Annotated in this window: 47 protein-coding genes (1 of these 47 running past the window's edge); 26 read left to right on the top strand and 21 right to left on the bottom strand. The window is 66.6% G+C overall.

Features of this window, described 5'->3' with window-relative positions:
- The first annotated feature begins 26 nt into the window (after positions 1-26).
- The 4 genes from kynU (at position 27) to ACQR1L_RS01270 (ending at position 4627) form a co-directional block, all read left to right on the top strand.
- Positions 27-1220, top strand: coding sequence for a kynureninase (gene kynU / locus ACQR1L_RS01285; RefSeq protein ID WP_434856119.1), 1194 nt, complete (start codon positions 27-29; stop codon positions 1218-1220).
- Positions 1217-2056, top strand: a complete 840-nt coding sequence (kynA, locus tag ACQR1L_RS01280; RefSeq protein WP_434856118.1) for a tryptophan 2,3-dioxygenase — start codon at positions 1217-1219, stop codon at positions 2054-2056. The genes kynU and kynA overlap by 4 nt, the downstream gene beginning before the upstream one ends.
- Positions 2057-2087: 31 nt before the next feature.
- Positions 2088-2915, top strand: coding sequence for an alpha/beta hydrolase (locus ACQR1L_RS01275; protein WP_434856117.1), 828 nt, complete (start codon positions 2088-2090; stop codon positions 2913-2915).
- Positions 2916-3121: 206 nt separating this feature from the next.
- Positions 3122-4627 carry an amidase gene (locus ACQR1L_RS01270; RefSeq protein ID WP_434856116.1) on the top strand — a complete coding sequence of 502 codons (1506 nt, stop codon included), beginning with the start codon at positions 3122-3124 and terminating at the stop codon, positions 4625-4627.
- A gap of 17 nt (positions 4628-4644) precedes the next feature.
- Here the strand turns inward: ACQR1L_RS01270 and ACQR1L_RS01265 are convergent, their stop codons facing one another.
- The gene (locus ACQR1L_RS01265; RefSeq protein WP_434856115.1) at positions 4645-5388 is read right to left on the bottom strand and encodes a haloacid dehalogenase type II; all 744 of its coding nucleotides are present in this window, start codon (positions 5386-5388) and stop codon (positions 4645-4647) included.
- A gap of 151 nt (positions 5389-5539) precedes the next feature.
- Between ACQR1L_RS01265 and ACQR1L_RS01260 the strand changes: the two genes are divergently transcribed.
- Positions 5540-6400, top strand: coding sequence for a LysR substrate-binding domain-containing protein (locus tag ACQR1L_RS01260; RefSeq protein ID WP_434856114.1), 861 nt, complete (start codon positions 5540-5542; stop codon positions 6398-6400).
- A gap of 22 nt (positions 6401-6422) precedes the next feature.
- On the opposite strand, the gene ACQR1L_RS01255 is transcribed toward ACQR1L_RS01260, so the two are convergent.
- From ACQR1L_RS01255 to ACQR1L_RS01230, 6 genes are all read right to left on the bottom strand, one after another.
- On the bottom strand, positions 6423-8018 hold the full coding sequence (locus ACQR1L_RS01255; RefSeq protein ID WP_434856113.1) for a gamma-glutamyltransferase family protein: 1596 nt from the start codon (positions 8016-8018) through the stop codon (positions 6423-6425).
- Positions 8019-8159: 141 nt separating this feature from the next.
- Positions 8160-8543, bottom strand: a complete 384-nt coding sequence (locus ACQR1L_RS01250) for a RidA family protein (RefSeq protein ID WP_006612903.1) — start codon at positions 8541-8543, stop codon at positions 8160-8162.
- Positions 8544-8732: 189 nt separating this feature from the next.
- On the bottom strand, positions 8733-11066 hold the full coding sequence (locus ACQR1L_RS01245) for an acetamidase/formamidase family protein (RefSeq protein WP_434856112.1): 2334 nt from the start codon (positions 11064-11066) through the stop codon (positions 8733-8735).
- A 275-nt stretch (positions 11067-11341) separates the two neighbouring features.
- A complete protein-coding gene (locus tag ACQR1L_RS01240) occupies positions 11342-12583 on the bottom strand; it encodes an acetamidase/formamidase family protein (protein WP_434856111.1) in 1242 nt (413 codons plus the stop codon).
- A gap of 211 nt (positions 12584-12794) precedes the next feature.
- The gene (locus tag ACQR1L_RS01235) at positions 12795-14423 is read right to left on the bottom strand and encodes an amino acid ABC transporter permease/ATP-binding protein (RefSeq protein ID WP_434856110.1); all 1629 of its coding nucleotides are present in this window, start codon (positions 14421-14423) and stop codon (positions 12795-12797) included.
- A 333-nt stretch (positions 14424-14756) separates the two neighbouring features.
- Positions 14757-15647 carry an ABC transporter substrate-binding protein gene (locus ACQR1L_RS01230; protein ID WP_434856109.1) on the bottom strand — a complete coding sequence of 297 codons (891 nt, stop codon included), beginning with the start codon at positions 15645-15647 and terminating at the stop codon, positions 14757-14759.
- 434 nt (positions 15648-16081) lie between these two features.
- On the opposite strand from ACQR1L_RS01230, the gene ACQR1L_RS01225 reads away from it, so the two are divergent.
- The 6 genes from ACQR1L_RS01225 to ACQR1L_RS01200 all read left to right on the top strand — a co-directional run bounded on the left by ACQR1L_RS01225 (position 16082) and on the right by ACQR1L_RS01200 (position 22817).
- Complete coding sequence (locus ACQR1L_RS01225; protein ID WP_434856108.1) at positions 16082-16906, top strand: ABC transporter permease; 825 nt, start codon at positions 16082-16084, stop codon at positions 16904-16906.
- Positions 16906-17970, top strand: a complete 1065-nt coding sequence (locus ACQR1L_RS01220; protein WP_434856107.1) for an ABC transporter ATP-binding protein — start codon at positions 16906-16908, stop codon at positions 17968-17970. Before ACQR1L_RS01225 ends, ACQR1L_RS01220 begins: the two co-directional genes overlap by 1 nt.
- Before the next feature lie 30 nt (positions 17971-18000).
- A complete protein-coding gene (locus ACQR1L_RS01215; protein WP_434856106.1) occupies positions 18001-19032 on the top strand; it encodes an ABC transporter substrate-binding protein in 1032 nt (343 codons plus the stop codon).
- Between the two features lie 81 nt (positions 19033-19113).
- Positions 19114-19944 (top strand): ABC transporter permease, encoded by an 831-nt coding sequence (locus ACQR1L_RS01210; protein ID WP_434856105.1) that lies wholly within the window; start codon positions 19114-19116, stop codon positions 19942-19944.
- Between the two features lie 258 nt (positions 19945-20202).
- Positions 20203-21810 carry an amidohydrolase family protein gene (locus tag ACQR1L_RS01205; protein ID WP_434856104.1) on the top strand — a complete coding sequence of 536 codons (1608 nt, stop codon included), beginning with the start codon at positions 20203-20205 and terminating at the stop codon, positions 21808-21810.
- Entirely contained in the window at positions 21807-22817 is a 1011-nt protein-coding gene (locus tag ACQR1L_RS01200; RefSeq protein ID WP_434856103.1) for a CobW family GTP-binding protein, read from the top strand. The genes ACQR1L_RS01205 and ACQR1L_RS01200 overlap by 4 nt, the downstream gene beginning before the upstream one ends.
- 190 nt (positions 22818-23007) lie before the next feature.
- On the opposite strand, the gene ACQR1L_RS01195 is transcribed toward ACQR1L_RS01200, so the two are convergent.
- The gene (locus ACQR1L_RS01195; RefSeq protein WP_434856102.1) at positions 23008-23829 is read right to left on the bottom strand and encodes an IclR family transcriptional regulator; all 822 of its coding nucleotides are present in this window, start codon (positions 23827-23829) and stop codon (positions 23008-23010) included.
- Positions 23830-24008: 179 nt separating this feature from the next.
- Here ACQR1L_RS01195 and ACQR1L_RS01190 point away from each other — a divergent pair, with 179 nt between their 5' ends.
- Genes ACQR1L_RS01190 through ACQR1L_RS01160 form a run of 7 tightly spaced genes read left to right on the top strand, consistent with a single transcriptional unit; the run spans position 24009 to position 30597 of the window.
- On the top strand, positions 24009-25064 hold the full coding sequence (locus ACQR1L_RS01190) for an ABC transporter ATP-binding protein (RefSeq protein ID WP_434856101.1): 1056 nt from the start codon (positions 24009-24011) through the stop codon (positions 25062-25064).
- Positions 25061-25918, top strand: coding sequence for an ABC transporter permease (locus tag ACQR1L_RS01185; protein ID WP_434856100.1), 858 nt, complete (start codon positions 25061-25063; stop codon positions 25916-25918). The genes ACQR1L_RS01190 and ACQR1L_RS01185 overlap by 4 nt, the downstream gene beginning before the upstream one ends.
- Before the next feature lie 5 nt (positions 25919-25923).
- A complete protein-coding gene (locus ACQR1L_RS01180; protein ID WP_434856099.1) occupies positions 25924-26718 on the top strand; it encodes an ABC transporter permease in 795 nt (264 codons plus the stop codon).
- Between the two features lie 4 nt (positions 26719-26722).
- Entirely contained in the window at positions 26723-27016 is a 294-nt protein-coding gene (locus ACQR1L_RS01175) for a (2Fe-2S)-binding protein (RefSeq protein WP_434856098.1), read from the top strand.
- Positions 27009-28403: an FAD-dependent oxidoreductase gene (locus ACQR1L_RS01170; RefSeq protein ID WP_434856097.1), complete on the top strand. Its 1395-nt coding sequence runs from the start codon at positions 27009-27011 to the stop codon at positions 28401-28403. The genes ACQR1L_RS01175 and ACQR1L_RS01170 overlap by 8 nt, the downstream gene beginning before the upstream one ends.
- A complete protein-coding gene (locus tag ACQR1L_RS01165) occupies positions 28387-29538 on the top strand; it encodes an NAD(P)/FAD-dependent oxidoreductase (protein WP_434856096.1) in 1152 nt (383 codons plus the stop codon). The genes ACQR1L_RS01170 and ACQR1L_RS01165 overlap by 17 nt, the downstream gene beginning before the upstream one ends.
- Positions 29539-29550: 12 nt before the next feature.
- On the top strand, positions 29551-30597 hold the full coding sequence (locus tag ACQR1L_RS01160; RefSeq protein ID WP_434856095.1) for a polyamine ABC transporter substrate-binding protein: 1047 nt from the start codon (positions 29551-29553) through the stop codon (positions 30595-30597).
- Positions 30598-30957: 360 nt separating this feature from the next.
- Here the strand turns inward: ACQR1L_RS01160 and ACQR1L_RS01155 are convergent, their stop codons facing one another.
- On the bottom strand, positions 30958-31680 hold the full coding sequence (locus ACQR1L_RS01155; protein WP_434856094.1) for a pyridoxamine 5'-phosphate oxidase family protein: 723 nt from the start codon (positions 31678-31680) through the stop codon (positions 30958-30960).
- 65 nt (positions 31681-31745) lie between these two features.
- On the opposite strand from ACQR1L_RS01155, the gene ACQR1L_RS01150 reads away from it, so the two are divergent.
- A complete protein-coding gene (locus ACQR1L_RS01150) occupies positions 31746-33194 on the top strand; it encodes a PLP-dependent aminotransferase family protein (RefSeq protein WP_434856093.1) in 1449 nt (482 codons plus the stop codon).
- A gap of 705 nt (positions 33195-33899) precedes the next feature.
- On the opposite strand, the gene ACQR1L_RS01145 is transcribed toward ACQR1L_RS01150, so the two are convergent.
- Entirely contained in the window at positions 33900-34478 is a 579-nt protein-coding gene (locus tag ACQR1L_RS01145) for a hypothetical protein (protein WP_434856092.1), read from the bottom strand.
- 233 nt (positions 34479-34711) lie between these two features.
- On the opposite strand from ACQR1L_RS01145, the gene ACQR1L_RS01140 reads away from it, so the two are divergent.
- The gene (locus ACQR1L_RS01140; protein ID WP_434856091.1) at positions 34712-35800 is read left to right on the top strand and encodes an SMP-30/gluconolactonase/LRE family protein; all 1089 of its coding nucleotides are present in this window, start codon (positions 34712-34714) and stop codon (positions 35798-35800) included.
- A gap of 39 nt (positions 35801-35839) precedes the next feature.
- On the opposite strand, the gene ACQR1L_RS01135 is transcribed toward ACQR1L_RS01140, so the two are convergent.
- The 7 genes from ACQR1L_RS01135 to ACQR1L_RS01105 form a co-directional block, all read right to left on the bottom strand.
- Positions 35840-36634 carry a class II aldolase/adducin family protein gene (locus tag ACQR1L_RS01135; protein WP_434856090.1) on the bottom strand — a complete coding sequence of 265 codons (795 nt, stop codon included), beginning with the start codon at positions 36632-36634 and terminating at the stop codon, positions 35840-35842.
- Positions 36635-36811: 177 nt separating this feature from the next.
- Positions 36812-38350, bottom strand: a complete 1539-nt coding sequence (gene garD, locus ACQR1L_RS01130; protein ID WP_434856089.1) for a galactarate dehydratase — start codon at positions 38348-38350, stop codon at positions 36812-36814.
- Positions 38351-38611: 261 nt separating this feature from the next.
- The gene (locus ACQR1L_RS01125; protein ID WP_008966065.1) at positions 38612-40060 is read right to left on the bottom strand and encodes an aldehyde dehydrogenase family protein; all 1449 of its coding nucleotides are present in this window, start codon (positions 40058-40060) and stop codon (positions 38612-38614) included.
- Between the two features lie 57 nt (positions 40061-40117).
- Positions 40118-41473, bottom strand: a complete 1356-nt coding sequence (gudD, locus tag ACQR1L_RS01120; protein WP_434856088.1) for a glucarate dehydratase — start codon at positions 41471-41473, stop codon at positions 40118-40120.
- 177 nt (positions 41474-41650) lie between these two features.
- Positions 41651-42595, bottom strand: coding sequence for a 5-dehydro-4-deoxyglucarate dehydratase (gene kdgD, locus ACQR1L_RS01115; protein WP_434856087.1), 945 nt, complete (start codon positions 42593-42595; stop codon positions 41651-41653).
- A gap of 134 nt (positions 42596-42729) precedes the next feature.
- Entirely contained in the window at positions 42730-43632 is a 903-nt protein-coding gene (locus ACQR1L_RS01110; protein ID WP_434856086.1) for a LysR substrate-binding domain-containing protein, read from the bottom strand.
- Positions 43633-44769: 1137 nt separating this feature from the next.
- Positions 44770-46107 carry an MFS transporter gene (locus ACQR1L_RS01105; RefSeq protein WP_434856085.1) on the bottom strand — a complete coding sequence of 446 codons (1338 nt, stop codon included), beginning with the start codon at positions 46105-46107 and terminating at the stop codon, positions 44770-44772.
- A gap of 175 nt (positions 46108-46282) precedes the next feature.
- Here ACQR1L_RS01105 and ACQR1L_RS01100 point away from each other — a divergent pair, with 175 nt between their 5' ends.
- The 3 genes from ACQR1L_RS01100 to ACQR1L_RS01090 all read left to right on the top strand — a co-directional run bounded on the left by ACQR1L_RS01100 (position 46283) and on the right by ACQR1L_RS01090 (position 49210).
- Positions 46283-47401, top strand: a complete 1119-nt coding sequence (locus ACQR1L_RS01100; protein ID WP_434856084.1) for a hypothetical protein — start codon at positions 46283-46285, stop codon at positions 47399-47401.
- A 159-nt stretch (positions 47402-47560) separates the two neighbouring features.
- Positions 47561-48586: a histone deacetylase family protein gene (locus ACQR1L_RS01095; RefSeq protein ID WP_434856083.1), complete on the top strand. Its 1026-nt coding sequence runs from the start codon at positions 47561-47563 to the stop codon at positions 48584-48586.
- A 342-nt stretch (positions 48587-48928) separates the two neighbouring features.
- On the top strand, positions 48929-49210 hold the full coding sequence (locus tag ACQR1L_RS01090) for a hypothetical protein (protein ID WP_434856082.1): 282 nt from the start codon (positions 48929-48931) through the stop codon (positions 49208-49210).
- Here the strand turns inward: ACQR1L_RS01090 and ppsA are convergent.
- A complete protein-coding gene (ppsA, locus tag ACQR1L_RS01085) occupies positions 49207-51642 on the bottom strand; it encodes a phosphoenolpyruvate synthase (protein ID WP_434856081.1) in 2436 nt (811 codons plus the stop codon). The two genes, ACQR1L_RS01090 and ppsA, sit on opposite strands and share 4 nt — an antisense overlap.
- 151 nt (positions 51643-51793) lie before the next feature.
- Between ppsA and ACQR1L_RS01080 the strand changes: the two genes are divergently transcribed.
- Entirely contained in the window at positions 51794-52918 is a 1125-nt protein-coding gene (locus ACQR1L_RS01080) for an SbmA/BacA-like family transporter (protein ID WP_434856548.1), read from the top strand.
- Here the strand turns inward: ACQR1L_RS01080 and ACQR1L_RS01075 are convergent.
- From ACQR1L_RS01075 to ACQR1L_RS01065, 3 genes are read right to left on the bottom strand one after another with little or no spacing between them, the layout of a single operon-like run.
- The gene (locus ACQR1L_RS01075; protein WP_434856080.1) at positions 52878-53816 is read right to left on the bottom strand and encodes a 1-phosphofructokinase family hexose kinase; all 939 of its coding nucleotides are present in this window, start codon (positions 53814-53816) and stop codon (positions 52878-52880) included. The genes ACQR1L_RS01080 and ACQR1L_RS01075 overlap by 41 nt on opposite strands.
- Before the next feature lie 3 nt (positions 53817-53819).
- Positions 53820-54800 carry a glucokinase gene (glk, locus tag ACQR1L_RS01070; protein ID WP_434856079.1) on the bottom strand — a complete coding sequence of 327 codons (981 nt, stop codon included), beginning with the start codon at positions 54798-54800 and terminating at the stop codon, positions 53820-53822.
- A gap of 3 nt (positions 54801-54803) precedes the next feature.
- Entirely contained in the window at positions 54804-56156 is a 1353-nt protein-coding gene (locus ACQR1L_RS01065) for a GH1 family beta-glucosidase (protein ID WP_434856078.1), read from the bottom strand.
- Positions 56157-56357: 201 nt separating this feature from the next.
- Between ACQR1L_RS01065 and ACQR1L_RS01060 the strand changes: the two genes are divergently transcribed.
- Positions 56358-57308 carry an ABC transporter permease gene (locus ACQR1L_RS01060; RefSeq protein ID WP_434856077.1) on the top strand — a complete coding sequence of 317 codons (951 nt, stop codon included), beginning with the start codon at positions 56358-56360 and terminating at the stop codon, positions 57306-57308.
- Between the two features lie 8 nt (positions 57309-57316).
- Positions 57317-57351 carry the beginning of an ABC transporter permease gene (locus ACQR1L_RS01055; RefSeq protein ID WP_434856547.1) on the top strand. The gene runs 832 nt beyond the window's last position, so only the first 35 of its 867 coding nucleotides appear in the window; it begins with the start codon at positions 57317-57319; its stop codon lies off the right edge, out of view.

Raw genomic sequence — 57351 nt, 5'->3', positions numbered from 1 at the left:
ATGGCCGCGAACGAAACAGGGGCAGCATGACCGATTTTTCCAGGACCCGGGGGCTCTTCACGATCCCTGAGGGCGTCATCTATCTCGACGGCAATTCGCTCGGCGCGCTGCCCTCCGCGGTGCCCGCACGCGTGGCCCACATGCTCCAGGCGGAGTGGGGGCAGGAGCTGATCCGCGGCTGGAACAGCGCCGGCTGGATGGTGCAGCCGCGCCGCGTCGGCGATCGCATCGCGCGGCTGATCGGTGCGGCGCCCGGCACGGTCGTGATGGGCGATACGCTGTCGATCAAGGTGTATCAGGCGCTCGCCGCGGCGCTGTCGCTCAATCCCGATCGCCGCGTGATCCTGTCCGACAGCGGCAATTTCCCATCCGATCTCTACATGGCGCAGGGCCTGATCCGCATGCTCGGCGATCGCGCGTCGCTGAAAGTGGTCGAGCCCGAACAGGTCGAGGCCGCAATCGACGACAGCGTCGCCGTGCTGATGCTGACCGAGGTGGACTACCGCACCGGCCGCATGCACGACATGGCCGCGCTGACGAAGAAGGCGCATGCCGTCGGCGCACTCACGGTGTGGGACCTCGCGCATTCCGCAGGCGCCGTGCCGGTGGACCTTGCCGGAGCTGATGCCGATTTCGCCGTCGGCTGCACCTACAAATATCTCAATGGCGGCCCCGGCGCGCCGGCCTTCATCTATGTCGCGCCGCGTCACGCGGAGATCGCGCCGCCGGCGCTGTCCGGCTGGATGGGACATGAGGCGCCGTTCGCCTTCGATCTCGATTACCGCCCTGGCGGCGGCATCGAGCGGATGCGGATCGGCACGCCGCCGATCATCGCGCTGGCGGCGCTGGATGCGGCGCTGGACGCGTGGGAGGGCGTGTCGATGCAGGACGTGCGCAAGGCCTCGATCGCGCTCTCCGAGCTGTTCATCGCAGAGGTCGCGACGCGTTGTCCGTCGCTCACCTTGGCGTCGCCGCGCGATGCGACGCGCCGCGGCAGCCAGGTGTCGTTCCGTCATCCCGACGGCTATGCGATCATGCGCGCGCTGATCGCGCGCGGCGTCATCGGTGACTTCCGCGCGCCGGACGCGCTGCGCTTCGGCTTCACGCCGCTCTACATCGGCGAGGCCGAGGTGCGCGGCGCCGTCGACATTCTCGCGGAGGTGCTCGACAACAAGCTCTGGGACAGACCCGAATATCGCCAGAAGGAGCTCGTGACATGAGCAACGCCCCTTACGATCCCGCCACCGAAGGTGCGCGGATGAACTTCAAGGGACGGATGTCCTATGGCGACTATCTGATGCTGGACCGCCTGCTCGACGCGCAGGCGCCGCTGTCGACGGCGCATGACGAGCTCTTGTTCATCATCCAGCACCAAACCTCCGAGCTGTGGATGAAGCTCGCGATCCACGAGATCAAGGCAGCGATGGCCGCGATCGCCAAGGACGATGTGCAGCCGGCATTCAAGATGCTGGCGCGGGTGTCGCGCATTTTCGAGCAGCTCAACGGCGCCTGGGACGTGCTGCGCACGATGACGCCCAGCGAATACACACTGTTCCGCGACAAGCTCGGCGAGTCCTCCGGTTTCCAGTCGTTCCAGTATCGCTCGATCGAATTCCTGCTCGGCAACCGCAATCTCGCGATGCTGCGCCCGCATGCGCATCATCCAGAGCTGACGGCGGAGCTGGAGTCGATCCTGGCGAAGCCCAGCCTCTATGACGAAGCGCTGCGGCTGCTCGCGCGGCGCGGCTTCTTCATCGGCGCCGACGGCCAGCGCACCGACTGGCGCGGCACGCGGGCTGAGAGCCCCGAGGTCGCCGCGGCCTGGACCAGCGTCTATCGCGATCCGCAGCGGCATTGGGAGCTGTATGAGCTCGCCGAGAAGCTGGTCGATTTCGAGGATTATTTCCGCCGCTGGCGCTTCAACCATGTCACGACGGTGGAGCGCATCATCGGCTTCAAGACCGGCACCGGCGGCACCTCGGGCGTGAACTACTTACGCAAGATGCTGGAGATCGTGCTGTTCCCCGAACTCTGGAAGCTGCGCACCGGGCTGTGAGGCCGCGCGCACATTCGATCAGGAGATATCAATGCTGTATGCCGTCAAGGACTGGGACAACGCCTATGCCAACGGCCCGAACATTCCCGGCGGCGAGCGCTGGCCTGGGCTGTGGGTCGCGCCGGCGGAAGCGTATCGGAAAGAACTTGCGGGGCAGGGCCGCGCGAAGCTCGACATCGCCTACGGCGCGCATGAGCGGCAGCGGCTCGATCTCTTCCTGCCGGAAGGAAAGCCGAAGGGTCTCGTCGTGTTCGTGCATGGCGGCTACTGGATGCGGCTCGACAAGAGTTTTTGGTCGCATCTCGCGAAGGGACCGATCGCCCACGGCTTTGCTGTCGCGATGCCGTCGTATCGGCTGTGCCCCGAGGTCGGCCTCGCCGACATCACGACTGACGTGGCACAAGCGATTGCCAAGGCGATGGACGAGGTTGATGGGTCTGTCGCGCTGACCGGCCATTCCGCCGGTGGCCATCTCGTCAGCCGCATGATCTGCCGCGGCGCGCCGCTCTCGACAGAGCGGCAGAAGCGCATCACCAGCGTGGTCTCGATTTCCGGCCTGCACGATCTGCGCCCGCTGCAGCGGACCGCGATGAACGACACGCTGCATATCGACGATGCCACGGCGTTGCACGAGAGCCCGGCGCTGCTGGTGCCGGTCGATGGCGTCGACGTCACCGCCTGGGTCGGCGGCGCCGAACGCAACGAATTCCGCCGCCAGGCCCAGCTGCTGGCGAATATCTGGATCGGTCTCGGCGCGTCCACGGCCTATGTCGAATCCCCGGACCGGCACCATTTCGACGTGATCGATGAACTGGCCGATGCGGAAAGCGGGCTGGTGAAGGCGCTGGTGGCGCAATAAGCGCGCACTCGCGGCGAGAACCGCGATGGCGGTGCGATCGCCATCGCGACCGCTCATCAGAACACTATCGTCAAAACCAATTACTGCTATCGACATAACTCATTATGGAATGATCTCACGGCTGGCTAGTCTCATCGCATGTTGAACGCTGATGTCCACTCGCATCGTTGCGGGTGGACCGGCTCTCACCTTGACGAGAGGCATCGATGCCAGTCCGCCGTCCGAGTGCACCCGAGCTGCAGCAAGCTGCGCGTGAGATCGGCCTCGATCTCGATGATGCCGATGCGCTGTCGTTTCTCGCGCTGATGCAGGGCCAGCTCGACGCCTACGATCTCGTCGACGGCATGGCCACTCCGCTGCCCGAGGTCAAATATCCGCGGCCTCCGGGCGTCCATCCGGCGCCGCAGGACAATCCGTTCGGCGCCTGGGCGGTGACTACGCGTATCCGTGGCGCTTCGGAGGGCAAGCTGAAGGGCAAGCGCGTCGCCATCAAGGACAATGTCTGCGTTGCCGGCGTGCAGATGATGAACGGCGCGACCATCCTCGAAGGCTACGTGCCGGAGATGGATGCGACCATCGTCACGCGCCTGCTGGACGCAGGCGCTGATATCCTCGGCAAGGCGGTCTGCGAGTATTATTGCGCCTCCGGCGGCAGTCACACCTCCGCCAACGGCGTCGTCGAAAATCCTGTTGTGCCCGGCTACAATGCCGGAGGATCGTCATCCGGATCGACCGCCCTGGTGATGGCCGGCATCGTCGACATGGCGACCGGCGGCGACCAGGGCGGCTCGATCCGTATCCCCGCGTCCTATTGCGGCGCGGTCGGTCTCAAGCCCACGCACGGCCTCGTGCCCTACACGGGCATCTTTGCCGTCGAGCTCACGGTCGATCACGCCGGACCGATCACCCGCACCGTCGCGGACAATGCGCTGATGCTGGAGGTGATGGCGGGACCTGACGGCCTCGATCCCCGGCAGCGCGGGGCACCCGGGCAGAACTACACGCAGGCGCTGCCGCAAGGGGCGGCCGGCTTGCGGATCGGCATCGTGCCTGAAGGGTTCGGCACGGCCGGCGCCGAGAGCGAGGTCGACGACCGTGTGCGCGAGGCGGCGGGCCGTCTCCAGGCAAAAGGGGCCGACATTCGCGAGGTCTCGGTGCCGCTGCATGCCGCCGGCGCGGCGATCTGGACGCCGATCTTCCTCGAAGGCGCCACCGATCTGATGATGCGCGGCAATGCCTATGGCAGCAACATGAAGGGCGTGTTTCTCGAGAGCCTGCTGGATGCCCATGCGCGCTGGCGCGACCGGGCCGGCGAGTTGTCGGAGACGCTGAAGCTCGGCATCCTGACCGGTCACTACATGTCGTCGCGCAACCGCGGCCGCTATTACGGCAAGGCGCAGAATCTCAACCGCCTGCTCACGGCAGATTATGATTGCGCCCTCGGAGAGGCCGATCTGCTGCTGATGCCGACGACGCCGATGGCGGCGACGCGACTGCCTCCCGCTGGCGCGTCGCGCGAAGAGATCATCGGCCGTGCGTTCGAGATGGTCGGCAACACCGCGCCGACCTGCCTCACTGGCCATCCGGCGATTTCCGTACCTGTTGGGAATACCTCCGACGGCCGGCCGATCGGCGCGATGCTGATCGCGCGTCATCTCGACGAAATGACGTTGTACCGTGCCGCGGCAGCGCTGGAGGCGTGCTATCAGTAGCGAGCCTGCTGATCGGCCTACGGCCGCGATGGCAGCAGCCCGGCGAGCTCGGACAATCCCCGGATCCGGTGGTCGGGGGCGAGCCCGAGCTCGTCCATCTGTGTCCGCATCGCCTTGAACATCGTCAGCGGCGGCACGACTGCAGTGCTGTCGCAAGCCGCGGCCATCGCCTCTTGTGTGACCCGCTCGATCCACGCGACGTTCAACCCGAAGGCCTTGGCGCCGATCGCATCCCAGGGATTGGAGCTGACGAACAGCACTTCGGCCGGCTTGGCGCCGAGTTCGGATTCGATCAGGGAATAGGCCTCGGGGCTGGGCTTGAAGATCCTCCTGGCATCGACGCTGATGGTCTTGTCGAGCAGGCGATCGAGCCCGGTGTTTCGCACCAGGGTGTTCAACATCGTGGGCGAACCGTTCGAGAGGATCGCCAGTTGGCATCCCTGGAGATGGTTCAGGGCCGGCAACGCGTCCGCGTAGAGATCGAGATGGACGTATTTGTCCATGATCCTGTCGAGCAGCGCTTCTTCGTAGCGCAGTCCGAGGATCCGCAAGGTGTAGATCAGGGATTGGCGGGTGACCGTCTCGAAATCCTCGTAGCGCCGCATCAGCGAGCGGAGCCAGGTATATTCGAGCTGCTTCATGCGCCAGACCTGGGTGATCATGTCACCATGGCCCGGAAAGGCTGCATCGGTAACGGCCGCCACCGACTGGATGTCGTAGAGCGTACCGTAAGCGTCGAAAACCACGGTGTTGATCGCCACGGGACCTGTCCTTGTGTCGAGGGTGCGCCCGGAGGACTGATGCGAGTTCCGTCAGCCGATGCCGCAAGTCTGGTCTTTACGGACCGCGGCCCGGCCGACAAAGTGAAAAATGACGATGTCAGTATCGTCTTTTTCGATAGCGGGGATTGTCGTGAACTTCGATATCGACTGCCTCAGATCGTTTCTCGTCATCGCCGACACGATGAGCTTCTCGCGCGCCGCCGAGACCGTCGGCCGGTCGCAGTCGACGATCAGCCAGCAGATGACCAAGCTCGAAATGCAGGTCGGCAAGCCGTTGCTGGCAAGGCGGAAGGGCCGGGTGCTGGAGCTGACGCCCGACGGCGACCGCTTCGTGCAATACGCCCGGCGCATCCTGCAGCTCAACGACGAAGCCTATGCGTCGATGAGCGACGACGTCCTGGTCGGGTTCGTCCGGCTCGGCGTTCCGCTCGACTTCTTCGGCCGCGACTTCACGACCTGGCTCGCGCGGTTCAAGCGAAAGAATCCGATGGTCGGCATCGAGGTGGAGGCCAATCAGTCGGAAAGCCTGATGAAGCGGAGCGCCCGCGGCGAGTTCGACCTCGCCTTCTTCAAGCAGGACGTCGGCGCCCGCGCCGGCACCTCGATGCTGACGGAGCAACTGGTCTGGGTCAGCGGCCCGAACTACAGCCCGGATGATGCGTCCATCCCGCTGGTCCTGTTCCCGGAGGGCTGCGCCTATCGCCGCTTCGCGCTGTCGTCGCTGAAGCAGCATGACCGGCGCTGGCATCTCAGCTTCGTCAGTCCGAGCTTCGAGTGCCTGAAGGCGGCGACGCTCGAAGGCTTGGGGATCACGGTCCTGGCACGCGCATTGGTGCAGCCGCCGCTGCGCATCATCCGGCAGGATCTCGGCCTTCCCCGCCTGCCGGCCGTGGAACTCGCTTATGCCCGCGGCCGGACCAACTCCCGGACGGTGGGGGAGTTGACCACCTTCCTCGCCGACAGGCTGACGGGAGCCGGCCTGCCGGCGTAATGGCCGCAGATTCGCTCGGAGATCAGCTCTGCGCCACCGCATCGCCCCAGGCATGCGCGATCTCGGTCGCGCCGCTGTTGGTCTCGCCATCGCGCAGCACGATGCTGGGGCAGGCGAACTTCATCGGCATGGTCTGCACCGGCGCCGGCACGGTCTCGAACTTCGCGGAGAGTGCGTTGATCACCTCCGCCGGCAGCCGCGTGTCGGCCCCGACCACGTCGCCTTCGCTGGCGTCGATGCGCGGCTGATGGATCGCGGCGTCCAAATCCATGCCATAGTCCATCACGAAGGACAGCATCTGCGCCACGGCGGGCAAAATACGACGGCCGCCGGAAGCGCCGAGCGCGAGACGTTTCCCCGCCGCGGTTTCCGCCACGACGGGCGTGTAGTTGGTCAGGCAGCGCTTGCCGGGCGCGAGCGAGTTGGTGGTGCCCGGCGTCGGGTCGAACCACATGATGCCGTTGTTCATCATGATGCCGCTCTGCGGCGCCTGGAACTTCGAGCCGAAGCCCGACAGCAGGGTCTGCGTCACCGCGGCCATGTTGCCGTCGCGATCGACCACCGAGTAATGCGTGGTGCAGGCGGGCGCGAGATATTCGGCGCCGAGCGCGCGCTTGCCGGCAGCATCGCCCATGTCGTTCAGCCGTTCGCGATAGGCCGATTGCAGCGCTTCCGCATAGGCGACGAACGCACCGGCATCGGGCGTCTTGCTGCTGGCCGTGATGCTCGCCTGCATCAGCCGCAGCGCGTGTGCCAGCGTGGGGCCTGCGGTGAGCTCCGGCGTGGCGAACACGGTGCCGCCGCGATAGGGAATCCGCAGCGGCTCGCGGACATGCGCCTCGAATGCGGCGAGATCCTCGACCGAGAGCGCGCCTCCGGCGGCCTGGATGTCGCGGGTCATGGAGCGGGCGATGTCGCCCTGGTAGAAGTCGCGGGCGCCGGCTTGGGCGAGATGCGACAGCGTCGCCTTGAGCTGCTCCAGCGGCAGCCGCGTCACCGCCTTGGCGCCCCATTGCGGGTTTGGCGGCAGGCCATCCTTGAGATAGGCCGCGGCGCTGCCGGGATAGCGGCGCAAATCGGCGGCGCAGCTCGAGATCATCACGGTGGTCCACCAGTCCACCAGCAGGCCTTCGGCGGCCAGCGCGACGCTCGGCTTCACCAGGTTCTGCCAAGGCAGCCTGGCATAGCGGCGGTGCGCCGCCTCCATGCCGGCGACGACGCCGGGCACGGCGATCGCGCCCGGACCATGCAGGTTGCGGTCGTCCTTGACGCGGGGCCACGGGAAGATGTCGGGGGACACGCTGCCGTCATTGGTCAGCGGATAGTCCTCGACGCGCAGCGAGTCCGGCGCGCGCATGCCGTAGTCGATCACCTCGACCTTGTTCTCCTTGGCGCGATACAGCACCATGGCGCCGCCGCCGCCGAGCCCGCTCATCCACGGCTCGACGACGCCGAGCGCAAAGCCGGTCGCGATGACCGCGTCGATGCAGTCGCCGCCGGCCGCCAGCACCTCGGCGCCGATTTCGGCCGCCCGCCGCGACTGCGCCGCGACGATGCCGCCCTTGGCTGTCACCGCCGGCTTGCGGATCTCCTGGCGATTGGAAAACTGATACGGCATGGCACTTCCCTTCGATCCGCCTCATTGGTCGGGCGAATTGACACCGTCGGCCGCCGACACACAATCGGCAACCGCGCCTGCCTCCTCAGCTCAGATCGAATGGCCGGACCAGGCGTTGAGGAGAAATTTACCATTCAGGCCTTATGGTCGTCGGCAGACCAGATCGATCTCGATCAGCGCGTCATAGGCGAGGCCGGTGACGCCGACGCAGGTGCGGGCCGGCAACCGGTCCGGCGGGAAGAATGAACGGTAGGTTTCATTCATTGCCGCGTAATCCCGCTTGAACTCGGTCAGGTAAATCCGAGACATCACAATATGTTCGAGGCCGAGGTTGAGACCTTGGAGGATGTACTTCAAGTTCTGCATCACCGCCTTCGTCTGATCCACGATCCCCTCCGGCAGCACGCCCTTCGCCTCCGGTGAGTCCGGCATCTGGCCGGTGACGAACACGAAGCCATCGGTCTCGACGGCATGGCTGAACGGCGCCACCGGCTTGGTCGCGCCGGCGATCATGTGGAACTGCATGGTGGTGTCCTCTCGTGTGTGGCTCAATGGAAAGACGATAACGGTCGTCATTGCGAGGAGCCAACGGGTCCGCGCGAAGCGCGGCCCGATGACAGGCTCCGCGACGAAGCAATCCAGGGCTGCGCGTGACGCCCTGGATTGCTTCGCTTCGCTCGCAATGACGGAGGTCTGGCAGCTGGCGGAGTCAACTCAATCCGCATCCTCGAACAGCCGCTTGCTGAGGATCGCGTGGACGCCCCAATTGCCGTCGACCACCTGCGTGACGCCGAAATCCACCGCAGCCGACATCAGCGCCACCGCCTCGTCCTCGCTGAGCCCTTTGATGTGCATGAGGAAGCGGCGCATCTTGCGAAACGCGTCCTTCATCGCGAGGTCGAGCGAGGATTTCGCGTAGACCTCGCTCTGGCCCTGCGCACCGAACTCGGCCAGGTAGTTCGGGTGGCTGAAGCCGGTCAGCACCCAATCGGTTTCGGTTTCGATCAGGGGATAGCTGAGATCGGCAAAGGGTTTGCCCGCGAGCTGCGACTTCTTGTGGAGGATGACCTGGAACGTTCCGGTCATCGAGCATTCGATCGCGGTGCCGCCGAGTTCGCCGTCGCCCTGGGTCGCATGGGGATCGCCGACCGATAGCAGCGCGCCGGGCACCGCGATTGGCAGATACACCGTCGATCCCTTGCCGAGCCGCCAATTGTCGAGATTGCCGCCGAAATAGGACGGCGGAATCGAATCCACGAAGTCGACCTCGCGCGGCGCCACCGCGATGACGCCGAAATGTGGCCGCAAGGGAATGCGGATGTTGTCGAGCACGCCGTGGCGTCGCTTGATGCTGTCGGGCGCGACGGGCACGCCGGGATAGTCGTAGGTCGCATGCACCACGCCGGACGGATCGGTCTGCGGCTCCCAGCGATAGGAATACAGCGCGCGCGCATGCGGCTCGGCAGCGTCGGCGAAGATCTCGTAGATCGTGACCGCCTCGCGCGGAGCCGGTGCTGAGATCAGCTCGTTGTAGTGATAGCCCCACCATGCCGCGACGCTGGAGCCGAACACGCGGCCCTTGTGCTGGGGGCTCCGGCTCGACCGCGGCACGATGTCGAGGATGCGCACCTCCAGCACGTCGCCGGGCTGCGCATCCTTGATCGCCACCGGGCCGGTGCAGATGTGCACGCCAAAGCCCTCGCCGGCGCCGCGCCCGAACACGCTGGCGTCCATCGGCCCCGCGCCGCGGCGGTCGACGTTCTTCCTGGTCTTGCTCCAGCCGAACACGCTGAGCGCGCCGTCATCGCCTGCGATCATCAGCTCCGGATCATCGGAGGCATGCTGGGTCAGCGTCTCCACGGTGATCGTGTCGCCGGACGCGATCTCGATCTGGGGCGGCAGCGAGCGGCTGAAATAGCCCCAATGCACGCGCTCGGCTGATACAGCGAGATGATGATGCCGCTGTTGTGAATCCCTGTCGTTGGCCGGCGCGGGCAGGGCGGTGCTGCTCTTCAGGGAGGCCTGCGCCTGGCAGCCGCGCTGCTGCGCCAGCGCATCCTGCGGCCAGCCGCGCTGGCCGCGCGGCGCCACGGAGGTCACCGCCTGCTCGGCCTTCTGCTGCCGGAACTCGCGCGGCGACAGGCCGAAGCGGGCGCGGAAGCTGCGGCTGAAATGGGCCGAGTCGGCAAAGCCGTAGCGATAGGCGATCTCGGAGATCGAGCGATGCGCCTCGGCCGGATTGGAGAGATCGGCCCAGGCGCGCTGCAGCCGCCGTTCCTTGACGTAATGCGTGTAGTTGTCGCCGGCGCTCTCGAACAGCTTTTGCAGATAGCGCTCGGAGATGCCTTCCGCCTGGGCGACGCGCGTGGGCGTCAGCTCGGCGTCTTCGAGCCGGCGCTCGATCGCCTGGCAGATCCGGTGCAGGATCGCCGCCTGGGTCGCGCTGCTGCCGGCCTCGGAGGTCGGCACCGCCTGCTGATGCGCGAGCGTCAGCAGGAGATCGAGCAGGCTCTGCGCCACCGTGCTCCATTCGGCGTCACTCAGGGTATCGAGGGTCCGCGCGGTCGCCTCCATGGTGCGGCAGACCACGTCGGCGAGCCCGCTTGGCGCGATCACCTGGGGCTTGGCGAATTTCAGCCTGCCGCTGATGCGGCCGTGCAGGGCGGCCGATGTGACCGACAGCACGATCGCGCGCAGGTCGCGCTGGAAGGCAAGGCTCCAATCGCCGGTGCGCGGCAGCAGGATGAGATGGCCGGACGGGATGATGCGATGCGCGTCGCCGCAACGGAGCACGGCGCCATCCTCGATCGCGAGCAGCGCGATCGGCAGGTCCTCCTGGAGCTGCGGAACCGCAGCGATGGCCTGCGCGCCCGCCGACAGCCGCGACAGTGCAACGCCCGGCGCGCTGCGATTCGAGGCGGTCGCGTGCCCGTCATCGAACGGCGACTTCGCGGCAGGCTGCAGCCCGACCGAATTCAGCACATCGCGCCACGCCTCGGGGCGCTCGCCCTGCGCATAGGATTCGCTGGTGAACGGACGGAAACTCATGGCACGCCCCGGGTCGGGGAATGCGAAGCAACCCCCGTGCCAGATGAGCTTCACTGTGGGGCGTGTGCCGGTGGTGCTCAGTGCTCTTCTCTTGGTCTTTTGGAGATCGACGCTGTCGCCGCACGCGCAGTCCGTTCCCCTCCCCCTTGCGGGGAGGGGTCAGGGGTGGGGGTCCCCGGCGGCAGTCGTTCCTGGGCTACCCCCTCCCCAACCCTCCCCCACAAGGGGGGAGGGAGCGCACTGTTCGTGGAGCAAGAGCTTGCGTCACATCGTCATCAATCACACCGGAAGACGTTCTTCCGGATCGTGCCGTGCACGCCCCAATTCGCATCCACCACCTGCGTCACCCCGAAATCCGCGCCGACGGACATCAGCGAGATCGCCTCGTCCTCGCTGAGATGATGCACCGTCATCAGGAAGCGGCGGAGCTTGCGGAAGGCGTCGCGCATGGCGCGGTCGAGGCTGGAGTGGTTGGCGATCTCGGTCTGGGCGTTGGCGCCGAGCTCGGCGAGGTAGTTCGGATAGGTGAAGCCGTAGACCGACCATGCCTCACTGGTCTCCAGCAGCGGATGCGTCAGGCCTTCGAGCGAGGTGCCGCCGAGATCGTTCTTCTTGTGCAGGATGAACTCGAAATCGCCGGTCAGCGAGGTCTCGATCGCGGTGCCGCCGAGCTCGCTGTCGCCCTGCGCGGCATGGGGATCGCCGACCGAGAAATAGGCGCCGGGCACGGCGACCGGATAATACATCCGCGCGCCCTTGCCGATGCGCCAGTCGTCGATGTTGCCGCCGGTGTAGCTCGGCGGGATCGAGGAAACGTAGTCCGCCTCGGACGGCGCCAGCCCCATGGTGCCGAAATGCAGCCGCGCCGGCACCTTCACGTTCGGCAGGATGTTCTCGCGCTTCTTGATCGTCCTATGATCGACCGGCACGCCGGGATAGTCGATCGTCGGATGCACGATGCCGTCAGGATCGGTCTGCGGCGTCCAGACATAGTTGTAGACGGCCTTGGCGAACGGCTCGCCCGCGGTGTCCAACTCGAAGATGGTCACGACCTCGCGCGGCTTCGGCTCCTCGATCAGGTCGTGATAGTGAAAACCCCAATTGGCCGCGACGTTGGAGCCGAAGCATTTGCCGGCGTGGCAGCCGCATTGGCTCGGCCGCGGCCGGATGTCGAGGATGCGCACCTCCAGCACGTCGCCGGGCTCCGCGCCCTCGATCGCCACGGGGCCGGTGAGCAGGTGCACGCCGATGCCTTCGCCCGCGCCGCGAATGAACGGGCCCTCGGTCGGCCCGGAGCCGCGCCGCGCCACCGCCTTGTGCTCTTTCGTCCACTTGAACACGCTCTCGGCGCCGGGGTCGTCCTTGATCATGCGCTCGTAGTCGTCATTGGCGTGGTGGGTCAGCGTCTCGATCGTGGCGCGGTCGCCGGAGCGCAAGGTGAGCGCGGGCGTCACCACCTTGGAGAAATAGCCCCAATGGACGGTCTTGTTGGACACCGGCAGCAGATGGTGCTTCATGCGAGGGCCTCTTTGCTCAGAGATCGACAGTGTTGCGTCGTGAATTTGCAGACGGGCCTCATGGTTCGAGACGGCGCTGCGCGCCTCCTCACCATGAGGGTTTGGTATCGGGGTGGACGCCAGCGCGCCTCACCCACAGACCTCATCCTGAGGAGCCCGCCGCAGGCGGGCGTCTCGAAGGATGGCCGCGTGCTCGCTGGGAACAACAATCTCATGCGACCGCGTCCTTCGGCCGCTCGGCCTCCATCACCGAGAGGAAGCGCGCGGTCAGCGGATGGCGCGGATTGGTCAGCACCTCGTGCGCCGGTCCCTGTTCGAGGATGATTCCGCCATTGAGGAAGGCGACGCGGTCGGCGACCTCGTCGGCGAAGCGGATCTGGTGCGTCGAGATGATCATGGTCAGCCCGTCGTCGATGGCCAGGCGCCGGATCACCTCCAGAACCTCGTTGACCAGTTCGGGATCGAGCGCCGAGGTCGGCTCGTCCAAGAGCAGCACGCTCGGGTTCGGCGCCAGCGCACGCGCAATCGCGACGCGCTGCTGCTGACCTCCGGACAAATGCCTTGGCAGCGCATCGGCGCGATGCGAGAGACCCACGCGCTCCAGCAGCTCCAGGGCACGCCGCTCCGCCTCGAAACGGCCGAGACCGTGCACCCAGCGCAAGGGACCGGCGATGTTCTCCTTGGCGGTGAGATGCGCGAACAGATTGAACTGCTGGAACACCATGCCGACGCCGACATTGGCGCGCTCATTGGCGACCGCGCGTGGCGACAGCTTGCGGTCCTTGTCGTCGAAACCGAGCTTGCGGCCGCCGACACGGATCTCGCCGGCATCCCAGTTCTCCAGATGATTGATGCAGCGGAGCAGGGTGCTCTTGCCGGAGCCCGATGGACCGAGCAGCGCGATCACCTCGCCGATCCGGACGGTGAGATCGAGACCGTCGAGCACCTTGTTGCCGTGATAGGCCTTGCGCAGATCCTTGACTTCGACGGCGACGTTGTTGCGGGCGATCGTCGCGGCGCGCCGCGCACGGTCCTCGATCGAGAGGGCAAGCGGCGGCGTTTCCTTCAGTTCCGCGGGTTCGAGCGCAGCGGCCTCGACGGCGGGCGCTGTCTTGTCCGCAAGCTCCAGCTTGGTCGCGAGGTCAACGCGACGCCACGGCAGATAATCCGCAAGCTTGCGCTGCTTCGCCGTGCGATCGAGATCAAAAAGCCGTTCCAGCGCGAGCTGGATGACGCTGATCGCGCCCGTCAGGCCGAGATACAGCAGGCCGGAGGCGAAGAAGATCGAGAAGAAATCGAAGGTGGAGGAGGCGAGCTGCGTCGAGCGCAGCGTCAGCTCCTGTACGGCAATCACGGAAGCGAGCGAGGAGTTCTTCAGCGCGCTGACCGCCTCGTTGCCGAAGGCGGGGATCATGGTGCGGATCGCCTGCGGCGCGATGATCCGGCGCATCAGCACACCCGGCGTCATGCCGAGCGCCTGGCCCGCGAGCAACTGGCCGCGATCGACGCCGAGCACGCCGGAGCGCAGCATCTCGGCAATGAACGGCGCCTCGTTGCAGGCGAGCGCAAGGCCGGCCGCCAGCACCGCCGGCAGCTTGATGCCGATATGCGGCAGGGCATCGTAGGCGAACACCATCTGCAGGATCAGCGGCGTGCCGCGGAAGATCACCGTGTAGCCGCGCGCGATCACAGACAGTGGCCAGAACCGGCTGAGCTGCATCGCGGCGAGGACCAGGCCAAGGATCAGTCCGCCGACCAGGCCGAGCGCGGTGACCTGCAGAGTCAGCTCGATGCCCTGCAGCAGGTACGGCATGCTGAGATAGTGCAGGAAAAGGGACATGAGCGGTCGGCCTGCGAGGTGCGTAGATTCGTAGGGTGGGCAAAGGCGCGACGCGCCGTGCCCACCGCGGTGGTGCGGAAGAAAGACGGTGGGCACGCTTCGCTTTGCCCACCCTACGAGTCGCGTCGTGCGGCAGCGGCGGTCTTCACCTCTCCCCGCTTGCGGGGAGAGGTCGGATTGCATCGCTAGATGCAATCCGGGTGAGGGGGTACAGGTCTCACGAGGAACACTTCCCGTGCGGCTGCCCCTCACCCCAACCCTCTCCCCGTGAAGGACGGGGAGAGGGAGCGCACCGCCGCGTGTCGACGCAGTCTTGCTCTCAGGAGATGCCTATTAGTCCGCCGTCAGGATGTCCGGCTCCTTGAAGTTCGCCGGATCGAGCTGCCACTTCTTCAGCAGCTCCTGGTGGATGCCTTCCTTCTGCACCTCGATCAGGGCGGCCAGCACGGCGTCGCGGAACTTCGGCTTGTCCTTCGGCACGGCGATGCCGACCGAATAGGGGATGGTCACGGCGATCGCCTTCTCCAGCTTGTCCGGATAGGCCTTCACCGCCTGGTCGACGGTGTTGACGTCGTTGACATAGGTGTCGGCACGGCCCGCCAGGATCGCCTGGATGCAGTTGGCGTTGTTGTCGTAGAGCTGGATCGTCGGCTCAGGCTTGCCGGCTTCCTTGCATTTCGGCGCGAGATCCTGGATCAGCGGCACCTCGACATAGCCGGTGTTCTCGGCCGCGGCCGCGCCGCACATCGACATGTTGATGCCGTTGATGCCCTTCGGATTGCCCTTGGCGACCAGCACGCCGTCGAACACCTTGGAATAGGTGATGAAGTCGGCGGCCTTGGCGCGCTCCTTGGTGGCATAGATGTCGGAAATCACGATGTCGGCCTGGCCGCTCGCGAGCGTCGTCAGCAGAGCGGCGAAGGTCACCGCCTTGTAGGTCAGCTTGAAGCCGAGGCAGTCGCCGATGGCTTCGCCGAGATCGATGTCGAAGCCGACATATTTGCTCGGATCCTTCGGGTCGATCGACTCATAGCCCGGCGTATGCGGGTTGATGGCGTTGACCAGCGTCTTGCCCTTCCAGTCCGGATATTTCTCCTTCAGCGCTGCGCAGCCCGCCGGCGTCGCCGCCTGCGCGTCGATGGGGGCGAGAAGCCCGATCGCGATGATGGCGCCGAGCGCGGCAAGCCACGCGCGTCGCGCTCCAGTGAATAGCCTCGTCTGCATGTTGCCAGCTCCTTCGAACGATGATGTCGCGCTGGTCCGGCGGTGCATTGGTGCCGTCGCCCCGGTCCAAGCTCGGGACGAAGCTTAGGTGCGCGCCCGCGCGGATGACTTGTCCGGGGGCGCACAAAATCTTGCATCGCGCCGGTGCAAGGATTGGGCAGCCTTTGCCCAAAACCGCGCCGCTGCGATGGACCGCGGCGCCGGCCGGCAGGATAGTCGGTCAGCCGCCGAGTGCTGAAGATCGGAAATGGCTGGGCGCAATGAGCGCGCAGATGGAGTGCCGGGCCACTTGCGCGTCAGGATCGCGGCACCGTACGACGTCAGTCCATGCACATGTGCATTGCGATAAGCCGCCTCGCGGGCTTGGCGGGGGCGGAGCTGCCGACTACGATGCCGCCGCGCAACCTGCCCCTTTGTTTGTTGAGGTGTCTGCAATGCTGTTCCGTTTTACGGGACAACTGTCTTTTGGCCAATTCGCAGTGCGGACACTGATCGTCGTCGCTTACGCCATCATCTTCGCGCCGGTCGTCATGATCGTGATGACCAGCTTCTTCGCGCAGGAGATCGTCAGCTTCCCGCCGTCGGGGCTGTCGCTGAAATGGTACGCGAACGCGCTGAGCAAGCCGGAATTCTTGCGCGGCCTCGGCACCAGTTTCCAGGTGGCGCTGCTCGCGACCGCGATCGGCGTGCCGCTCGGCACCGCCGCTGCGCTCGCGATCGTGCGCGGCGAATTCCGCGGCCGGCAGGCGCTGTCATCGTTCCTGCTGGCGCCGCTCGCGGTGCCCGGCGTGGTCGCCGGTTCCGGGCTCTACATGTTCTACGTGCTGGCCGAGGATCTGCTCGACCGCGACATCAAGGCGACGACGGAGGGCCTCGTCGCGGCGCATACGCTGCTGGCCATTCCGTGGACCGTCCGGCTGGTCGTCGCCAGCCTGCAGGGGCTGGACCGTGCCGCCGAAGAGGCCGCCGCCAATCTCGGCGCCAGCCCGCTGACCGTGTTCCGCCGCATCACGCTGCCGATGATGCGCTCGGGGATCGTCGCCGCCGCGATGTTCTCCTTCATTCAGAGTTTTGAAAATCTCGATCTGTCGATGCTGCTGGTCGGCCCCGGACGGATCACGCTTCCTGTGGCCATGCTCAACTATCTCGAATTTCGCATCGATCCGACGCTCGCCGCCGTCGCCACCGTGCAGATCACGCTGGTCGGGCTGCTGATGGTGATCACCGACCGCTTCGTCAAACTGTCGCGGGTGGTGTGATGGCGCAGCTCATTCTGGAGAAGCTCACCAAGCGCTTCGGCACATCGATCGGCGTCGAGGGCCTCGATCTCTCGGTCAACCAGGGCGAACTGGTCGCGCTGCTCGGTCCGTCCGGCTGCGGCAAGACGACGACGTTGCGCATGGTCGCGGGCTTCCTGCCGCCGACCAGCGGCCGCGTGCTGTTCGACCGCGAGGACGTCACGCAGCTACCGGCCTACAAGCGCGCCACCGGCATGGTGTTCCAGTCCTACGCGCTGTTTCCGCATATGAGCGCGGCCGGCAATGTCGGCTTCGGCCTGGAGATGCGCGGCCTCAATGCGGCCGAGCGCAAGACGAAGATCGACGAGGCGCTGAAGCTGGTGCGGCTGTCGCATCTCGCCGACCGGCTGCCGCGGCAATTGTCCGGCGGACAGCAGCAGCGCGTGGCGCTGGCGCGCGCGCTGGTGATCAATCCGCGCATCTTCCTGCTCGACGAGCCCTTGTCGAACCTCGATGCCAAGCTGCGCGCCGAGGTGCGGCTGGAGATCCGCGCGCTGCAGCAGCGGCTCGGCCTGACCACGCTGATGGTGACGCATGACCGCGAGGAGGCGCTGACGATGGCCGACCGCCTCGTCGTCATGGAGGGCGGCCGCGTGCGCCAGATCGGCACGCCGCAAGAACTCTATGATTCGCCGGTCGATGCGTTCGTCGCCGACTTCGTCGGCCGCTGCAACATCCTGACTGGCCGCCGCGCGAATGAGAGCGAGTTCCGTACCAGCGGCGGCCTGCTGCTTCCGGTCGATGTCATCGCGGGCGAGCGCGACGATGCCGACGCCTTCGCTTTGCGCCCGGAGCGGATCGGCATCGCGCCCGGCGACTCCGGCGAGGTGCGCGGCCGCGTGCAGGCGATCACCTATATGGGCGCGCAGACCGAATATGTGGTGGCGCTCGGCGACGAGACGCTGGTGGCGGTGAGGCCGACGCCCGATGCCGGAGAGCCGTTGGCCGCGCTCAAGCCCAATGATGCCGTGTCGCTACAATGGGACCGCAAGGTCCCGCGTCTCGTGCCGCAAACATCCAAGTAGAAACGTTCATCCCAAGCGAGAGGTTCTCCCATGATTTCGCGACGTCATTTTCTCTCTGCCAGCGCCGGTGTCGCCGCGCTGGCCTCCGGCATGCCGACCGCCCGCGCCGAGGGCGGGCAGGTCGTGGTCGGCACCTGGGGCGGCGACTACGGCCAGCTGCTGTCCGATATCATCGACAAGCCGATCATGACGCCGAAGGGGTTCGAGATCGTGCAGGACGTCGCCAACGCCGATCCGCGCAAGACCAAGCTGCTCGCCGAGCGGCAGAGCCGGCGCGGCTCGATGGACGTCTCCTGCCTGTCCGACAATGACGCCTACATCGTCTCGCAGTCCGACGTGTTCGAGAAGATCGACGCGGCCCAGGTGAAGCGGCTCGACAAGGTCTTCCCGGAGCTCAAGAGCGAGATCGCGATCCCGCACATCTATTCGGCGCAGGTCATCCTCTACAACACCAACCAGGTGAAGACGCCGCCGCAATCCTTCGCGGATCTCTGGGATCCCAAATGGCGCGGCAAGATCGGCCTTGCCGACATCCTCTATCCGAACAACACGCTGGCCGCGGCGCTCGCCGGCGGCGGCGGCGTCAGCAATCTCGATCCGGCCGAGAAGAAGCTGATGGAATGGCGCTCGCTCGACGTGAAGATCTATCCGTCGAACGAGGCGCTGGCAGCTGCGCTGAAGTCGGAAGAGGTGTGGATCACCACGATGTGGCTCGCGCGCGGCTTCATGTGGAAGAAGTCCGGCATTCCGCTCGCCCATGTCGTGCCGAAGGAAGGCACGCCGGCGATCGTGTTCCAGGCCTCGGTGCCGAAGAACGCCAAGAACAAGGCCGGCGGTTTCGCCTATCTCGACGCGATGCTCGACGCCAAGGCGCAGGGCGGGTTCGCCGACAAGATGGGCTATGTCCCGACCGTCACCGACGCGCCGCTGCCGGAGGATCTCGCCAAGCAGGTCAGCCTCACCGAGGCCGAGCGCGCGCGGCTGTTGAAGCCGGACTATGCCTATGCCGCCGGACGCTCGCAGCGCACGCTCGACTTCTGGAACAAGGAGTTCAAGGCCTGAGCCTTGTCTCATCGCTCCTGCGGCCTCGGCCGCAGGAGCACGCGGCCGATCCGCCGCTCATCTGCAATCGGAGCTCGCGCGATGGCGCTGCTGATCGTCCCTGCCTGTCTCCTGGTCCTGGCGCTGCTGATCGGGCCGATGATCCTGATGTTCCGGATCTCGCTCAACCAGTTCAGCCCGACCCAGCTGATGGTGCAGGCGCTGTCGCCGGACAATTACATCAAGGCCGCGACCGACCCGTACTACCAGCAGATCATCCTGGCGACGCTCGGCATCTCCATGCTGTGCACCTTGCTCACGCTGATCCTGGCGTTTCCGGCCGCCTATTGGCTCGGCCGCATGGAAAGCCGCTGGAAGAGCCTGGTCGTGATCGCGACCTTGTTCCCGCTGCTGGTCGGCAATGTCGTGCGTTCCGCCGGCTGGATGGCGCTGTTCGCGCGTGACGGCCTCGTCAACGCGAGCCTGCTGAAGCTCGGCGTGATCTCGGCGCCGCTGGAAATCATGTTCACGACCAAGGCGGTCATCATCGGCATCATCGCGGTGGTGCTGCCCTACATGATCCTGACGCTGTCGGCCGTGATCGAGAGCATTCCGCGCGACCTGGAGTATGCCGCGGCCAATCTCGGCGCCTCCGGCGCGCGCGTGTTCTGGCGGGTGATCCTGCCGCTGTCCGGCCCGGGCGTCGCCGCCGGCTCGATCCTGGTGTTCGTTTTATGCATGAACACCTATGCAACGGCGGTGCTTCTCGGCGGCCCGCGATTCAAGATGATGGCGCCCGCGGTGTACGACCAGTTCGTGCGCGGCAACAATTGGCCGATGGGCGCCGCGCTCGCCTTCATGCTGCTCGCGGTGACCATGGCGTTCACCGTGTTCGGCAGCGTGGCATTCGCGCGGAAATATCGGACGGGGTAGGTACGAATTGAGTGGGGCGAAGACTTCGCCGCGGACGCGGTGCAACCTCGCCCCGCTTGCGGGGAGAGGTCGGATTGCATCGCCAGATGCAATCCGGGTGAGGGGGTACAGGTCTCACCGCATACACTCCCCGTGCGGCGGCCCCTCACCCCAACCCTCTCAGCGCGAGCGAAGCTCGTCGCGGCCCCGTGAAGGACGGGGAGAGGGAGCGTACCGTCTCCTTCGCTGGTAGTTCGGGATAACAAGGATAGAAACGGCATGACCGACCAAGCCACACTGCCGGGCGATGAGCTCGCCCTCATCCGGAACAAGGGCGCGGCGCCGATCGTGCCGAAGGCGACGACGCGGGATCGCGGCATCGGGCCGTTTAAGCGGCTGGCGCTGCGCAGCGCCACGGTCATCGACGGCACCGGCGCGCCGCCGATCGGGCCGGTGGACATCATCGTCGAGAATGGCCGCATCGTCAGCATCAAGAAGGTCGTGGGCTACGGCTATGCCGGCAACACCGGCGAGCCGGCCGATCACGAGATCGACTGCCGCGGCAAATGGGTGACGCCCGGCTTCGTCGACTGCCACGCCCATGCCGGCGTCGCCTATCACTCCGCCAATGGCTGGGTGCCACCGGTCGACTATGTCTACAAGCTCTGGCTGGCGCATGGCGTGACCACGGTGCGCGAGATGGGCTCGATGAACGGCCTGTCCTGGATGCTCGACCAGAAAGAGCGCGCCGAGAACAATACGATCGCCGCGCCGCGGCTGCTCGCCTATGCCTATTTCCCGGCCGTCAACGACATGGTCAAGACCATCTACACGCCGGAGCAGGGACGGGAGTGGCTGCGTCAGGTCAAGCTGCGCGGCGCCGACGGCATCAAGTTCTTCGGCGCGCCGCCCGCGATCATGGAAGCCGCGCTCGACGAGTGCAAGCAGATCGGCCTGCGCACCGGCTGCCACCACGCCCAGATGGCGGTGTCGCGCATGAATGCGCTGACGACCGCGAAATGGGGCCTGACCAGCGCCGAGCACTATTACGGCCTGCCGGAGGCGCTGTTCGAGGACCGCGTCATCCAGAACTTCCCGCTCGACTACAACTATACGGATGAATATTTCCGCTTCTCCGTCTCTGGCCAGATGTTCAGGCAGGGCGCCGAGCCGGGCTCGGCCAAGTGGAACGAGGTGCTGGAGCAGTTTCTGGAAATCGGCTTTACGTTCGTGCCGACCTTCACGATCTACGACGCCAACCGCGACCTGATGCGGGCGCGCCAGGCCTATTGGCACAAGGAGTATACCTGGAAGTCGATGTGGGACTACTTCACCCCGCAGCGGGGGGGCCACGGCTCGTACTGGTATCGCTGGTCGACCCAGAACGAGATCGAGTGGAAGGAGAACTACCGGCTCTGGATGGCCTTCATCAACGAGTACAAGAACCGCGGCGGCCGGGTCTGCACCGGTTCGGATTCCGGCTTCATCTACCAGATCTTCGGCTTCGGCTATGTCCGTGAGCTCGAGCTGCTGCAGGAGGCCGGCTTCCATCCGCTCGAGGTGCTCCGCTCGGCGACCTCGCAGGGGGCTGCGCTGTGCGGGCTGGAGAACGAGATCGGCACCGTCGACGTCGGGATGCGCGCCGACCTGCTGGTGCACGACCACAATCCGTTGACGGACTTCAAGCTGCTCTACGGTACCGGCGCGATGCGCTTCAACGACGCGACCAACGCCGTCGAATGGCATCGCGGCCTGAAATACACCATTAAGGACGGCATCATCTACGACGCCGAGGAGCTGCTGGCCGACGTGCGTGAGCTGGTGAAGGCCAGCTGGGAGAGCGACGTGCCGGAGAAATACGCCACCAAGGACGCCGCGGCGCCATGAGCGCCGCGACGATCGACTTCTTCGTCCTCACCGGCTTCCTCGGCTCGGGCAAGACGACGCTGCTGCGCGACGTGCTGAGTGCCGAGACGGCGTCCGACACGGCGATCATCGTCAACGAGGCCGGCGAGGTCGGGCTCGACGGCGTGCTCTTGCGCGAGAGCGGCGACGACGTGCCGATGGCGATGCTGTCGAACGGCTGCGTCTGCTGCCAGGTCGGCAGCGACCTCGCCTTCACCATCGACCGCCTGATCATGGCGCCGCGCCCAGACGGCCTGCCGCCGTTGCGTAGGATCATCCTGGAAACGTCCGGCCTGTCGATGCCCGGCCCGGTGCTGCGCCAGCTCGCGACCTTGGCCGAGCACCGCATGCGCGTCGCTGTCGTTGCGACCTACGATCTCACCCGCGGGCTTGCGGTTGCGACGTTCGAGGAAGCCGCGGCGCAATGGGCGGCGGCGCATCGTATCGTCGCGACCAAGGCCGATCTCGCGCTGGAGGCGCTTACTGGAGCGCCGGTTGCGATCGCGCAGGTCAATCCGGTGGCCGAGGCCATCGTCGATGCGAATCGTGTTGTCGCCGTCGCCGCCGCTTTTGCTCCGCTGTCATCGGCACCGCCGCTGCGCGAGATCGCGCCCGCTTTGGCAGCCGCGCATCCGCGCCTTGCGCTCTGCCTCGTCCGTCCGCTTACCGACATCGCGTATGCCGATCTCGCCAGCTGGCTCGACAATGTCGCCGGCCGCCTCGGCGAGCGCCTGCTGCGCATCAAGGGTCTGGTGAAGGTGCCCGAGGCGCCACGGCCGCTGCTGGTGGAGAGCGTCGGCACGGTGTTCTCGCCACCGCGGCAACTCACGGCCGACAATCCGCCGGCGTCCTTCATCGTCGTGATCGCGCGCGACATCGTTCGCGCGGAACTGGAGCAGGTCGAGCCGAAAGGGTTGTTCAGCTTCTCGTGGCGCGAGCCCGAGAGCAGAGACGCGCCGCGTGGCATTCGCGCGGAGTGGGTGACCTGAGCGCTGCTAACAACAGCGCCGTCCCAAGCCACCCGCCGTCATTCCGGGGCAATCGTGCACACGCTTGCGTGTGCGCGATTGAACCCGGAATCCCGAGGTTGGTGAAAACGAACGCAAGCCAATATCAGGATTCCGGGTTCAAGGCCTGCGGCCTTGCCCCGGAATGACGTTGCTAGGGGATGCAAAGCAACTAACTCCCGCCGATCGTGCTCAGGCTCCGCGACGGATAGCGCAGCGCGATGTCGAACGGGTTGAGCTTGCCGGCGAGCGCCTGCGCCTCGCTCTGCAGGATCTTCACGACATGCGGCAGCCGATCCGCATTCAGCCGCTCCGCCAACGTGCCGACACTGAGCGCCGCCACCGCGCGCCCCTGCGCATCGAGTACGGGCACGCCGACGCCGGCCATGCCGGGAATGAGGCCGGTGCTGGTGTTGACCCAGCCCTGCATGCGCGCCTGCGCCAGCGCGCTGCGCAGCGAGGCTTCGTCGAGGAAGCCGCGATCGAGCAGGCGGGGGATGTTGAAGCGGATCACCGCGTCCTGCTCGTCCTCGGGCAGATTGGCGAGGATGGCGAGGCTGCCCTGGCCGAGGCCGAGCGGCACCTTGCCGCCGATGTCGCCGGTGAAGGAGCGGATCGGAAACGGCCCCTCGACGCGATCGAGGCACACCGCATCGAAGCCGTTGCGCACCAGCAGGAAGATCGTGTCGCTCAAGGTCGCGGACAGCCGCAGCAGCGCCGGCCGCGCCGCCTCGCGCAAGCCGCTGGCCTGGCCGGCGCGCGCGGCGAGCACGTAGAAATCGAGCGCCAGCCGATAGCGCTTGCCGGCGGCCTGCTCGGCGAAGCCTTCGGCGGCGAGGTCCTGCAGCATACGATGCGCGGTCGGCTGGCTGCAGCCGGCGGCCTCGGCGATGTCCTTCAGCCGCAGCCCCTCGGGATCGCCCTCGGCGAGCACGCGCAGCAGTCTCAAAGCCCGTCGCAGGCTCGATGTGGTGTCTGTATCGGCGGTCGTCATCGGCCTTGGCAAAAAGTGGGAAGGAAGAAGCGGTTCAGGATTTCATATAGCAGAATTCAGACGAGATAAATTCAGGATGTCGGAATTCATGATTGACGATGAGCCGCCGTCCGACGTGAAATCCGCCCAGGGCGGCCACTCTCCCGGGCAATGGCAGGGAGCCTCCCGCGCGAGGATTCATGGGTTTCCTGACGCTCGACGGTCTGACGAAGCGCTACGGCGAGGCCGCTGCGGTCAGCGACGTCACTCTCCATGTCGCCAAGGGCGAGTTCATCTCGCTGCTCGGTCCCTCCGGCTGCGGCAAGACCACGACGCTGCAGATGATCGCCGGCCTGGTCGAGCCGAGCGCTGGCCGCATCACGCTCGACGGCCGCGACATCACGCATGAGAAGCCTGACCGCCGCGGCCTCGGCATCGTCTTCCAGAGCTACGCGCTGTTTCCGCACATGACGGTGGCGCAGAACGTGTCCTTCGGACTCGAGATGCGCAAGGTGCCGCGGGCCGAGCGCGACACGCGTGTTAGGCAGGCGCTGGCGCTGGTGCAACTCGCCGCGCTCGCTGACCGCCATCCCCGCCAGCTCTCCGGCGGCCAGCGCCAGCGCGTCGCGGTGGCGCGCGCGCTGGTGATCGATCCGCCGGTGCTGCTGCTCGACGAGCCCTTGTCCAATCTCGATGCCAAGCTGCGCGAGGAGATGCAGTTCGAACTGCGCGGCATCCAGCAGCGCGTCGGCACCACCACCATCATGGTGACACACGACCAGAGCGAGGCGCTGTCGATGAGCGACCGTGTCGTCGTGATGGAGCAGGGCCGCATCATGCAGGTCGATGCGCCATACCGGCTCTATGAGAGTCCGGCGACGCCGTTCATCTCCTCCTTCGTCGGCAAGATGAACCGGCTGCCCGGCGTCTGGCGACAACATGGGGTCGAGATCAATGGCCGCGTGCTGCCGTGCGACGGCGCCGGTCTCGCCGACGGCGCGGCCGCCGTGCTGGCGATCCGGCCGGAGAAGATCGCGCTGACTTCGCCCGGCGCCGGCGTGCTCGACGGCCGTGTCAAGGCGCGCTTCTTCCTCGGCAGCGCATGGTTCTTCAGCATCGAGACCGATGCCGGACTGATCGGCGTCTCCCTGCCCAATGCCGGCGAGGAGCCGGCGCGCGAGGGCGATCCGGTCGGGCTGGATTGGAGCAAGTCCAGCGCAAAGGCCGCCAAGCCCGAGGGAGCGCGGCCGGCATGAGCAGCGCGCGCGCCGGCACGACACCCTGGCTGCTCGCCGCGCCCGGCGCGCTGCTGTTTACGGCGCTCGTCGTCGTGCCGCTCGCGCTCACCTTCATCCTGTCGTTCCACGTCTACGACACGGCGACCGGCGTCAAGGATGAGACGACGCTGGCGCACTACGCGACGATCCTGACCGACAGCTACTTCCTCAACATTTTCTGGCGCACCTTGCGGCTCGCGGCGTTGACGACCCTGATCTGCGCCGTGATCGGCGCGCCCGAGGCCTACATCCTGTCGCGCATGCGCGAGCCCTGGCGCTCGATCTTCCTGCTCGCGATCATCGGCCCGCTCCTGGTGTCGGTCGTGGTACGCGCCTTCGGCTGGAGCATGCTGCTCGGCCCCACAGGCCTCGTCAACGAGGCGTTCCGCGCGCTCGGCCTCGGCACTGTCAAGATCCTCTACACCGAGACCGCGATCGTGATCGCGCTGGTGCATGTCATGCTGCCGTTCATGGTGATCCCGGTCTGGACCTCGCTGCAGAAGCTCGATCCGATGGTGGAAGCTGCTGCCTGGACGCTCGGCGCCTCGCGCTTCACCGCGCTGCGCCGCGTCGTGCTGCCGCAGGTCACCATGGGGTTGCTGTCCGGCAGCCTCGTCGTCTTCGGCCTCTCGGCCTCGGCCTTCGCGATCCCCGCGCTGCTCGGCGGCCGCCGGCTGAAGATGGCGGCGACCCTGGTTTATGACGAATACATGCACGAGCTGAACTGGCCGCTCGGCGCGGCCATCGCGATCCTGGTGCTGGTCATCAACCTCGTCATCATGCTCGCCTATCAGCGCGTGGTCGAAGCCCGCGCGCGACGGACGTTGGGGTGAGCAGCATGCACCGCAATGGTCCGATCGCCTTGCTGTTTCACACGCTCGTCGTCGGCTTCGTGCTGGCGCCGCTGGTCGTGATCTGTCTCGTCGCGTTCACGCCCGCGAACACGCTGACCCTGCCGACGACGCAATTTTCGTTGCGTTGGTTCACGGCCGTGTTCGCGCATCCGGACTTCGTCGCCTCGTTCCTCAACAGCCTGTGGGTCGCAGCGATTGCGGCGACGATCGCGGTGGTGCTCGCGGTGGCCGCGGGCCTCGCGCTCGACCGCTACGACTTCCGCGGCCGCGCCGCGCTGAACGCGCTGTTCCTGTCGCCGCTGATGATTCCGCACCTGGTGCTCGGCGTCGCGCTGCTGCGGCTGTTCGCACTGCTCGGCGCCACCGGCAGTTTGGTCTGGCTGACGGCGGGCCACATCGTCGTCATCACCCCTTACGTGCTGCGCCTCGTGCTGGCCGCGCTCTCCGGGCTCGACCGCAGCGCCGAGCAGGCGGCCGTGACGCTCGGCGCCTCCAGCTGGATCGTGTTCCGCCGCATCACCGTGCCGATGATCCTGCCCGGCATCACCGGCGGCTGGCTGCTCGCCTTCATCAACTCCTTCGACGAGCTCACGATGTCGATCTTCATCACCTCGCCGGCCACCATCACTCTGCCGGTCCGCATGTACATGTACGCGACCGAGTCGATCGATCCGATGATGGCGGCGGTGTCGGCGCTGATGATCGCGGTGACGGCGGCGGCGATGCTGCTGCTCGACCGCATCTTCGGCCTCGACAAGATTCTCGTGGGCCAAGGCTGACACCATGCCGCTGCTACATCGCCTCGTCCGGACCGATAGCCCGGTGATCTTCTTCACCATCGACGGCGTGCCCTGCGAGGGCCGCGCCGGCGACACCGTGCTGACCGCCGTGCTCTGCCACGGCGAGCGGTTGCGCCACAGCGAGTTCTCCGGTGCGCCGCGCGCCGGCTTCTGCCAGATGGGCGCCTGCCAGGATTGCTGGGTGCAGCTCGAGAGCGGCGAGCGTCTGCGCGCCTGCACGACTCCGCTCACCGAGGGCATGCACATCGTCACGCAGCGGGGGCGCCGCCATGGCTGAGCGCGCACCGCCCTTGATCCTCGGCGCCGGCCCGGCCGGCATCCGCGCTGCGATCTCGCTCGCCGCCGCCGGTCTGCGGCCGATCGTGATCGACGAGGGCCACGCCTGCGGCGGCCAGATCTATCGCCAGCCGCTGACGCCTGACGGCCGCGATGACCGCGCGCGCTACGGCTCGGAAGCCGCGAAGGCAGCGCGGCTCCGTCGCGACTTTGCGGCGCTCGGCGACGCTGTCGACTACCGGCCGAACACGCTGTTGTGGAATCTGCGCGATGGCGCCGCCGACATTCTGCGCGTTGGCGCCAATGATCGCGTGAGCTATGACGGCCTGATCCTCGCCACCGGCGCGACCGACCGCGTGCTGCCGATTCCCGGCTGGACCTTGCCCGGCGTGTTCACGCTCGGCGGCGCGCAGATCGCGCTGAAGGCGCAGGGCTGCGCGATCGGCCGGCGCGTGGTGTTCGCCGGCTCCGGCCCACTGCTCTATCTCGTCGCCTGGCAATACATGAAGGCCGGCGTCGACGTCGCGGCCGTGCTCGACGCCGCGCCATTCTCGGCGAAGTTCAATCTGCTGCGGGCGCTGCCACTGGCGCCGGATCTCGTGCTGCGCGGCATGCGCATGGCGGCGGAGCTGGCGCTGCGCGGCACGCGCGTGCAACTCGGCGTCTCCGATCTTCGCATCGAAGGCGAGCGCCGGGTTGCACGCATCCTCTATCGGTCCGGCGGACGTGAGCACGCGATCACCTGCGACGGCGTCGGCTATGGCCTGAACCTGCGCTCCGAGACGCAAGCCGCCGATCTCGCCGGCTGTGCCTTCCGCTTCGAGTCCCGCGACCGTGCGCATCTGCCAGTGCGCGATGCCAGCGGCCGCAGCAGCGTCGCGGGCGTCTATCTCGCCGGTGATGGCGCGCGCATCGCCGGCGCGGACGCGGCTGAGGCAGCGGGCGAGCGCGCCGCGCTGGCGCTGCTGGAAGACCGCGGCCTGCCGCATGATGCCGCGCGGGCCGCAACGCTCGAACGGACGCTTGCGACAATCGATCGCCTGCGCGACGCGCTCGAAGCCGCGTTTCCGTTTCCTGCGCATTGGGCCGCCGACATCGCCGACGACACGCTGCTATGTCGCTGCGAGGAGATCAGCGCCGGCGAGGCGCGGCGCGCGATCGATGACTTCGCCCTCACCGAGATGAACCGCCTGAAGGCGGTGACGCGCATCGGCATGGGCCGCTGCCAGGGCCGCATGTGCGGCGCCGCTGCAGCTGAGCTGCTGGCCGCTCAGGCGAACTGCGACATCGGCGCGGTCGGCCGTTTGCGCGCGCAGGCGCCGATCAAACCGATCCCCTTGGCCGTCACTTTGTCGACGAACGAGACGCAGCATGACCCGGCGCATTAACTGCGATGTCGCGATCATCGGCGGCGGGCTGGTCGGCAGCTCTGCCGCGCTGGCGCTGCGCGGCATGGGTTTCTCCGTCACCTTGCTCGACAAGGGGTTTTGCGGCGCGCAGGCGAGCGGCGTCAACTACGGCGGCGTGCGCCGGCAGGGCCGGCCGCCCGAGCAGCTGCCGCTGTCGCAGCGCTCGCACGCGGTCTGGCCGCGGCTGAAACAATTGATCGGCATCGACGGCGAATTCCTGCGCTCCGGTCATCTCAAGCTGGCGCGGACGCCCGAGGACATGGCGAGCCTGGAGCGCTACGCCGCCGAGGTCGCGCCGTTCGGACTCGATCTCGAACTGGTCGGCCACAATCAGCTCAGCGAGCGTTTCGGCATCGCCGGCGGCGTGATCGGCGGTTCGTTCTGTCCAGGCGACGGCCATGCCAATCCGCGGTTGGTGTCGACAGCGTTTGCCGTCGCGGCGCGCAGGGCTGGCGCCGAAGTGCTGGAAAACACGCGGGTCACTGGCGCGACACGCACGGGGGGCGGCTTCGCGGTCGAAGCTGAGGGGGGGGCCATCACAGCGCGCACGCTGATCAACAGCGCCGGCGCCTGGGCTGATGGTTTCGCGCGCGGCTTCAATGAGCCGGTGCCGCTGGAGCGCACCTATCCGTCGATGATCGTGACCGAGCCGCTCGATCCGTTCCTGTCGGTCAATATCGGCATCGAGGGCGGCGGCATCTATGCGCGGCAGGTCGCGCGCGGCAATGTCGTCGTCGGCGGCGAACGCGCTATGCCGCTCGCAGATCCCGACTATTCGCGCCCGCGCAGCGACGGCGCGCTCACGATCATGCAGCGCGCCAGCGAGCTGTTCGGCCCGTTGCGGCATGCGCAGGCGATCCGGTTCTGGAGCGGTACCGAGGCGACGATGCCCGACCGCAATCCGGTGATCGGTCCGAGCGCGACGACGCCGGGCCTCATCCACGCCTTCGGCTTCTCCGGCGCCGGCTTCCAGATCGCGCCGGGAGTCGGCGAAGTCCTCGCCGAGCTGGTGCGCGACGGCGAGACCACGACGCCGATCGCGCCGTTTTCGATCACCCGTTTTTCACCCGCATCGCAGCCGGGCGATGCTCGCTCGCCAACGACGACAGGATAAGGAGACTTCGCCATGATCCATGCTCGCGCCGCGCTCGGCTCAGCCCTTGCACTCATACTGGCCACGGCTTTCGCTCACGCCGAGACCAAGACGCTCTATGTCGGCATGAACGGCGGCAATTTCGAGCGGACCTACACGCAGGCGGTGTTTCCGGACTTCGAGAAGGCCAACGACGTCAAGATCGTCGTCGTGCCCGGCACGTCCTCGGAGATCCTGGCCAAGGCGATTGCGGCGAAGGACAAGCCGCAGATGCATGTGATGTTTCTCGACGACGGCGTGATGATCCGCGCCGCCGGCCTCGGCCTGTGCGAGAAGCTGAAGCCGAGCGAGGCGCTGAACCAGCTCGAGCCGTTCGCGCGGCTCAAGGACGACATCGCCGCCGGCATCGACATCGGCATGACGGGCTTGGCCTACAACAAGAAGCTGTTCGACGAGAAGGGCTGGGCGGCGCCGACCTCCTGGCTCGATCTCGCTGATCCCAGGTTCAAGGACAAGGTCGTGTTCCAGTCGGCCTCGGTCTCGACCTTCGGTCTGCACGCCTTCCTGATGTTCAACCGCATCAAGGGCGGCAGCGAGGCCAATGTCGAGCCCGGCTTCAAGGCGTTTCCGGACACGATCGGCAAGAACGTGCTGGAGTACATCCCGAACTCGGCCAAGATCTCCGAGATGGCGCAGACCGGCGAGGCCGCGATCTTCCCGCTGACGCCGACCGCGGTGTCGACCTTGAAGGAGAAGGGCATTGCGGTGGAGTATGCCCAGCCGAAGGAAGGGTCGGTGGTGCTGATGGTCGCGCAATGCGTGATCGCCAACAATTCGGACGCCGAACTGGCGCAGAAGCTCGCCGCCTATCTGCTGTCGCCGGAAGCCCAGGCCAAGGCGCTGGCGGCCGGCAACATCGTGCCGTCCAACACCATGGCCAAGGCTACGACGCCCGCCGCCGAGCAGAAGCTCGCCACCTTCCACACCTACATGAAGACCGCCATCACGCTCGACTGGGACGTCATCAACGCCAAGCGCCCCGAGTGGAACACGCGCTGGAACAGGATGATCGAGCGGTAGGCTTTCCGACCGTCTCGTTGCCCGCGCAGGCGCGATTGCGAAGCCATCCAGCGCTCTCGTAAGGCCCCTGGATCGCTTCGCTGCGCTCGCGATGACGGCGAGGAGCGCTAGCTGTGCCTCAGGGCACCGCTGTCATACCCCGCGAAAGCGGGGTATCCAGTACTCCGTGGCCCATCGATGCCATCACAGCCGTCTCGGCGTACTGGATCGCGCGGTCGAGCCGGGCGATGACAGCTGATTTGTGGCGCAGACCGCGCCCCGAGCGTCATTGCGAGGAGCGGAGCGACGAAGCAATCCAGGGCTACACGGCGAAGCGCCGCTTTCGAGCAGCGCTTCGCGCAATCGCGAAAGCAGGGCGAACTACCCCGCCGGATAGCTCATCGCATACGCCTCGGTCAGCGCCTCATCCAGCAGCCGGCCGGCGCTGAAGCCGGCGAGCGTCGCCGGGCGCGTCACGCCGGGCAGCAGCCGGTCGCACGGCTCGGGTGCGCCGAGCACGGTGCGCACGGGAATACGCTCGGCATAGGTCGGGAAGGCGTAGTCCTCCTCGTCGTCCGCCAGACCCTTGCTGCGGATCTTGGCCGACGCCTTCTCGATCTCCATGGCGACGACCGCTGTGGCCTTGATCTCCTGCGCCGTGCTCGGACGCAAGGTCGCCGTCCGTCCCGGGAAGAAGCGGTCCACCATCATCACCAGGGCACGCTCCTTCTCCGCCAGATTCTCGATCAGCCTGGCATGTCCGAACGCCATCACCGAGCGGTAGTCGGCGGAATGATTGAAGCCGCAGCGCGCCAGCACGAGGCTGTCGAGATGGGTCACGGTGAGGCAGGCCGGCTCTCCCTCGGACAGATTGCGCAGCATGCGGCTGGCGCTCGATCCGTGCCAATACAGCGTGCTGCCCTCGCGCCAATACAGCGTCGGCGTGCAGTAGGGCTGGCCGTCGATGACATAGGCGACGTGACAGAGCGCGGCGGAATCGAGCAGCGCATGAACGCTCGCATGATCGTAGCGCCCGCGGTCATGGCGGCGCTTGACCCGGTTGGTCTCGTCGACGGGATAGCTCGCCACCTGCTGCTCGGTCATCGCTTGTCTCCTGTTTGCGGGCGACGTCATGCCATGGCAAAGTGGTTGCCGGGAGTTCCACTTCGATGCCAAAGTCTGCAACCACTTCGCGTCGCCGCAACGTCGTGCTGGCGCTGCCGATCCGGCTCGACCGCGCCATTCGCGGTCAGTCGCAGCAGGTGCATGCGGCCCTGCGCGCCGCCATCGTCGACGGGCTGCTCGCACCCGGCCTGCGGCTGCCGTCGTCACGCGCGCTGGCCGAACAGCTCGGCGTCCGGCGTAACGCGATCGTCGCAGCCTACGAGGCGCTGCTGTCCGACGGCCTGGTCGAACCGCGGCATGGTGCGGGCACCTATGTCGCCACGCAATTGCCTGCGCCGCAGACGGCCGCGCCGGTGGCCGAGCTGGACATCCGCATTCCCGCGCGCCATCCGTTTGCGCTCGGCGTCACGCTGGTCGATCCGTCGCTGTTGAAGCGCCTCGCTGCCGCCAGCCGACGCCGCATCGCGCAGGCGCTGCCTGATGATCTCGGTTACGGCGACCCGCGCGGCAGCCTGCATCTGCGCACCCAGGTCGCGCATTACCTCGCCGCCAATCGCGGCGTTCGCTGCGATCCCAGTTGCATCCTGATCGTCAGCGGCACGCAGCACGGTCTGCGGCTGTGCATCGATGCGCTGCTTGCGCCTGGCGACGCCGTCTGGTTCGAGGATCCCGGCTATGTCGCCTCGCGCCATACGTGGGGCACGACCGGCGCGAAGCTCGTGCCCGTGCCGGTCGACGGCGAGGGCATCGTGGTGAGCGCGGGCGAGAGCGCCGATCGAAAGGCGAGGGCGGCCTATGTCACGCCTTCGCATCAGTTTCCGACCGGCGTCGCGATGAGCATGGCGCGACGCATCGCGCTGCTCGACTGGGCGCGCAGGGCGGATGCCTACATCTTCGAGGATGACTACGACAGCGAATACCGCTTTGCCGGTCCGCCGCTGACCGCGCTGGCCGGGATCGGTGCTGAGCGCGTGATCTATCTCGGCACCTTCGGCAAGACATTGTTTGCCGGCCTGCGGCTGGGCTATCTCGTGGTGCCGCCCGCGCTGGTCGCGCGCGTCGTCGGCGCGCGCGCGGCACAGGACCGTTTCCCGCCGGTGTTCATGCAGGATGCGCTGGCGGACCTGATGGCCGATGGCGTCATCTCGGCCCACATGCGGCGCATGCGCCCGCGCTACCGCCAGGCGCGCGACGCCGTTGCCGAGGCGCTCGCCAGGCATGGCAGGGACGTCCTGCAGCTCGCCGCGCCATCGCAGGGGCTGCATCTGTTGGCGACCCTGCCGCCGGGAGCGCCGAAGGGCGCGGCGAGATTGATCCGCGACCGCGCCGGCGTCGAATGCCGGCTGCTGTCGGACGCGCGGATCGTTCAGCGCGGGCCGGATGGATTCATCCTGGGCTATTCGGGCTTCGCCACGCGAGATCTGGCAAACGCGGCCAGGGATCTCGCGCGGGCCGCGAAGGAGGTGCTGTCGGCTGCGTCGCGCGGGCGCTGACATGTCGGCCGTGAGAAGGAGGCTGTTGCCGATCCGGCACGACGGGCAAATCACTCGTGCCGACGACGTGCTGATGAGTTGCTGAGGTTGTTTGTAGCGGTTTGCAGGCGCGTCGCCCCCAATCGCTTCGCGAGCTTTTTCTCAATCCGGTCAATGAAATCCGCATGGATGATCGTGCGCCTGATTTTTCGCTTTCGTTTTTCCGGAATTCATGTTTATCTCCGCGCATCCCGCCTCACTGCAAGGGGCGTTGCGCGCGATCGTCACGACACGCGAGGCGGGGATGCGGTGGCCGCGAGAGATCGCAGCGTCCTCGGAAACGAGGGCGCGGACGAACGATCGATCGCGGACGTGAAGTCGCAGCGTCCTGATACCCCGATGCTGGTATCAAGCCGCGATGGCACTGACGTGCCGCGTGGTGATGGTGGCCAACAAGCCCGGCGCACCAGGGAGACTGCGTATAAGCGTGAAGACCATCGCGCAGGGAATGCCGGCGTGTTTCGGCTTTGCCTGTGGTACCTGCCGCCTGCATTCTTTTCCGCAGGCGGGCCATGGGTGAGGCTGTCACCCGGCATTCCCTGCGCCCTTGCATGTCTTGCGAGGGACGAACGGATCGAACAACTCGGGCATCACATGCCGCGAGATCGCGCTTTCATGTCGATGTTTGAATGTGTGAAATCGAACGTCCGATGCCGTCGCGCTGCACTACTGATACGGATTGTGCTCGGCGTTGGTCATCGTCTGCCGCACCCGGCGCAACGTGATCGGCGTGCCGTCGGAGACGAATTGCAGCTCATAGGCGCGGCCGGCGTCGTCCTTGGCGGAGCAGGTCACGCTCGTCACCTTGAGCAGCGCGAAGTTGCCGACCTGCCGGCAGTGTCCCGACGAGCTCTGCGTGGCAGGAACCGGAATGCCGTCGACCTTCGGGCGGTGCTTGGAGTTCAGCAGCATGCGGTCGATCGGCAGCTCGTAGATGTTCTGGATCGAGCGGCGGCCGTTGACCCCGGAGAAGGCGATGATGTGGCTCTCGTCGGCGGGATCGTCGAGTGCGACCGTGAAATGCGCCCGGCCCTTTTCGCTATGGAAGAACGCGACGGTCTTGCAGGGGAAATCCCGGCCGTCGACCTTCAGCGTGCGGCAGGTCCCGGACATCAGCGCGTAAAGATCGATGTCGGGCTGCTCCTCCGGCGAGGTCGCCGCCGCCACCGGCTGCTGAGCGCTGCATGGCGTGGCCAGGCTCAGACCGAGCGCAACGGCGGCGAGGCGAAGAATGGGCAGGGGCATGCGCGGGATAGGCCTGGCAGGAATCATCTCTCGCATTGAGCGATGTGTCAACTTTGCGGCAAAAAGAGGTCCGGGCCGCGAACGGTCGGGCCCCCTCGCATGTGGCGCGATGCAGCAGGGCGGGGCGCGGTGCGATCGATACCGCAAAAGCAATAGAAAGTTCCACAGCCAGCATCTATGGGAAAGACACGGCCAAGCCATGGCCCAACACAAGAACCATTTGGAGGAAACTGATGACTTTGTCGCGTCGCGGCATCCTGTCGGCCGCGCTGAGCGGTGCGGCGCTCGCCATCTCCGGCCAGGCGAGAGCGCAATCCTTCGCCTTCAAGCCCAACCAGCGCTATCCCGATCCCGCGGTCGAGATCCTCGATCCGAGCTTTGCCAAGTATCGCCTCTACAGCTCGACCGTCGAGCAGCTCGCCAGCGGGATGCGCTGGGCGGAGGGACCGGCCTACTTCCCGGACGAAGGTTATCTGCTGCTGAGCGATATTCCGAACAACCGGATCATGAAATACAGCGAGAAGGACGGCAGCTTCACCGTCTTCCGCAGTCCGGCCAACTACGCCAACGGCAACACGCGCGATCGCCAGGGGCGGCTGGTCAGCTGCGAGCATTCGGTGACCCGCCGGATCACCCGCACCGAGAAGAACGGCACCGTCACCGTGCTCGCCGACAGCTTCGAGGGCAAGCGGCTGAACGCGCCGAACGATATCGTCGTGAAGTCCGACGACACGATCTGGTTCACTGATCCCCTGTTCGGCATCAACGGCAATTGGGAAGGCTTCAAGGCCAAGTCCGAGCAGGCCACGACCAACGTGTTCCGGATCGGCACCGACGGCAAGCTGACGGCCGTCATCACCGACCTCGTCAATCCCAACGGGCTAGCCTTCTCGCCCGACGAGAAGAAGCTCTATGTCGTGGAGTGGAAGGGCACGCCGAACCGCAGCATCTGGAGCTACGACGTCAATGCCGACGGCACGGTCGGCAACAAGGTGAAGCTGATCGATGCGGCCGACCAGGGCTCACTCGACGGCTTCCGCGTCGACCGCGATGGCAATCTCTGGTGCGGCTGGGGCTCGAACGGCGCGCTGGCTTCCGAGCCGCTGGAGGTCAACGGCCGCAAGGTGTTTCCGCTCAAGGGCAGGTCGGAGGATCTCGACGGCGTCATGGTGTTCAATCCCTCGGGCAAGCCGATCGGCTTCATCCGGCTGCCGGAGCGCTGCGCCAATCTCACGTTTGGCGGTCCGAAGAACAACCGGCTCTATATGGCCGCGTCGCATTCCCTCTACGCGCTCTACGTCGAGACGGAAGGCGCGGTGTAGGAGGGCGCGATGATCAGCGCGGCGGCGAAGATCGGGAGACTACTTCGCCGCCGGCGCCACCTTCTGTTTCCACAGCGCCCAGGCACGGTCCATGATGACCATGTTGATGCCGTCGGCCTTGGCGGCCTCCTCGGCGCTGAGATAGGTCACGTCCGAGCCGAGACCGATGGCCTGGGCCTGGAGCCTCGCATTGATGTCGGTGTAGTAGGCGCGGAAGACGGCCGCCTGCACCGCGGGGCCGACGGTGACGTCGCCATGGCCGCGCATCAGCACGACGGCCTTGTCGCCGAGCGCCGCCGCGAGCGATTTGCCGATGGCATTGTTGCGCACCAGCATGTCGGTGGCGCCGAACTCCTTGCCGATGTCCCACACCGGCGCGCCTTCGCCGAGGAACGCGGCGTTGTGATAGAGCGGCCGCAACGGTGTGCGGCTGACGCTGAACGGCACCACGCCCGGCGAATGGGTGTGCACGACGGCGTTGACGTCGCGACGGGCCCTGTAGACCTCGGCATGGATGAAGCGCTCGAGAAAGACGGCGCGGTTTCTGGCGTCGACCGGCTCGCCGTTCTCGTCGAACTCCATGATGTCGTTGGCCGTCACCTGCGCCGGCGCAATCGAGCGCGCCATCAGGAAGTGCTTGGGATTGGTCGGGTGCCGCGCGCTGACATGGCCGAAGGCATCGACCACGCCGAGATCGGCGAGCACGCGGCTGCCGGTCGCGATGTCCTCGAGCAGCTCGCGCGGAACGCCGGAGATGGCGTCTTGCGCGTGGGACGTCGCAATGGAGAGGAGGGTAGCGACGGCGATCGCGGCGAAGCGGCTGAAGCTGGACATCTGGCTCTTCCTCCCGGCCTTCGTTGTCGAGGCTCGTTGCTTCACCCTACGCGTCATTGCGAGCGAAGCGAAGCAATCCAGGATGGTGGGCGGGACTCTGGATTGCTTCGCTGCGCTCGCAATGACGGGGAGAGGTTTGAGCAAGGCAATTCTCATAGCGGGGTGAGCACGTCGGCCTCAGGTCACCGGCGCCGGATTGAAGAGCGTCAGGTCGTTGTGGATGCCCCAGCGGTCGGACCAGGGCTTGGTGCGGCCGGAGGCGACGTCGAGGATCAGCTTGAACAGCTCCCAGCCGGTCTCCTCGATGGTCATCTCGCCGGTGGCGATGCGGCCGGCGTCGAAGTCGATCAGGTCCTTCCAGCGCCGCGCCAGCTCGGTGCGGGTCGCGACCTTGATGACGGGCGCGGCAGCGAGGCCGTAGGGCGTGCCGCGGCCGGTGGTGAACACCTGGAGCGTCATGCCAGAGGCGAGCTGCAGGGTGCCGCAGATGAAGTCGGAGGCCGGCGTCGCCGCGAACAGCATGCCCTTCTGCTTGGCCTTCTCGCCCGGCGCCAGCACGCCGTGGATCGGGCCCGAGCCGGACTTGACGATCGAGCCCAGCGACTTCTCGACGATGTTGGCGAGCCCGCCCTTCTTGTTGCCCGGCGTCGTATTGGCACTGCGATCGGCGCCGCCGCGGGCGAGATAGGCGTCGTACCAGTCCATCTCGCGGATCAGCGCGCGGCCGACCTCCTCGTTGATGGCGCGTCGCGTCAGCAGCTGGATGGCGTCGCGCACTTCCGTGACTTCCGAGAACATCACGGTGGCGCCGGCGCGCACCAAGAGATCGGCGGCGAAGCCGACCGCGGGATTGGCGGTCACGCCGGAGAAGGCGTCGCTACCGCCGCATTGCAGGCCGATGACAAGATCAGAGGCCGGGCAGGTCTGGCGGGTGCGCTTGTTGAGCTCGGCCAGACGGCGATCGGCCTGGGTCATGATGGCCTCGACGATGGCGCCGAAGCCGTCGAAGGCCTCGTCTTGCATGCGCACGATCGAGTCTTCAGTGCCTTCCGGCAGCAGCCGCTCCGGCGCGAGCTTCTCGCAGCCGAGGCCGACAACCAGGATCTCGCCGCCAAAATTCGGATTGAGCGCGAGGTTCTGCAAGGTGCGGATCGGCACCACGGCATCTGGCGCCGTGATCGCGACGCCGCAGCCATAGGCATGGGTGAGCGCGACGACGTCGTCGACGTTGGGGTACTTCGGCAAGAGTTCGCTCTTGATGCGCTTGATCGCGTATTCGAGCGTGCCTTTCACGCATTGCACCGAGGTCGAGATGCCCAGCACGTTGCGGGTGCCGACCGAGCCGTCGGCGTTGCGATAGCCCTCGAAGGTGTAGCCTTCGAGCGGCGGCAGCGGCGCCGGGACGGCGGTGGAGATTTCCAGCTGGTCGAGGGCGGGGGCCTCGGGCATGTCGATGCGGGCCTCGTCGACCCACTCGCCGGCGGCGATCGGCGACTTGGCGGTGCCGATGATTTCGCCATAGCGGATGATCGGCGCGCCCTCGGCGATGTCGACCAGCGCGGTCTTGTGGCCCTGCGGGACGAAGGTCTTCAATGTCAGGCCGTCGGGCAGCTTGGTGCCGGCAGGCAGGCCGAAATCATTGACCACGATCGCGACGTTGTCGCGCGCGTTGAGCTTGATGACCCGCGGCTCCTGGTTCACGACCTGCTGGTTCATGCTGGCTCCGTTCCCTCAACTCGTAGGGTGGGCAAAGCGAAGCGTGCCCACCGTTCTTCTTGCTCCGAACTCTCTTCACCTCGCCCCGCTTGCGGGGAGAGGTCGGATTGCATCGAAGATACAATCCGGGTGAGGGGGTACAGGTCTCACCGCGAGCACTTCCCGTGCGGCTGCCCCTCACCCCGGCCCTCTCCCCGTGAAGAACGGGGAGAGGGAGTGGACCGCGGATGCGGCCCGGCTGTTAGTTCACGATCGTCAGGCTCACACCGGGAAGGTGTAGGCCGTCTTCACCGTGGTGTAGAACTCGCGCGCGTAGGAGCCCTGCTCGCGGGCGCCGTAGCTCGAGCCCTTCCGGCCGCCGAACGGGACATGGTAGTCGACGCCGGCGGTCGGCAAATTGACCATCACCATGCCGGCCTCGCTGTTGCGCTTGAAGTGCGAGGCGTATTTCAGGCTGGTGGTGCAGACGCCGGCGGCGAGGCCGAACTCGGTGTCGTTGGAGATCGCCAGCGCCTCGTCGTAGTTCTTGGCGCGGATGACGCAGGCCACCGGTCCGAAGATCTCCTCACGCGCGATGCGCATGTTGTTGTTGGCCTCGGTGAACAGCGCCGGCTGCATGTAGAAGCCGGGGCTCTCGCGGTTGAGCAGCTCGCCGCCCCACGCCAGCTTGGCGCCTTCGTCCTGGCCGATCTTGAGATAGCGCTGGTCCTGCTCGAGCTGATTGCCGTCGACCACCGGGCCGATATGCGTGCCCTGCTTGACGGCGTCGTCGACAACGAGGCCCTTCAGCCGCTCGGTCAGCGCCTCGACGAACTTGTCGTGGATGCCCTCGGTGACGATCAGGCGCGACGAGGCCGTGCAGCGCTGGCCGGTCGAGAAATAGGCGCCGTTGGCGGCGGCTTCGACCGCGACCTTGACGTCGGCGTCATCGAGCACGACCAGCGGGTTCTTGCCGCCCATCTCGAGCTGGAACTTCTTCATCGGGTTCGACAGCACGCAGGCCTGCGCGATCTTGCGCCCCGTGCCGACCGAGCCGGTGAAGGAGATCGCGGCGACATCAGGATGCTCGAGCAGAGTCTGGCCGACCACCGAGCCGGAGCCGACGACGAGGTTGAACACGCCCGCCGGAATGCCGGAGCGGGCGATGATTTCGCTCAATGCATGCGCCGAGCCCGGCACCAGCTCGGCCGGCTTGAACACCACCGTGTTGCCGTAGCAGAGCGCGGGCGCGATCTTCCAGGCGGGAATGGCGATCGGGAAATTCCAGGGCGTGATCATGCCGACGACGCCGACCGCCTCGCGGGTGATCTCGACGTCGAGGCCCGGACGGACCGAGGCACCCTTCTCGCCAGTCAGGCGCAGCGCCTCGCCGGCGAAGAACGCGAAGATCTGCCCCGCACGCGCGACCTCGCCGATGCCCTCCGGCAGCGTCTTGCCTTCCTCGCGGGCGAGCAGGCGGCCGAGCTCTTCCTTGCGCGACAGGATCTCGGCGGAAATCTTGTTCAGCGCGTCATAGCGCTCCTGCGGCGTCGAGCGCGACCAGGCGGGGAAGGCGGCCTTGGCGGCGGCGATCGCCTTCTCGGTCTGCGCCTTGTCGGCCTTGGCGTATTCGCCGACGACATCGTTGGTGTTCGACGGGTTGATGTTGCGGGTGACCCCGCTGCCGTCGACCCACTCGCCGGCAATGAAATTCTTGAGGATCGCGTTCATGTCAAAACTCTCCAGGCTTGCGCGACTGTGCTGGCACAATCTAGCCGATTACGTCCGTCACCGCACGAGACAGGGACGCTTGTCGTCGAAGGTCCAGCCGGGGATCAGATACTGCATCGCGACGGCGTCGTCTCGTGCGCCGAGCCCGTGGCTCTTGTAAAGTTCATGAGCCTTTTCGATGGCGCCGCGGTCAATCTCGATGCCGAGCCCGGGTTGCTCGGGCACCGCGATCCTGCCGCCCTTGATCTGCAGCGGCTGTTTGGTCAGCGCCTGGCCGTCCTGCCAGATCCAGTGGGTATCGATCGCGGTGACCTTGCCGGGCGCGGCGGCGGCGACGTGGGTGAACATCGCCAGCGAAATGTCGAAATGGTTGTTGGAGTGCGAGCCCCAGGTCAGCCCATTGTCCTTGCAGGTCTGCGCGACACGCACCGAGCCCTGCATGGTCCAGAAATGGGGATCGGCCAGCGGAATATCGACCGCGCCGAGCCGCAGCGCATGGCTGAGCTGCCGCCAGTCGGTGGCGATCATGTTGGTCGCGGTCGGCAGGCCGGTGGCACGGCGGAATTCGGCCATGATCTCGCGGCCCGAAAAGCCGGCCTCGGCGCCACAGGGGTCCTCGGCATAAGCGAGGATGCCGTGCATGTCCTTGCAAAGCCGGATCGCCTCGTCGAGCGACCAGGCACCGTTGGGATCGAGCGTGACGCGCGCCTGCGGGAAGCGTTTGGCGATCGCGGTCACCGCCTCGATCTCGGCCTCGCCCTTGAGCACGCCGCCCTTCAGCTTGAAGTCGGCGAAGCCGTAGGCGTCGTGGGTGGCCTCGGCGAGCCGCACGATAGCTTCGGGCGTCATCGCTTCCTGATGGCGCAGCGTATACCAGCCCTCACGCTCGCCTTCGCCGGTCGCATAAGGAAGATCGGTCTTGTTGCGGTCGCCGACGAAAAAGAGATAGCCGAGCGCCTCGACGGACGCGCGCTGCTGGCCCTCGCCGAGCAGCGCTGCGACGGGCAGGCCGAGATGCTGGCCGAGCAGGTCGAGCAGCGCGGATTCGACGGCTGTCACGGCGTGGATCATCACGCGCAGGTCGAACGTCTGCTTGCCGCGGCCGCCGGCATCACGGTCGGCGAACGCGGTGCGCATCGTGGCGAGGATGGTGTTGCAGGCGCCGATGCTTTTGCCGACGATCAGGCTCTTTGCATCCTCCAAGGTCTGCCGGATCTTCTCGCCGCCCGGTACTTCGCCGACGCCGGTGTGGCCGGAATTGTCGGTGAGGATGACGAGGTTGCGGGTGAAGAACGGTCCATGCGCGCCCGACAGGTTGAGCAGCATGCTGTCACGGCCCGCGACCGGAATGACCTCCATGCCGGTGACGATCGGCGCGCCGGAGATTCCTGTGCTGGTGGCATCGTGACTCATCATGCTCCTCCTTCGTCGTCTCTCGTTCTAGCGTCCCCTCATGGTGAGGAGCCCGCCACTTGGCGGGCGTCTCGAACCACGAGGCCCCAACTGCGGCCTCATCCTTCGAGACGCTTGCTGCGCAAGCTCCTCAGGATGAGGGGAAAGGCCGTCACTGCGGCGACGGCCGTCTCATCATCACTCCGCCGCCTGCTGCGCCGTCACGGCGCCCGGCAGCGCCTTCACCAGCGCGGTCAGCTCGGCCATCTCGGCCTCGGTCAGGTCCGTCAGCGGCAGGCGGACCGGGCCGGAATCGCGGCCGATCACCTTCATGCCGGCCTTGATGATCGAGACCGCGTAGCCCTTCTTGCGGTTGCGTATCGCGATCAGCGGCAAAATGAAATCCTTCAATCCGGCATGGATCGCGGCGTGGTCGCGCTTGCGCACTGCGGCATAGAAATTGGTCGCGAATTCCGGCACGAAGTTGAACACCGCCGAGGAGTAGGTCGTCACGCCCATGTCGAGATAGGGCAGCGCGAAGGTCTCGGCGGTCGGCAGGCCGCCGATATAGGTGAGGCGGTCGCCCATCTTGCTGTAGACGCGGGTCATCAGCTCGATGTCGCCGATGCCGTCCTTGTAGCCGACCAGGTTCGGGCAGCGCTCGCACAGGCGCGCCAAGGTGTCCGGCTGCAAAATCGCGTTGTCGCGATTGTAGACGATGAGGCCGATCTTCACCGATTTGCAGACCGCCTCGACATGAGCGGCGAGGCCCTCCTGCTCGGCATGCATCAGATAGGGCGGCAGCAGCAGCAGGCCGTCGGCGCCGGCCTTCTCCGCGCCGATCGCGATCTCCCGGGCGATGGCGGTGCCGTAGCCCGTGCCGGCCAGTACGGGCACGCGGCCGCGCGTCTCGTCGACGGCGACCTTGACCACTTGCGGCACTTCGGCGGCCGTGAGCGAGAAGAACTCGCCGGTGCCGCCGGCGGCGAACAGGCCGGCAACCTCATAGCCGCACAGCCAGTCCATGTTGGAACGGTAGGTGGCCTCGTCGAAGGAGTAGTCGGCCTTGAACGGCGTCACGGGGAAGGAGAGCAGGCCGCTGCCGATCTTCGCAGCCATTTCCTGGGGTGTCATCTTGCTCATCGCGCGGGTCCTTCGAATGTTCCGGGAAACGGCGCGGCGGGCTCCACCAGCGCGCGTCCTTATCGCGGGTGTCGTAGGACCCAATTCGATGCCGGTCCAAGCCAATCACGGTATTGATTGATGCCGCTCGGGTATCAATCCTCCACCTGCTGCACCGCCAGATTCCCGGCGAGCTGGACCAGCGCCGGCAGCAGTGGGTTGTCGTGATCGCGCCGCCAGACCAGGAATAGCTCGGCCGGCGTGGGATTGCGCAGCTTAAGCGGCCGCAGCCGGACATCGGCGATCTTCAGGCTGGCGGCGGCCTCCGGCACGATGGCCAGGCCAAGTCCGGCGCGGACCATCGAGAGGATGGAATGGATCTGGCTGAGGTGCTGCACGTAGCGCGGCAGCACCTCGGCGCGCATGAATTGCGACACCAGCAGGTCGTGGAAGTAGCGTGCTTCCGTCTGCGAATACATGATGAAGGGCTGTCCGTCGAAATCGCGGATCGAGACGGTCTCTGCGGAGGCGAGCCGATGGCGGCGGGGCAGCGCGGCGCAGAGCGGCTCGGCGACGACGCGGCGGGTGGCGAATTCGGGTCGCGCGATCGGCGGCCGCAGCAGGCCGGCGTCGATCTGGCCGGAGGCCAGCGCCTCGATCTGGTCGCCCGACACCATCTCCTTCAGCGACAGGTCGGCTTCGGGCAATTCGGTGCGGCAGGCGGCGACGAGGTCGGGCAGGAAGCCGTAGGCGGCGGCCGCGGTGAAGCCGATCTTGAGCGAGCCGCTCTTGCCGCTGGCGATGCGCTGCGCCACCTGCGCCGCGCTCTCCGCCATCTTCAGGATGCGCCGCGCCTCGGGGAGAAAGCTGCGTCCCGCCGGCGTCAGCTTGACCGAGCGGCTGGTGCGCTCCAGCAGCGCCGCATCGATGATGTGCTCCAGCACCTGGATCTGCCGCGACAGCGGCGGCTGCGTCATGTTGAGCCGTACCGCGGCGCGGCCGAAATGCAGCTCCTCGGCCACGGTGACGAAGCAGCGCAATTGGTTGAGATCGAACATCGATGCTTCCGGGGTATGGATGGGGCCGTTGATATGGGTGTGGTAGCATTGATCAGGCCAGGTGAAAACGGCGGCGAAAGGCTGATCGAGCTGGCTCGTGCATCGACACACTCCGCCGTCGTCCCGGCCTAGTGCGCAATTGCGCACGCGGCGCCGGGACCCATACCCCCAGGGGGCGGTTTGAGGCAGGCTAGCAATTGGCTTTTTGCCCAACACGTCCGCTGCGGCGTATGGGTCCCGGATCGGCGCATCGCCGCGCTGGCGCGCGTCGATGCTTGTCCGGGAGGACGGCGGTGGGTGGGGTGCGTTCACGGTTCAAACAGCTACGTGACTCATCGGGACACGTCCTCTCAATCTCGCGGCACATCATGCCCGAGCTTTGCGATCGGTCCGTCCCTCGCAAGCAGTGCAGAGGGCGCAGGGAATGCCGGGTGACAGCCTCACCCATGGCCCGCCTGCGGAAAAGAATGCAGGCGGCAGGTACCACAGGCAAAGCCGAAACACGCCGGCATTCCCTGCGCGATGGTCTTCACGCTTATACGCAGTCTCCCTGGTGCGCCGGGCTTGTTGGCCACCATCACCACGCGGCACATCAGTGCCATCGCGGCTTGATACCAGCATCGGGGTATCAGGACGCTGCGACTTCACGTCCGCGAGCGATCGTTCGTCCACGCCCTCGTTGCCGACGACGCTGCGATCTCTCGCGGCCACCGCATCCCCGCCTCGCGTGTCGTGACGATCGCGCGCTACGCCCCTTCTGCTTGAGGCGGGATGTGCGGGAGATAATCATGATTTCCGAAAAATAGCAAGCACATTTTGATTCGGAGAAGACGGCTCCAGCGAAGGTGCGCTCCCCTCCCCCTTGCGGGGAGGGGTCGGGGGTGGGGGTCTCCCGGGCGCTGAACTCAGTGAGGCGCGCGAATAAATACGTCCTCAAGCACTCACTCGCGATGCTCAGCGAGACCGGTGTGCATCGCGTGAAGCGCGACTCGGGGACCCCCACCCCCGACCCCTCCCCGCAAGGGGGAGGGGAGTGCACCGTCTTTGCGGCGGGCTTTGTGGGCCTGATGCGAGGCGCAAAAAAACGGCGGCCCGAGGCCGCCGTTGGAGTTTGAGACCACGCGATGGACGTGGTGCTCAGGAGGCTCGGAGCTGGACGCGCTGGATCTTGCCGACGATCAGCAGATAGGCGCAGGCGGCGACCAGGGCGTTGAGGCCGACGAACACCAGGGCGCCGTTGAAGGAGCCGGTGGCCGACAGGATGTAGCCGATCACGATCGGGGTGGTGATGCTGGAGAGGTTGCCGAAGGTGTTGAACAGGCCGCCTGAGACGCCGCCGGCTTCCTTGGGCGAGGTGTCGGAGACGACCGCCCAGCCGAGCGCGCCGATGCCCTTGCCGAAGAAGGCGAGCGCCATCAGGCCGACCACCAGGGCCTGACCGTCGACATAGTTGCAGCCGATGATCGCCATCGACAGCAGCATCCCGCCGACGATCGGGATCTTGCGCGCCAAGGTCAGCGAGCCGGTCTTGCGCAGGATGGCATCGGAGATGAAGCCGCCGAGCACGCCGCCGATGAAGCCGCACAGCGCCGGCAATGTGGCGACGAAGCCCGCCTGCAGGATCGACAGGCCGCGCTCCTTGACCAGATAGACCGGAAACCAGGTCAGGAAGAAATAGGTCAGCGTGTTGATGCAGTACTGGCCGATATAGACGCCGAGCATCATGCGGTTCGACAGCAACTGACCGATATGCGACCAGGTCGGACCGCCGGACGCCGCCTTGCCGTCGCGCGCGCCTTCCATGTCGACCAGCGCGCCGCCCTGCTTGATGTAGTCGAGCTCGGCCTCGTTCACGCCCGGATGATCCTTCGGCCCGTACATGGTCTTGATCCAGATCAGGCCCATGATGATGCCGAGCGCGCCCATCACGGTGAAGACGTGGCGCCAGCCGAATTCATGCGCGATCCAGCCCATCAGCGGCGCGAAGATCACGGTCGCGAAATATTGCCCGGAGTTGAAGAAGGCCGAGGCCGTGCCGCGCTCGTTGCTCGGAAACCAGGCGGCGACGATGCGGGCATTGGCGGGGAAGCTCGGCGCCTCGGCCAGGCCGACCAGGAAGCGCAGCGCGAACAAAGCGGTGACGGCGGCGGCGCCGGAGAAAAAGCCGATCCACCCCTGCATCATCGTGAACAGCGACCAGATCACGATGCTGCAGGCATAGACCCAGCGCGAGCCGAAGCGGTCGAGCAGCCAGCCGCCCGGCACCTGGGCGAGCACATACGACCAGCCGAAGGCGGAGAACACATAGCCCATCGCGACTGGATCGAGATGCAGCTCCTTGGAGAGCGCGGGGCCGGCGATCGAGAGCGTGGCGCGATCGGCGTAGTTCACGGTCGTGACCAGAAACAACATGGTCACGATGAACAGCCGCACGCGCGATCGGCGCAATTCTGCCGTAGTTACGATTGCGCTCATGCGCGCTACCTCTCTTAAACGTTCCTCAAGAACTGTCCTAGAGGAGAGCAAGGGGCCGGGTCCAAACCGAAGCCTGTATCGATCGATGCAAAATTTGGATCGATGCCGGGTGCTTGATGCGAATGAACCCGGTTCCCTGCTGCCGCGTCCAAGTCCTCGTTGAGACACACGGGGCATGAGGACGATGACGATCATCCGCGGAGGTTTCGCAGCGCTGCTCGCGATGCTGGCGACAGGCGCGCATCCGGTCAATGCGGCGACAACGCCCAAGCCGGTGGCCGGCCAGCAGATCCGTTTCGAGCAGGGGTATTGGAGCGGGCTGCCGCAGGCCGGGCCTGACGGCAGGGTCCGGCAATGCGTGATGGTGTCCCGGCGCCAGCGCAAGTCGGATGCCGGCGCGGTCGATACCCGCCTGTCCGTCAATATCAGCCGCGGTGCCGGGCTGGTCATTGCCGTCAACGACGATGGCCTGCCGCGCGAGCGCGTGCTCGATGATCAGGCCGAGATCATCATCGATGGGCGCGGCTTTCCCGCGGTGGCCTTCAATGTCGGTCCGGCCTTCGCTTTCCATCCTGGCGACGCCAAGGCGGCGATCGGGGCGCTCGGGAATGCAGTGAAGGTGACCCTGCGCTCGGATGGCGCGGGCATCGACACCGGCGCCGTGGCGATCGACCTGCCGGCCGAAGCCTTGGCGTGGCTGAAATCCTGCGCGGCGACGTTCGACATCGCGCTCGACCGGGCGAGCGATCCTGATGCGCCGGACCTGCCTGTGCCGCGGCCGCGTTCCGCGAAGGTCGCGCCGGCCAAGCCGACGCCGGCCGGGCCCGCGGGCATCGAGGACAAGCAGAAGATCGAAGGCTGGGATGCGTCCGAGTTGCGCAACGGCGACGGCACCATCTTCGTCTGCATGATCCGCCGTCACTATGCGACGGGAAGCGAGGCCGATGCGCGGCGGCTCGGCATCTTCCTGATGGCGAGCCGGCTGCGCGGCTTCTCGATGATAGTGAAGGACTCCCGTCTCAGCGGCGTGTCGAACAAGCCGGTCGAGGCGAGCTTCGCCGTCGGCAAGACCGATTTCCCTGATGTGACGACGCAGATGCAGGGCGGAGACGAGATCGGCATCTTCCCGCAGGCCGGCGGCCGGCTATTGGCCGCGATGGAGACGAGCCCGCTGGTGAACCTCAAGCCGGCTGGTGGCGAGTCCTACGAATTCTCGATGAGTCCGGGTGTGCTCGCTTGGCTGCGCGCCTGCGCCAGGCGCAACGGGATCGGGCTGGAGCCGGCCCAACGATAAGGCTTTGGCAGGGCGGCGACCGCCGCTCTGCCCGCATATCCCTTCTGTTCCGCCGGCTGGAAGTCGCCTGTGCAATGAGCTGAGCGCTGTTTGTCCGTGCTTGTCTCGGCCGCTGCCGCATGCACAATCCTTCGCGCAAGCGAAAGGGAGTCATCGCGCGTGAAGGCCGTCTACACCGAGCTGCATCGCAGCCACGATCCGCAATTCTATCTGGTGCGCGGCGTCGTCAAGCGCACCACCGAGCAGCCCGAGCGGGCGGATCGCCTTTTGGCGGGACTGAAAGCCGGCAATCATGACCTCGTCGCGCCGACGCAATTCGGCCAGGCTGCACGCGCGCGGGTGCATAGTCCGGAATATCTCAACTTCCTGGAAGAGGCCTGGGATGCCTGGGCCGCGCTCGGGGACGCCGGCACCGAGATGATCCCGAACATGCATCCGGTGCGCAATGCCGCAACCTATCCGACCCACATCGTCGGCCGGCTCGGCTGGCATACGACCGACACGTCGGCGCCCATCGGTCCGGGGACATGGGCCGGCGCCTGCGCCGCCACCGATGTCGCCGCGTCGGCAGCGCAACTGCTGCTCGATGGCGAGGACGCGTCTTATGCCTTGTGCCGTCCGCCGGGGCACCACGCCTATCGCGACATCGCCTCGGGCTTCTGCTTCATGAACAATTCCGCGATCGCGGCCGCGCATCTGCGCCAGCGCCACGAGCGCGTCGCGATCCTCGATGTCGACGTCCATCACGGCAACGGCACGCAGGGCATCTTCTATGAGCGGCCGGACGTGCTGACGATCTCGATCCATGCCGATCCCACGCACTACTACCCGTTCGTCTGGGGCTATGCGCATGAGCGCGGCGCGGGCGCGGGGCTCGGCGCCAACCTCAATATTCCGCTGCCGCTGAAGAGCGGCGACGACACCTATCTGAAGGCGTTCGAAACCGCTGCCAAGACCATCCATGCCTTCGCGCCCGGCGCGCTCGTGGTCGCGCTCGGCCTCGATGCGTCCGAACATGATCCGCTCAAGGGGCTCTCGGTCACGACGCCCGGCTTCCGACGCATCGGGGCTGCCATCGCGCGGCTTGGTCTGCCGACGGTGTTCGTGCAGGAGGGTGGCTACCTCTCGGACATCCTCGGGCAGAACCTGACCGCGGTGCTCGCGGGCTTCGAAGAGGCGCGCTGACGCGAAGCTCACATCTGGCGAACGCATCATCGCCCGAGATGCTGGTCTCGATGGGCGGCGCGCAGCAGCGCCGGCCTTTGCTGCGCGCCGGTGCGGCTGCACCGGCAGCGGATCTGATGATGACAACGACAGTGGGGCTGTCCGCAACGCTACGGAGGCGATCATCCTTGCCGCCGGAGTTCCACGGGCCGTGAAAGTACAAACTTCTTTAATGTCCGAGGCGACAATGCGCCGCTTTCTGGCCACGGGGCCGCTTCAACGGAGAATGCGGACATGCATATGCCGAAGGCGGTCGAGCCGCGCTGCATCAGCGGTTGCGCCACGGCGCTTGATGGGTGACTCGTGGCGACGATCATCAAATTCCCGATGGCCGTTCGCGCCGAGCAGGCGGCCGTCGCAGCCGAGACAGCGGTCAGGATTCAACTCGTTCAGCTTCAGCGCACGGTGGACTCGTGGCGGCAGATTGTGCGGCAGCTCGATCTGCTGGCGCAGTCCGACGACATGGGCGCGCTGAGCGAGCAGTCGCGTCATATTCGGCAGTTGATCGCCGACGCCGAGCGCGCGATTGCGCATGTGCAGGCCATTAAGGACGACGAGATCATCGAGCGTCCAGCCCCGGACTAGCTCGCCAGCGCCTGCGGCGCGGGCCCGGCAAGCTGTTGCTCAGCGGCGCGCACAATTCCCATCGTACGCACGACGCTCGCCGGACTGACGCTGATGGAATCGATGCCGAGCCCGGCGAGATAGCTTGCGACTTCGGGATAGTTGGCCGGCGCCTCGCCGCAGATGCCGACATGGCGGTGGTTGCGATGCGCGCCTTCGATCGCGAGCTTCAGCATCGTCATCAGGCCAGGATCGCGCTCGTCGAAATCGAACGCGACGATGTCGGAATCGCGGTCGACGCCGAGCGTGAGCTGGGTGAGATCGTTGGAGCCGATCGAGAAGCCGTCGAAAAGCTTCGCGAACTCGTCGATCAGGATCACGTTGTTGGGGATCTCGCACATCATGTAGATCTCGAGCCCGTTCTCGCCGCGCACGAGGCCGTGCTCGCCCATTGCCGCGATCACCTTGCGCGCCTCCTCGACGCGGCGGCAGAACGGGATCATGATCTTGAGGTTGGAAAGGCCCATCGCGTCGCGCACGCGCTTCAGCGCTGCGCATTCCAGCGCGAAGCCGGCGGCGTAGGCCGGATGCGCGTAGCGCGAGGCGCCGCGGAAGCCGAGCATCGGGTTTTCTTCCTTTGGCTCGAAGTCCGCGCCGCCGATCAGGCTGGCATATTCGTTGGTCTTGAAGTCCGACAGCCTGACGATCACGGGACGCGGATAAAAGGCGGCTGCGATGGTGCCGACGCCCTCCGAGAGCCGTTCGATGAAGAAATCCGCGGGCTTCGTGTAACGCGCGGTGAGCCGCTTGATGGTCGCGCGGTCCTTCGCCGAGGTCACCTTGTCGGGCGAAGCCAGTGCCATCGGATGGATGCCGATCGACTGGTTGATGATGAACTCCATGCGGGCGAGGCCGACGCCATCGTTCGGCAGCAGGGCGGTCTTGAAGGCGAGCTCGGGATTGCCGAGATTGACCATGATGTGGGTGCGCGGCTTGTCCAGTCTGTCGATCGCGAGCCGCTCGACCGCGAAGGGCAGGGTGCCGTCATAGACGTGGCCGGCATCGCCCTCGGCGCAGCAGACGGTGACGGCGCTGCCCGTCTTCGCGCGCTTGCTGAAATCCTCCGTTCCGACCACTGCGGGCACGCCGAGCTCGCGGGCGATGATCGCGGCGTGGCAGGTGCGGCCGCCATGGTCGGTGACGATCGCAGCCGCCGTCTTCATGACCGGCTCCCAGTCGGGACTGGTCGAGGCCGCGACCAGCACCTCGCCGGGCTTGAACGCGCGCAGGTCCTTTGCCGACCGGATCAGGCGGATCTTGCCGGCCGCGATCTTCTCGCCGACGGCGCGTCCCGTCGCCAGCACCTTGCCGGCCGTCTTCAGTATATACGTCTCGATCGATTCTGGCCGGCGCTGCGAGGCCACCGTCTCGGGCCGCGCCTGGATGATGTAGAGCGCGCCGTCGCGGCCGTCCTTGGCCCATTCGATGTCCATCGGCGTCGGCTTGCCGGCCTTGTGCGAATAGTGCTGCTCGATCGTGATCGTCGCCTGCGCAAGCTCCAGAACGTCGCCATCGGCAATGCAGAACTTGGCCCTGTCGGCGGGCGGCGTGGCCTCGGTGCGGGTGGGTCCGCCCCGCGCGCCCGCTTTGGCGTAGACCATTCGCTTGGTCTTGGCGCCGAGCCGGCGCGACAGCACGCAGCGAGAGCCGGCGGCGAAGGTCGGCTTGTGGACGTAGAACTCGTCGGGGTCGACCGCGCCCTGTACGATGGTCTCGCCGAGCCCATAGACCCCGGTGATGAAGGCAACGTCGCGAAAGCCGCTTTCGGTATCGAGCGAGAACATCACGCCGCTGGCGCCGAGATCGGAGCGCACCATCTTCATCACCGCGACCGACAGCGCGACCTTGTCATGCGCGAAGCCGTTGTCGATGCGGTAGGAGATGGCGCGATCGGTATAGAGCGAGGCGAAGCAGCGGCGGCAGGTCTCGAACAGATCCTTCGCCCCGCGAATGTTGAGGAAGCTTTCGTGCTGGCCGGCGAAGCTCGCATTTGGCAGGTCCTCGGCCGTGGCCGAGCTGCGCACCGCGACCGCGACGCCTCGGCCATATTCTTGCTCGAGCTGCTTGTAGGCCTGGGCCACGTCGCGGCGCAGATCGTCGCGATCGGTGGCTTCGAACACGATGGCGCGGGCCTTGGCCGCGCGTTTTGCGAGGTCGGCGATGCGGCGCTTGTCGAGGCCGGCGAGCAGCCGGCGCAATTCGTCATCGGCGCCATCGGCGCGCAGCGCGTCGCGATAGCTCGCCGCCGTCAGCGCGAAGCCGTTGGGGACGCGTACGCCCTGCGACGTCAGCGCCGAATACAGCTCGCCGAGCGAGGCGGTCTTGCCGCCGACGTCGGGGACATCCTCGATGCGGAGATCCTTGAACCAGCGGATGGTGCCGGGTGCCGTCATCGCTCGTCTCCCGCATTGCAGCGCAGACAGTGAGTTTGTCGCGTTGCGCGGCCCACGCCTTGCGGAAGATCAAGCGCGACGGCCCGGAGCTACGTAGATCAGTCCATGCTAGAGTTCCCGCCCTGAATCGGAGGACGTCCAACCCGCGATGATGCCAGACGACGAGAACGAGGACGGCAATCGCGAATGGTCGCGGTTCTGGCTGACGGCACGGCATTTCTGGCTCGGGTTACGCGCCTGGCGGGTCTGGCTGCTCTGCGCCGCCCTCGTCGGTCTCGTCGTGCTTCAGCTCTATGTGCAGTTCCGCTTCAATTACTGGAACAGGGATTTCTTCGACGCGCTGGAAGGTCGCGACCCGGCGCGGCTGCGGCAGCAGGCCGTCCTGCTGGTCCCGCTCTGTCTGTCGAGCGTCGTGCTGGCGATCGTCTCGGTGTGGGGCCGCATGACGATGCAGCGCAACTGGCGGCAATGGCTGAGTGCCGAAGTGATCGACTACTGGGTCGAGAACGATCGCTATGCGCGGCTCGCGACGGTGCAGGGCGACCAGAAGATCCCCGAATATCGCATCGCCGAGGATATCCGCATCGCCACCGATGCGCCGATCGATTTCGTGGTGAGCGTGATCTCGGCGCTGCTGACGGCGGTCGTATTCGTCCAGGTGCTGTGGCAGGTCGGCGGCTCCATCAGCTTTGCGGTGGCCGGGCTTGAGCTGTGGCTTCCCGGCTATCTGGTGGTCAGCGTCGTCGTCTATTCGGGGCTGGTCACGGGAGCGATGCTGTGGGTCGGCGCGCCGCTCACCCGCGTCATCCAGACCAAGAACCAGGTCGAGTCGGAATTGATCACGGCGGCGCATCATCTGCGCGACATCGGCGAAGGCATCACGCCCAAGCAGGAGGAGCGCGGCGTCGTCGCGAGCATCTGGCTGGCGCTCGACCGGACGATTCAGCAATGGAAGCGGCTGTGCTGGCAATTGATGCGCAACACCCTGGTGTCGCATCTGAACACGCTGCTCGCGCCGATCATCGGCCTCGTGCTATGCGCGCCGAAGTTTCTCGGCGATCAAATGACCCTCGGCGAGCTCACCCAGGCGGCGGCGGCGTTCACGCTGGTGCAGGGCTCGTTCAACTGGATGGTGGACAATTTCAGCCGTGTCGCCGAGTGGATGTCGTCGCTCGAGCGCGTCGGCGGCCTGCTGCTGTCGCTCGACCGGCTCAACGGCGCCGGCGAGGCGGAGGTTACGCCGCCTCCAGCCGCACGTCAGCCAGCAGACGGGTGATATCGGCGGGATCGCACAGCGCTGTGCCGGTGCGGAGCAGGGCGGCGGCGCCGGCCGCGACCGCGAAGCGGAAGGCATTCTCGAGCGGCGCGCTTGCGGCAAGCTTCGCCACCAGGGCGCCGAGAAAACTGTCGCCGGCGCCGACGGCGTTGACCGGCACCATCGTCAGCGGCTGTGCGCGCATCACGCGCTCCGGCGTCACCAGCAGCGCGCCGAGATGGCCCATCGTGAGCGCGACCATTCCGACCCTGCCATTCGCGACGAGCGTGCGTGCCGCCGTCTCCCAGGCGGCCGCATCCGGCAGCTCGCCGCCGGCGAGGTCGCGCATCTCGTGCAGCGACGGCTTGATCAGGTCGACGCCGCCGGCCACCGCCGCCGCCAGCGCGGGGCCCGAGGTGTCGAGAATGAACTGTGCGCCGCGAGCCCGCGCGATGGCCGCGATGCGGGCGTAGTAGTCGCTCGGCACGCCGCGCGGCAGGCTGCCGCTGCCGATCACGAAGCGCGGGAACGGTTCGAGCCCGCTGAGCAACGCGAGGCCGGCTTGCCATTCGGGTTCCGTGAGCGTCGGTCCGGGCAGGATGAAGCGATAGGGTTGACCGCTCGCGCGCTCCAGGACGAAGAAATCCTCGCGCGTGTCTTCACGCGTCGCCCAGGTGCGACTGGCAACGCCTTCCTTCTCCACGAGTTGCTTCAAAAGCAGTCCGGTCGGGCCGCCGATCGGATAGAGTGCGGTGACATCGCCGCCGAGCCGGGTGATCACGCGCGCGACGTTGATGCCGCCGCCGCCGGGATCGCGCTGCTGCGTGGTGCCGCGCAGCTTCGCCACCGGCACGATGGTCTCGACCGTCGTCGAGACATCGACCGCCGGGTTCGGCGTGATCGTGACGATGTCGCTCATGGATCAGGTCGCGGGTGACCCGCCGTTGGAAGTGATGCTGGACTCGTAGAAGGATTTGAGGCCGAGAAAGCTGATATCCGGCTTGGTGACGAGATGCACCGGGATGGGCCGCAGATAGCTGTCGTAGCGCCCCTTGCTCTCGAACTGCCGGCGGAAGTCGGACTTGGCGAAGGTGTCAGGAAAGCGCGGCGGAATGCCGCCGGCGATGTAGACGCCGCCGCGGGCGCAGAAGGTCAGCGCCAGATTGCCGGCGACGGCTCCTAGCCAGGCGCAGAACATGTCGAGCGTGGCGCGGCTGGTGGCGCAACTGCCGTCGAGCGCGGCGTGGGTGATCGCGGCGGCGTCGCGCTTCGGCACGTTGACGCCGTCGACCGCCGCGATCGCCTGGTAGACGTTCTCGAGGCCCATGCCCGACAGCGCCCGCTCGATCGAGACGTGGCCGAAGCGCTCGCGCATCTTCGCGAGCACCGCGGCCTCGCGCGCGCTCGTCGCCGGCAAGGTGGCGTGGCCTGCTTCGGTGACGGCGACGGCCGGGCGGCCATCGCCCGGGAGATAGCAGGCCGCGCCGAAGCCGGTGCCCGGACCGATCACCAGCATCGGCGCGCCCTCGGCCGCCGCGCTGCCGCCGAGCGGATAGAGATCGTCGGAATGTAGCGCGGGTAGCGACCAGCCGACCGCTTCGAAATCGTTCAGCAGCTTCGCCGAGCGCAGATTGAACCGCGTCGCCAGTTCGGCGCCGTCGATCACCCAGGTTGAATTGGTCAGCATGCCGCGGTTGCGCTCGATCGGACCGGCGATGTCGAGCACGGCCGCGGTGGGCGGGCCGCCTGCGGCGTGCCGCGACAGGAAGTCGGTGATCGCATCCGCGATGGTTGGAAAGTCGGCGACCTTCAAATGCGCGACCTCGCCGATCACCCCGCCGTCGAGCAGCGCGAACCGCGCATTGGTGCCGCCGATGTCGCCCAGAAGAACGCGCTCGCTCATCCCTCAATCTTCCGCCGGTTGTGCGGCCCCGGCGGGGCCGTTCGACCTCCGCCATGCCGCAATCTTCTCCGCATACCACCGCGCCGATGCCTTGGGAATGCGGCGCTGGGTGGCGTGATCGACATAGACAATGCCGAAACGCTGCGAATAGCCCGCCCCCCATTCAAAATTATCCAGCAGCGACCAGACGAAATAGCCGCGCACGTCGGCGCCGTCGGCGATCGCCTGTTCCATGGCGGCGGTGTAGGCGGCGAGATAGGCGGTCCGGTCGTCATCCTGGATCCGGTCGCCGGGACCAAGCACGTCATTGGCCGCCGTGCCGTTCTCCAGCACATAGATCGGCAACTGGAACCGCTGGTGAATATCCAGCAGCGTGTCGCGGAAAGCGTCCGGCACCACCGGCCAGCCGATCGCGCTGCGCGGCACCGCGGCGGGCGCCGGGCCGAAGGCGGCGCCGATCAAATTGGTGCCTGCCTTGACGTAATGCGGCGAGTAATGATTGAGCCCGAACCAGTCGAGGGGGCGGGCGATCTGGGCCATGTCGCCTGGCAAGACATAGGGCGCGACGGCGTCCGTCAGATCCGGCGGATAGCAGGCAAAGGACTGCGGGAACGGAAAGGCATCGTTCCAATAGGCCGCGAGACGCAACGCCGCCGCGGCGTCCGCAGGCGCATCGGTCGCGGGGTAGCAGGGCTGGCGATTGTGGATGGCGCCGATCGACGCGCCCGCGACGTCCCGGCGCAGCACGTCGACGGCGCGGCCATGGCTGAGATTGACGTGATGAATGGCCTTGTGCAGCGCCGCCGCATCGGCGATCCCCGGCGCATGCCAGCCGAGGCCGTAGCCGAACAGCGTGAACACGCAAGGCTCGTTGAAGGTCGCGAAGCGCTTGACGCGGTCGCCGAAACGCCGGGCCACCAGCGCGGCATAGTCGGCGAACCAGCCGGCGATGTCGCGGTTCGGCCAGCCGCCAAGCGCCTCCAGCGCCTGCGGAAGGTCCCAATGGTAGAGGCAGAGCCACGGCTCTATCTCCGCGGCCAGCAGCGCATCGATCAGGCGGTCGTAGAACGCGAGTCCGGCTTCGTTGGCCGCGCCGCGGCCCTGCGGCAGCACGCGCGGCCAGGCGATGGAGAAGCGGTAGGCGTTGAGGCCAAGCTCGCGCATCAGCGCGACGTCCTCGGCATAGCGGTGGTAATGGTCGCAGGCGACTTCGGCATTGTCGTTGTGGCTGGCCCGGCCGGGGGCGCGCAGATAGACGTCCCAGATGCTGTCGGCGCGGCCGTCGAGATGGGCAGCGCCTTCGATCTGGAAGGCCGAGGTCGAGGCGCCCCAGACGAAGTTCGGACGGATGGTCATGATAAGAAGAGGCCTTGCGCTGCTGTAGTCAGGCTGATGTTGCCGATCTCCGCCATCGGGCCGTTGACCGGGATCAAGCGGCCCGCGCGCGTCAGCGGCGGTGTCCCGCGCCGGCGAGGGGGGATCATGCAGGCAATGGGCTTGCATCCCCGGCCAAAGCTGTAGAACGTGCGGCCGCCGAGAAATGGAGTTCCGGCTCGAATGGGCGTGTTTCTGTTGCGGCGATGCCTGACCCTGCTTGCGACCCTGGTCGGGGCGTCGCTGATCATTTTCCTGGTGCTCGATGCCCTGCCGGGCAATGCGGCGCAGATGCTGATGGGCGCCGACGCATCGCCCGATGCGGTCAGGGCGCTGACGGTCAAGCTCGGGCTCGATCAGCCGCTGGCGCTGCGCTATTTGCAATGGCTCGGCGGGCTCGCCACCGGACAGCTCGGCAACAGCTATGCCTATGGCACGCCGGTGGCCGAACTGATCCGCGAGCGGCTGGCGATGACGATTCCGCTGGCAATCATGGCCATGGCGCTGACCACGGTGCTGGCGCTCGCGGCCGGCATCTACACCGCCGCGAACCACAACCGCATCGGCGATGTCGGCGTGATGTCACTGACCCAGATCGGCATCGCGCTGCCGAATTTCTGGTTCGCGATCCTGCTGATTCTGTTGTTCGCGGTGAAGCTGCAATGGCTGTCGGCCGGTGGCTTCCCCGGCTGGGAGGACGGCATCTGGCCCGGCCTGCGCTCGCTGCTGCTGCCAGCGGTGGCGCTCGCAGTGGTCCAGGCCGCGATCCTGGCGCGGGTGACGCGCTCGGCCGTGCTCGACGTGCTGCGCGAGGATTTCGTCCGCACCGCGCGCGCCAAGGGCCTGACCAGGCGCGAGGTGCTCTGGCAGCACGTGCTGCGCAATGCGATGATCCCGGTGCTCACCGTGATGGGCCTGCAATTCGCCAATCTGCTGGCCGGCACCATCGTGATCGAGAACGTGTTCTACCTCCCGGGCCTCGGCCGCCTCATCTTCCAGTCGATCGCCAATCGCGATCTCATCGTCGTCCGCAATTGCGTGATGCTGCTGGCGGCCATGGTCATCATTGTCAATTTCGTGGTCGACGTGCTGTATGCCGTCATCGATCCGCGCATCAAGGTGCACGAGCTGTGAGTGCATCCGTGATCGTTCAGGCCGGCGCAGCACCCGCGCAGAA

Origin of the sequence: Bradyrhizobium sp. HKCCYLR20261 (genome assembly GCF_051168435.1) — a bacterium.
Lineage (GTDB): Bacteria > Pseudomonadota > Alphaproteobacteria > Rhizobiales > Xanthobacteraceae > Bradyrhizobium.
The sequence above is the reverse complement of the archived record's forward strand: the minus strand, read 5'-3'. Positions and strand labels throughout refer to the sequence as shown.

Coding starts and splice junctions, on each gene's coding strand:
- ACQR1L_RS01175 (WP_434856098.1), top strand. CDS start 26,723: ATGCCGCTGCTACATCGCCTCGTCCGGACCGATAGCCCGGTGATCTTC.
- ACQR1L_RS01060 (WP_434856077.1), top strand. CDS start 56,358: ATGGGCGTGTTTCTGTTGCGGCGATGCCTGACCCTGCTTGCGACCCTG.
- ACQR1L_RS01145 (WP_434856092.1), bottom strand. CDS start 34,478: ATGCCCCTGCCCATTCTTCGCCTCGCCGCCGTTGCGCTCGGTCTGAGC.
- kynU (WP_434856119.1), top strand. CDS start 27: ATGACCGATTTTTCCAGGACCCGGGGGCTCTTCACGATCCCTGAGGGC.
- ACQR1L_RS01190 (WP_434856101.1), top strand. CDS start 24,009: ATGGGTTTCCTGACGCTCGACGGTCTGACGAAGCGCTACGGCGAGGCC.
- ACQR1L_RS01065 (WP_434856078.1), bottom strand. CDS start 56,156: ATGACCATCCGTCCGAACTTCGTCTGGGGCGCCTCGACCTCGGCCTTC.
- ACQR1L_RS01075 (WP_434856080.1), bottom strand. CDS start 53,816: ATGAGCGACATCGTCACGATCACGCCGAACCCGGCGGTCGATGTCTCG.
- ACQR1L_RS01270 (WP_434856116.1), top strand. CDS start 3,122: ATGCCAGTCCGCCGTCCGAGTGCACCCGAGCTGCAGCAAGCTGCGCGT.
- ACQR1L_RS01255 (WP_434856113.1), bottom strand. CDS start 8,018: ATGCCGTATCAGTTTTCCAATCGCCAGGAGATCCGCAAGCCGGCGGTG.
- ACQR1L_RS01200 (WP_434856103.1), top strand. CDS start 21,807: ATGAGCGCCGCGACGATCGACTTCTTCGTCCTCACCGGCTTCCTCGGC.
- ACQR1L_RS01240 (WP_434856111.1), bottom strand. CDS start 12,583: ATGAAGCACCATCTGCTGCCGGTGTCCAACAAGACCGTCCATTGGGGC.
- ACQR1L_RS01205 (WP_434856104.1), top strand. CDS start 20,203: ATGACCGACCAAGCCACACTGCCGGGCGATGAGCTCGCCCTCATCCGG.
- ACQR1L_RS01105 (WP_434856085.1), bottom strand. CDS start 46,107: ATGAGCGCAATCGTAACTACGGCAGAATTGCGCCGATCGCGCGTGCGG.
- ACQR1L_RS01230 (WP_434856109.1), bottom strand. CDS start 15,647: ATGCAGACGAGGCTATTCACTGGAGCGCGACGCGCGTGGCTTGCCGCG.
- ACQR1L_RS01165 (WP_434856096.1), top strand. CDS start 28,387: ATGACCCGGCGCATTAACTGCGATGTCGCGATCATCGGCGGCGGGCTG.
- ACQR1L_RS01170 (WP_434856097.1), top strand. CDS start 27,009: ATGGCTGAGCGCGCACCGCCCTTGATCCTCGGCGCCGGCCCGGCCGGC.
- glk (WP_434856079.1), bottom strand. CDS start 54,800: ATGAGCGAGCGCGTTCTTCTGGGCGACATCGGCGGCACCAATGCGCGG.
- ACQR1L_RS01245 (WP_434856112.1), bottom strand. CDS start 11,066: ATGAGTTTCCGTCCGTTCACCAGCGAATCCTATGCGCAGGGCGAGCGC.
- ACQR1L_RS01275 (WP_434856117.1), top strand. CDS start 2,088: ATGCTGTATGCCGTCAAGGACTGGGACAACGCCTATGCCAACGGCCCG.
- ACQR1L_RS01110 (WP_434856086.1), bottom strand. CDS start 43,632: ATGTTCGATCTCAACCAATTGCGCTGCTTCGTCACCGTGGCCGAGGAG.
- ACQR1L_RS01155 (WP_434856094.1), bottom strand. CDS start 31,680: ATGACCGAGCAGCAGGTGGCGAGCTATCCCGTCGACGAGACCAACCGG.
- ACQR1L_RS01180 (WP_434856099.1), top strand. CDS start 25,924: ATGCACCGCAATGGTCCGATCGCCTTGCTGTTTCACACGCTCGTCGTC.
- ACQR1L_RS01150 (WP_434856093.1), top strand. CDS start 31,746: ATGCCAAAGTCTGCAACCACTTCGCGTCGCCGCAACGTCGTGCTGGCG.
- kynA (WP_434856118.1), top strand. CDS start 1,217: ATGAGCAACGCCCCTTACGATCCCGCCACCGAAGGTGCGCGGATGAAC.
- ACQR1L_RS01185 (WP_434856100.1), top strand. CDS start 25,061: ATGAGCAGCGCGCGCGCCGGCACGACACCCTGGCTGCTCGCCGCGCCC.
- ACQR1L_RS01210 (WP_434856105.1), top strand. CDS start 19,114: ATGGCGCTGCTGATCGTCCCTGCCTGTCTCCTGGTCCTGGCGCTGCTG.
- ACQR1L_RS01235 (WP_434856110.1), bottom strand. CDS start 14,423: ATGTCCCTTTTCCTGCACTATCTCAGCATGCCGTACCTGCTGCAGGGC.
- gudD (WP_434856088.1), bottom strand. CDS start 41,473: ATGAGTCACGATGCCACCAGCACAGGAATCTCCGGCGCGCCGATCGTC.
- ACQR1L_RS01250 (WP_006612903.1), bottom strand. CDS start 8,543: ATGCAGTTCCACATGATCGCCGGCGCGACCAAGCCGGTGGCGCCGTTC.
- ACQR1L_RS01100 (WP_434856084.1), top strand. CDS start 46,283: ATGAGGACGATGACGATCATCCGCGGAGGTTTCGCAGCGCTGCTCGCG.
- ppsA (WP_434856081.1), bottom strand. CDS start 51,642: ATGACGGCACCCGGCACCATCCGCTGGTTCAAGGATCTCCGCATCGAG.
- kdgD (WP_434856087.1), bottom strand. CDS start 42,595: ATGAGCAAGATGACACCCCAGGAAATGGCTGCGAAGATCGGCAGCGGC.
- ACQR1L_RS01140 (WP_434856091.1), top strand. CDS start 34,712: ATGACTTTGTCGCGTCGCGGCATCCTGTCGGCCGCGCTGAGCGGTGCG.
- ACQR1L_RS01215 (WP_434856106.1), top strand. CDS start 18,001: ATGATTTCGCGACGTCATTTTCTCTCTGCCAGCGCCGGTGTCGCCGCG.
- ACQR1L_RS01225 (WP_434856108.1), top strand. CDS start 16,082: ATGCTGTTCCGTTTTACGGGACAACTGTCTTTTGGCCAATTCGCAGTG.
- ACQR1L_RS01195 (WP_434856102.1), bottom strand. CDS start 23,829: ATGACGACCGCCGATACAGACACCACATCGAGCCTGCGACGGGCTTTG.
- ACQR1L_RS01125 (WP_008966065.1), bottom strand. CDS start 40,060: ATGAACGCGATCCTCAAGAATTTCATTGCCGGCGAGTGGGTCGACGGC.
- garD (WP_434856089.1), bottom strand. CDS start 38,350: ATGAACCAGCAGGTCGTGAACCAGGAGCCGCGGGTCATCAAGCTCAAC.
- ACQR1L_RS01080 (WP_434856548.1), top strand. CDS start 51,794: ATGCCAGACGACGAGAACGAGGACGGCAATCGCGAATGGTCGCGGTTC.
- ACQR1L_RS01160 (WP_434856095.1), top strand. CDS start 29,551: ATGATCCATGCTCGCGCCGCGCTCGGCTCAGCCCTTGCACTCATACTG.
- ACQR1L_RS01220 (WP_434856107.1), top strand. CDS start 16,906: ATGGCGCAGCTCATTCTGGAGAAGCTCACCAAGCGCTTCGGCACATCG.
- ACQR1L_RS01135 (WP_434856090.1), bottom strand. CDS start 36,634: ATGTCCAGCTTCAGCCGCTTCGCCGCGATCGCCGTCGCTACCCTCCTC.